Origin of the sequence: Bacillus sp. Cr_A10 (assembly GCF_029222665.1) — a bacterium.
In the GTDB taxonomy this organism is placed as follows: domain Bacteria; phylum Bacillota; class Bacilli; order Bacillales_A; family Planococcaceae; genus Psychrobacillus.
Map to the genome: position 1 here is coordinate 634388 of NZ_JARHXR010000009.1, position 57671 is coordinate 692058.

At 35.0% G+C, this 57671-nt stretch carries 63 protein-coding genes and 1 pseudogene (1 of these 64 cut by a window edge); 33 read left to right on the forward strand and 31 right to left on the reverse strand.

What is annotated here, in order from left to right; genetic code table 11:
• The 4 genes in view from P2Q73_RS10395 to P2Q73_RS10410 are tightly spaced (at most 18 nt apart) and all read left to right on the forward strand, a layout consistent with a single transcriptional unit that may run on beyond the window.
• Window positions 1–339 carry the 3' end of a cytochrome c biogenesis CcdA family protein gene (locus P2Q73_RS10395; protein WP_275786689.1) on the forward strand. Its footprint begins 372 nt before the window's first position, so the window shows 339 of its 711 coding nt (coding positions 373–711); its start codon lies beyond the left edge, outside the window; its stop codon occupies window positions 337–339.
• A gap of 18 nt (window positions 340–357) precedes the next feature.
• Window positions 358–729, forward strand: coding sequence for a response regulator (locus tag P2Q73_RS10400; RefSeq protein WP_275786691.1), 372 nt, complete (start codon window positions 358–360; stop codon window positions 727–729).
• Window positions 729–1058 carry a thioredoxin family protein gene (locus P2Q73_RS10405; protein WP_056829970.1) on the forward strand — a complete coding sequence of 110 codons (330 nt, stop codon included), beginning with the start codon at window positions 729–731 and terminating at the stop codon, window positions 1056–1058. Before P2Q73_RS10400 ends, P2Q73_RS10405 begins: the two co-directional genes overlap by 1 nt.
• The gene (locus P2Q73_RS10410) at window positions 1051–1530 is read left to right on the forward strand and encodes a CcdC family protein (RefSeq protein ID WP_056829968.1); all 480 of its coding nucleotides are present in this window, start codon (window positions 1051–1053) and stop codon (window positions 1528–1530) included. Before P2Q73_RS10405 ends, P2Q73_RS10410 begins: the two co-directional genes overlap by 8 nt.
• A gap of 55 nt (window positions 1531–1585) precedes the next feature.
• Here the strand turns inward: P2Q73_RS10410 and P2Q73_RS10415 are convergent, their stop codons facing one another.
• Complete coding sequence (locus tag P2Q73_RS10415; RefSeq protein WP_053589421.1) at window positions 1586–2041, reverse strand: DUF2621 domain-containing protein; 456 nt, start codon at window positions 2039–2041, stop codon at window positions 1586–1588.
• A 116-nt stretch (window positions 2042–2157) separates the two neighbouring features.
• Here P2Q73_RS10415 and P2Q73_RS10420 point away from each other — a divergent pair, with 116 nt between their 5' ends.
• The 4 genes from P2Q73_RS10420 (at window position 2158) to P2Q73_RS10435 (ending at window position 3852) form a co-directional block, all read left to right on the forward strand.
• The gene (locus tag P2Q73_RS10420; RefSeq protein ID WP_053589422.1) at window positions 2158–2373 is read left to right on the forward strand and encodes a DUF1659 domain-containing protein; all 216 of its coding nucleotides are present in this window, start codon (window positions 2158–2160) and stop codon (window positions 2371–2373) included.
• 21 nt (window positions 2374–2394) lie between these two features.
• Window positions 2395–2607, forward strand: coding sequence for a DUF2922 domain-containing protein (locus P2Q73_RS10425; protein WP_056829966.1), 213 nt, complete (start codon window positions 2395–2397; stop codon window positions 2605–2607).
• A 427-nt stretch (window positions 2608–3034) separates the two neighbouring features.
• The gene (locus P2Q73_RS10430; RefSeq protein WP_082355352.1) at window positions 3035–3157 is read left to right on the forward strand and encodes a YvrJ family protein; all 123 of its coding nucleotides are present in this window, start codon (window positions 3035–3037) and stop codon (window positions 3155–3157) included.
• A gap of 104 nt (window positions 3158–3261) precedes the next feature.
• Complete coding sequence (locus P2Q73_RS10435) at window positions 3262–3852, forward strand: SCO family protein (RefSeq protein WP_053589425.1); 591 nt, start codon at window positions 3262–3264, stop codon at window positions 3850–3852.
• Window positions 3853–3906: 54 nt separating this feature from the next.
• On the opposite strand, the gene mscL is transcribed toward P2Q73_RS10435, so the two are convergent.
• Window positions 3907–4284, reverse strand: coding sequence for a large conductance mechanosensitive channel protein MscL (mscL, locus tag P2Q73_RS10440; RefSeq protein WP_275786700.1), 378 nt, complete (start codon window positions 4282–4284; stop codon window positions 3907–3909).
• A gap of 135 nt (window positions 4285–4419) precedes the next feature.
• Between mscL and P2Q73_RS10445 the strand changes: the two genes are divergently transcribed.
• Both P2Q73_RS10445 and P2Q73_RS10450 read left to right on the forward strand, forming a co-directional pair.
• A complete protein-coding gene (locus P2Q73_RS10445; protein ID WP_156316766.1) occupies window positions 4420–5907 on the forward strand; it encodes a putative bifunctional diguanylate cyclase/phosphodiesterase in 1488 nt (495 codons plus the stop codon).
• A gap of 25 nt (window positions 5908–5932) precedes the next feature.
• On the forward strand, window positions 5933–6628 hold the full coding sequence (locus tag P2Q73_RS10450) for a lytic transglycosylase domain-containing protein (protein ID WP_275786705.1): 696 nt from the start codon (window positions 5933–5935) through the stop codon (window positions 6626–6628).
• Window positions 6629–6644: 16 nt separating this feature from the next.
• Here the strand turns inward: P2Q73_RS10450 and P2Q73_RS10455 are convergent, their stop codons facing one another.
• From P2Q73_RS10455 to yfkAB, 3 genes are all read right to left on the reverse strand, one after another.
• Window positions 6645–6893, reverse strand: coding sequence for a GlsB/YeaQ/YmgE family stress response membrane protein (locus P2Q73_RS10455; RefSeq protein ID WP_053589429.1), 249 nt, complete (start codon window positions 6891–6893; stop codon window positions 6645–6647).
• An 80-nt stretch (window positions 6894–6973) separates the two neighbouring features.
• Window positions 6974–7522, reverse strand: coding sequence for a cysteine hydrolase family protein (locus P2Q73_RS10460; protein WP_275787464.1), 549 nt, complete (start codon window positions 7520–7522; stop codon window positions 6974–6976).
• Window positions 7523–7869: 347 nt separating this feature from the next.
• The gene (yfkAB, locus tag P2Q73_RS10465) at window positions 7870–8979 is read right to left on the reverse strand and encodes a radical SAM/CxCxxxxC motif protein YfkAB (protein ID WP_053589430.1); all 1110 of its coding nucleotides are present in this window, start codon (window positions 8977–8979) and stop codon (window positions 7870–7872) included.
• Window positions 8980–9097: 118 nt separating this feature from the next.
• Here yfkAB and P2Q73_RS10470 point away from each other — a divergent pair, with 118 nt between their 5' ends.
• Both P2Q73_RS10470 and acnA read left to right on the forward strand, forming a co-directional pair.
• Window positions 9098–9601 carry a DinB family protein gene (locus P2Q73_RS10470; protein WP_275786709.1) on the forward strand — a complete coding sequence of 168 codons (504 nt, stop codon included), beginning with the start codon at window positions 9098–9100 and terminating at the stop codon, window positions 9599–9601.
• 115 nt (window positions 9602–9716) lie between these two features.
• On the forward strand, window positions 9717–12425 hold the full coding sequence (gene acnA / locus P2Q73_RS10475) for an aconitate hydratase AcnA (protein WP_275786711.1): 2709 nt from the start codon (window positions 9717–9719) through the stop codon (window positions 12423–12425).
• Between the two features lie 179 nt (window positions 12426–12604).
• Here acnA and P2Q73_RS10480 read toward each other — a convergent pair whose 3' ends face one another.
• Window positions 12605–13168, reverse strand: coding sequence for a GNAT family N-acetyltransferase (locus P2Q73_RS10480; RefSeq protein WP_056829953.1), 564 nt, complete (start codon window positions 13166–13168; stop codon window positions 12605–12607).
• Window positions 13169–13311: 143 nt separating this feature from the next.
• Between P2Q73_RS10480 and P2Q73_RS10485 the strand changes: the two genes are divergently transcribed.
• The 13 genes from P2Q73_RS10485 (at window position 13312) to P2Q73_RS10545 (ending at window position 27104) form a co-directional block, all read left to right on the forward strand.
• Window positions 13312–16521: an AfsR/SARP family transcriptional regulator gene (locus P2Q73_RS10485; protein ID WP_275786715.1), complete on the forward strand. Its 3210-nt coding sequence runs from the start codon at window positions 13312–13314 to the stop codon at window positions 16519–16521.
• Between the two features lie 43 nt (window positions 16522–16564).
• On the forward strand, window positions 16565–17176 hold the full coding sequence (locus P2Q73_RS10490; protein ID WP_275786718.1) for a hypothetical protein: 612 nt from the start codon (window positions 16565–16567) through the stop codon (window positions 17174–17176).
• A gap of 213 nt (window positions 17177–17389) precedes the next feature.
• Window positions 17390–18640, forward strand: a complete 1251-nt coding sequence (locus P2Q73_RS10495; protein WP_275786721.1) for a substrate-binding domain-containing protein — start codon at window positions 17390–17392, stop codon at window positions 18638–18640.
• Between the two features lie 100 nt (window positions 18641–18740).
• Window positions 18741–19508, forward strand: coding sequence for an ABC transporter ATP-binding protein (locus tag P2Q73_RS10500; RefSeq protein WP_275786724.1), 768 nt, complete (start codon window positions 18741–18743; stop codon window positions 19506–19508).
• Complete coding sequence (locus tag P2Q73_RS10505; protein WP_056829947.1) at window positions 19492–20199, forward strand: ABC transporter ATP-binding protein; 708 nt, start codon at window positions 19492–19494, stop codon at window positions 20197–20199. The genes P2Q73_RS10500 and P2Q73_RS10505 overlap by 17 nt, the downstream gene beginning before the upstream one ends.
• Window positions 20200–20211: 12 nt before the next feature.
• Window positions 20212–21072, forward strand: a complete 861-nt coding sequence (locus P2Q73_RS10510) for a branched-chain amino acid ABC transporter permease (protein ID WP_053589439.1) — start codon at window positions 20212–20214, stop codon at window positions 21070–21072.
• Between the two features lie 6 nt (window positions 21073–21078).
• Window positions 21079–22092 (forward strand): branched-chain amino acid ABC transporter permease, encoded by a 1014-nt coding sequence (locus P2Q73_RS10515; protein ID WP_053589440.1) that lies wholly within the window; start codon window positions 21079–21081, stop codon window positions 22090–22092.
• Complete coding sequence (locus P2Q73_RS10520; protein WP_275786731.1) at window positions 22089–23111, forward strand: 3-oxoacyl-ACP synthase; 1023 nt, start codon at window positions 22089–22091, stop codon at window positions 23109–23111. Before P2Q73_RS10515 ends, P2Q73_RS10520 begins: the two co-directional genes overlap by 4 nt.
• Window positions 23111–24022 (forward strand): intracellular short-chain-length polyhydroxyalkanoate depolymerase, encoded by a 912-nt coding sequence (gene phaZ / locus P2Q73_RS10525; protein WP_275786734.1) that lies wholly within the window; start codon window positions 23111–23113, stop codon window positions 24020–24022. The genes P2Q73_RS10520 and phaZ overlap by 1 nt, the downstream gene beginning before the upstream one ends.
• The gene (fabG, locus tag P2Q73_RS10530) at window positions 24006–24746 is read left to right on the forward strand and encodes a 3-oxoacyl-ACP reductase FabG (protein ID WP_056829941.1); all 741 of its coding nucleotides are present in this window, start codon (window positions 24006–24008) and stop codon (window positions 24744–24746) included. Before phaZ ends, fabG begins: the two co-directional genes overlap by 17 nt.
• 19 nt (window positions 24747–24765) lie before the next feature.
• Window positions 24766–26265, forward strand: a complete 1500-nt coding sequence (locus tag P2Q73_RS10535; RefSeq protein ID WP_275786739.1) for an AMP-binding protein — start codon at window positions 24766–24768, stop codon at window positions 26263–26265.
• 111 nt (window positions 26266–26376) lie between these two features.
• The gene (locus tag P2Q73_RS10540; RefSeq protein WP_053589445.1) at window positions 26377–26802 is read left to right on the forward strand and encodes an acyl-CoA thioesterase; all 426 of its coding nucleotides are present in this window, start codon (window positions 26377–26379) and stop codon (window positions 26800–26802) included.
• A complete protein-coding gene (locus tag P2Q73_RS10545; RefSeq protein ID WP_053589446.1) occupies window positions 26802–27104 on the forward strand; it encodes a hypothetical protein in 303 nt (100 codons plus the stop codon). The genes P2Q73_RS10540 and P2Q73_RS10545 overlap by 1 nt, the downstream gene beginning before the upstream one ends.
• Before the next feature lie 9 nt (window positions 27105–27113).
• Here P2Q73_RS10545 and P2Q73_RS10550 read toward each other — a convergent pair whose 3' ends face one another.
• Both P2Q73_RS10550 and plsY read right to left on the reverse strand, forming a co-directional pair.
• Window positions 27114–27407 carry a HesB/YadR/YfhF family protein gene (locus tag P2Q73_RS10550; RefSeq protein WP_275786743.1) on the reverse strand — a complete coding sequence of 98 codons (294 nt, stop codon included), beginning with the start codon at window positions 27405–27407 and terminating at the stop codon, window positions 27114–27116.
• Between the two features lie 69 nt (window positions 27408–27476).
• Window positions 27477–28082, reverse strand: a complete 606-nt coding sequence (gene plsY / locus P2Q73_RS10555; protein WP_053589448.1) for a glycerol-3-phosphate 1-O-acyltransferase PlsY — start codon at window positions 28080–28082, stop codon at window positions 27477–27479.
• 438 nt (window positions 28083–28520) lie between these two features.
• On the opposite strand from plsY, the gene parE reads away from it, so the two are divergent.
• Genes parE through P2Q73_RS10570 form a run of 3 tightly spaced genes read left to right on the forward strand, consistent with a single transcriptional unit; the run spans window position 28521 to window position 34114 of the window.
• The gene (parE, locus tag P2Q73_RS10560) at window positions 28521–30491 is read left to right on the forward strand and encodes a DNA topoisomerase IV subunit B (protein WP_275786748.1); all 1971 of its coding nucleotides are present in this window, start codon (window positions 28521–28523) and stop codon (window positions 30489–30491) included.
• Entirely contained in the window at window positions 30488–32920 is a 2433-nt protein-coding gene (gene parC, locus P2Q73_RS10565; RefSeq protein WP_056829931.1) for a DNA topoisomerase IV subunit A, read from the forward strand. The genes parE and parC overlap by 4 nt, the downstream gene beginning before the upstream one ends.
• A gap of 9 nt (window positions 32921–32929) precedes the next feature.
• On the forward strand, window positions 32930–34114 hold the full coding sequence (locus P2Q73_RS10570; RefSeq protein WP_275786752.1) for an MFS transporter: 1185 nt from the start codon (window positions 32930–32932) through the stop codon (window positions 34112–34114).
• On the opposite strand, the gene P2Q73_RS10575 is transcribed toward P2Q73_RS10570, so the two are convergent.
• The 4 genes from P2Q73_RS10575 to P2Q73_RS10590 form a co-directional block, all read right to left on the reverse strand.
• Window positions 34111–34320: a hypothetical protein gene (locus P2Q73_RS10575; protein ID WP_275786755.1), complete on the reverse strand. Its 210-nt coding sequence runs from the start codon at window positions 34318–34320 to the stop codon at window positions 34111–34113. The genes P2Q73_RS10570 and P2Q73_RS10575 overlap by 4 nt on opposite strands.
• A 1080-nt stretch (window positions 34321–35400) precedes the next feature.
• A complete protein-coding gene (locus tag P2Q73_RS10580; protein ID WP_275786758.1) occupies window positions 35401–35625 on the reverse strand; it encodes a hypothetical protein in 225 nt (74 codons plus the stop codon).
• Window positions 35626–35637: 12 nt separating this feature from the next.
• Window positions 35638–37017, reverse strand: a complete 1380-nt coding sequence (locus tag P2Q73_RS10585) for an NAD(P)-binding domain-containing protein (RefSeq protein WP_275786760.1) — start codon at window positions 37015–37017, stop codon at window positions 35638–35640.
• A 104-nt stretch (window positions 37018–37121) separates the two neighbouring features.
• Window positions 37122–37568, reverse strand: coding sequence for a MarR family winged helix-turn-helix transcriptional regulator (locus tag P2Q73_RS10590; protein ID WP_053589517.1), 447 nt, complete (start codon window positions 37566–37568; stop codon window positions 37122–37124).
• 105 nt (window positions 37569–37673) lie between these two features.
• Here P2Q73_RS10590 and P2Q73_RS10595 point away from each other — a divergent pair, with 105 nt between their 5' ends.
• Complete coding sequence (locus P2Q73_RS10595) at window positions 37674–38183, forward strand: GNAT family N-acetyltransferase (protein WP_275786765.1); 510 nt, start codon at window positions 37674–37676, stop codon at window positions 38181–38183.
• Between the two features lie 380 nt (window positions 38184–38563).
• Here the strand turns inward: P2Q73_RS10595 and P2Q73_RS10600 are convergent, their stop codons facing one another.
• From P2Q73_RS10600 to P2Q73_RS10625, 6 genes are all read right to left on the reverse strand, one after another.
• On the reverse strand, window positions 38564–38833 hold the full coding sequence (locus P2Q73_RS10600; RefSeq protein WP_275786767.1) for an N-acetyltransferase: 270 nt from the start codon (window positions 38831–38833) through the stop codon (window positions 38564–38566).
• Window positions 38834–38855: 22 nt separating this feature from the next.
• Window positions 38856–39893: a serine hydrolase domain-containing protein gene (locus tag P2Q73_RS10605; RefSeq protein ID WP_275786770.1), complete on the reverse strand. Its 1038-nt coding sequence runs from the start codon at window positions 39891–39893 to the stop codon at window positions 38856–38858.
• A 217-nt stretch (window positions 39894–40110) separates the two neighbouring features.
• Entirely contained in the window at window positions 40111–40791 is a 681-nt protein-coding gene (locus tag P2Q73_RS10610) for a hypothetical protein (RefSeq protein ID WP_275786773.1), read from the reverse strand.
• Between the two features lie 122 nt (window positions 40792–40913).
• Window positions 40914–41333: an arsenate reductase (thioredoxin) gene (gene arsC / locus P2Q73_RS10615; protein WP_275786777.1), complete on the reverse strand. Its 420-nt coding sequence runs from the start codon at window positions 41331–41333 to the stop codon at window positions 40914–40916.
• Window positions 41334–41421: 88 nt separating this feature from the next.
• Window positions 41422–42717, reverse strand: a complete 1296-nt coding sequence (locus P2Q73_RS10620; RefSeq protein WP_275786779.1) for an arsenic transporter — start codon at window positions 42715–42717, stop codon at window positions 41422–41424.
• Between the two features lie 14 nt (window positions 42718–42731).
• On the reverse strand, window positions 42732–43076 hold the full coding sequence (locus P2Q73_RS10625; RefSeq protein ID WP_275786782.1) for an ArsR/SmtB family transcription factor: 345 nt from the start codon (window positions 43074–43076) through the stop codon (window positions 42732–42734).
• 375 nt (window positions 43077–43451) lie between these two features.
• Here P2Q73_RS10625 and P2Q73_RS10630 point away from each other — a divergent pair, with 375 nt between their 5' ends.
• Window positions 43452–43727 (forward strand): hypothetical protein, encoded by a 276-nt coding sequence (locus tag P2Q73_RS10630; protein WP_053589526.1) that lies wholly within the window; start codon window positions 43452–43454, stop codon window positions 43725–43727.
• Between the two features lie 149 nt (window positions 43728–43876).
• Here the strand turns inward: P2Q73_RS10630 and P2Q73_RS10635 are convergent.
• Together P2Q73_RS10635 and P2Q73_RS10640 are read right to left on the reverse strand one after the other, a co-directional pair.
• Window positions 43877–44923: pseudogene (locus P2Q73_RS10635) on the reverse strand (excinuclease ABC subunit UvrA); the annotation flags it as partial.
• 265 nt (window positions 44924–45188) lie between these two features.
• Window positions 45189–45464 (reverse strand): hypothetical protein, encoded by a 276-nt coding sequence (locus P2Q73_RS10640; RefSeq protein WP_053589527.1) that lies wholly within the window; start codon window positions 45462–45464, stop codon window positions 45189–45191.
• A 510-nt stretch (window positions 45465–45974) separates the two neighbouring features.
• Between P2Q73_RS10640 and P2Q73_RS10645 the strand changes: the two genes are divergently transcribed.
• Together P2Q73_RS10645 and P2Q73_RS10650 are read left to right on the forward strand one after the other, a co-directional pair.
• On the forward strand, window positions 45975–46847 hold the full coding sequence (locus P2Q73_RS10645; protein WP_275787467.1) for an LppY/LpqO family protein: 873 nt from the start codon (window positions 45975–45977) through the stop codon (window positions 46845–46847).
• A 321-nt stretch (window positions 46848–47168) separates the two neighbouring features.
• Window positions 47169–47453, forward strand: coding sequence for a hypothetical protein (locus tag P2Q73_RS10650; protein WP_053589529.1), 285 nt, complete (start codon window positions 47169–47171; stop codon window positions 47451–47453).
• Window positions 47454–47682: 229 nt separating this feature from the next.
• On the opposite strand, the gene P2Q73_RS10655 is transcribed toward P2Q73_RS10650, so the two are convergent.
• Window positions 47683–47844: a hypothetical protein gene (locus tag P2Q73_RS10655; RefSeq protein ID WP_345798837.1), complete on the reverse strand. Its 162-nt coding sequence runs from the start codon at window positions 47842–47844 to the stop codon at window positions 47683–47685.
• 402 nt (window positions 47845–48246) lie between these two features.
• Between P2Q73_RS10655 and P2Q73_RS10660 the strand changes: the two genes are divergently transcribed.
• Window positions 48247–48585, forward strand: a complete 339-nt coding sequence (locus P2Q73_RS10660) for a hypothetical protein (RefSeq protein WP_275786788.1) — start codon at window positions 48247–48249, stop codon at window positions 48583–48585.
• Window positions 48586–48790: 205 nt separating this feature from the next.
• Here the strand turns inward: P2Q73_RS10660 and P2Q73_RS10665 are convergent, their stop codons facing one another.
• From P2Q73_RS10665 to P2Q73_RS10710, 10 genes are all read right to left on the reverse strand, one after another.
• Entirely contained in the window at window positions 48791–50002 is a 1212-nt protein-coding gene (locus P2Q73_RS10665) for a CaiB/BaiF CoA transferase family protein (protein WP_275786790.1), read from the reverse strand.
• A gap of 5 nt (window positions 50003–50007) precedes the next feature.
• Complete coding sequence (locus P2Q73_RS10670; protein WP_275786793.1) at window positions 50008–50952, reverse strand: HpcH/HpaI aldolase/citrate lyase family protein; 945 nt, start codon at window positions 50950–50952, stop codon at window positions 50008–50010.
• Between the two features lie 162 nt (window positions 50953–51114).
• Complete coding sequence (locus P2Q73_RS10675) at window positions 51115–52161, reverse strand: Ldh family oxidoreductase (RefSeq protein ID WP_275786796.1); 1047 nt, start codon at window positions 52159–52161, stop codon at window positions 51115–51117.
• Window positions 52162–52178: 17 nt separating this feature from the next.
• Window positions 52179–52865 carry an RraA family protein gene (locus P2Q73_RS10680; protein ID WP_275786798.1) on the reverse strand — a complete coding sequence of 229 codons (687 nt, stop codon included), beginning with the start codon at window positions 52863–52865 and terminating at the stop codon, window positions 52179–52181.
• A gap of 24 nt (window positions 52866–52889) precedes the next feature.
• The gene (locus P2Q73_RS10685) at window positions 52890–53564 is read right to left on the reverse strand and encodes a FadR/GntR family transcriptional regulator (RefSeq protein ID WP_275786801.1); all 675 of its coding nucleotides are present in this window, start codon (window positions 53562–53564) and stop codon (window positions 52890–52892) included.
• Between the two features lie 37 nt (window positions 53565–53601).
• On the reverse strand, window positions 53602–53859 hold the full coding sequence (locus tag P2Q73_RS10690; RefSeq protein ID WP_275786804.1) for a hypothetical protein: 258 nt from the start codon (window positions 53857–53859) through the stop codon (window positions 53602–53604).
• Window positions 53860–53882: 23 nt separating this feature from the next.
• The gene (locus P2Q73_RS10695) at window positions 53883–55235 is read right to left on the reverse strand and encodes a TRAP transporter large permease subunit (protein WP_275786807.1); all 1353 of its coding nucleotides are present in this window, start codon (window positions 55233–55235) and stop codon (window positions 53883–53885) included.
• A gap of 546 nt (window positions 55236–55781) precedes the next feature.
• Window positions 55782–56426 carry an alpha/beta fold hydrolase gene (locus P2Q73_RS10700; protein WP_275786808.1) on the reverse strand — a complete coding sequence of 215 codons (645 nt, stop codon included), beginning with the start codon at window positions 56424–56426 and terminating at the stop codon, window positions 55782–55784.
• Window positions 56427–56639: 213 nt separating this feature from the next.
• Complete coding sequence (locus P2Q73_RS10705; protein WP_056829892.1) at window positions 56640–57356, reverse strand: SDR family oxidoreductase; 717 nt, start codon at window positions 57354–57356, stop codon at window positions 56640–56642.
• 88 nt (window positions 57357–57444) lie between these two features.
• Window positions 57445–57576 (reverse strand): hypothetical protein, encoded by a 132-nt coding sequence (locus P2Q73_RS10710; protein WP_275786813.1) that lies wholly within the window; start codon window positions 57574–57576, stop codon window positions 57445–57447.
• Between the last annotated feature and the right edge of the window lie 95 nt (window positions 57577–57671).

A 57671-nucleotide genomic window follows, 5' to 3' on the forward strand; every position in this document is an offset into this window, starting at 1 on the left:
CCCTCCGGGTATTTTGGAACTACATTGATTGGTATGGCTTTTGCTGCAGGGTGGCAACCTTGTACCGGTCCAATATTAGCTGCGGTTCTCTTAATGGCGGGATCAAATCCTGACGCAGGAGTTTGGTATATGTTAGCCTACGTCCTAGGATTCGCTATTCCATTTTTCGTGTTATCTTTCTTTATTACACGACTTAATTGGATTCGTAAGAATAGTAATTTAATCGTGAAAATTGGCGGATATTTCATGATTGCTCTAGGAATATTATTATTTTTTGATGGATTAACTTATATTATTCGACTTTTAAGTCCGTTTTTTGGTGACTTTACTGGATTTTAAAGTGAGGGAGGCCTGACGATGCCAACAGTATTAGTAGTCGACGATGCCGTTTTCATGCGTGCAACTATCAAGAGAATGCTAGAAAATCAACATTTTGAAGTAATTGGAGAAGCATCTAATGGAAATGAAGCAGTAGAATTGTATCGACAATTATTGCCTGATGTAGTGACAATGGATATTACAATGCCAGGAATGACTGGAATTGAGGCAGTTAAAGCTATTGTAACAGAGTATCCAGATGCAAAAATTGTCATGGTCACTGCACTAGGTCAACAAAAACTAATTGTGGAAGCAATTGAAAATGGGGCAAAGGATTTCATTACAAAACCATTTAATCCCGATCAAATCGTTCAAGTATTGCAGAATGTAACTAGCTGGAATGAAAATTGATGAAACTTATTAATAGCTACCATCATTGGTTGGAAGTTGTTGAGAAGGAATCTGCACTGTTACTGTTTGTGAAAACAACTAATTGTTCTGTTTGTGAAGGATTATATCCCCAAATAGAAAATTTGCAAAAAGAAGTGGAAATCCCTTTTTATGTAGTTAATGCAGCAGAAGTACCAGAAATGGCAGGACAGTTATCTTTGTATACTGCTCCTGTCGTATTATTTTATAAGAACAAAAAGGAATATCAACGATATGCAAGGTTTGTAAAAACAGATGATGTTCGTAGAATATTAAAAGAACTAAATGATATGGAGAATTATCATGATTGAAAAAATTTCACCAAATATAATGATTATTGTTTCTACCGTGATAGCTCTAGGAATGGGAATATTGGTAACAACAATACGTGCAAAGGCAGCAAAAAAGCCCGCAAGTGTTAAAAAAATATTGCTACCACCATTGTTTATGTCCACTGGTGCTCTGATGTTTGTTTTTCCATTCTTTCGAGTATCAGGGATGGAAATAATCGAAGCACTCGCAGTAGGAATCGTGTTTTCTTCTGTTTTAATTTGGACTTCTAAGTTTGAAAAAAGAGATGGTGAAATCTACTTAAAGCAATCTAAAGCATTTATATTCATTTTGATTGGTTTACTAATAGTCCGTTTGGTTGGTAAGCTAATTTTAAGTTCTTCGATTGATGTGGGGGAACTTAGCGGTATGTTTTGGATTTTAGCCTTTGGTATGATTGTTCCTTGGAGAATTGCTATGTATTTACAATTTCGAAAACTACAAAAAGCATAATCTTTTGTATAAAAGTTAAAAAGCGAGGGGCTCTCATAAAGGGCCGCTCGCTTTTTTATCGTTTCTTTGGACTTACTTCAGATAGCTCAAAAAATTTAGTATACGGAGTAACGTCAATATTTAATTCCGCTAATTTTTTTCTTAGAAATTTATGATCCCTTTTAGGTGTTGCTATAATGTAGCCCCTGATTAGTAATTCACGCGAAATGGAAGTAGCTTTTTCTTCAAGGGCCAGCTGACCAATTTTACCAGCAATTTTCTGTTTAGCAACGGGTCTAAAGAGATCTGGGACTGGACTAACTAATTCATTTAAGAGTTCCTTTTGATCTTCATTCCATAGATGAATGGTTTTATCAACATAATATTCTTCCCAGTCTAAGTCAGATTTACCGTCGTCTTTAGGTAAAGCCTTTAAGAATTTACGAAACATAAAGAATCCACCAATTGCCATTAAAGTAACTAAAACTACTACCCAAAATAATATAAACCACAAAAACCAACCCTGTAACAAATCTATTCACCTCGTTTTTCTATATTAAGTATAAGATGTTCCCCAAAAAATTTCACTCTCTATGTATCCTTTCTTTTAAAAAGACTCTATCTACTTGTTGAAAGGAGGTGATACACATGGCGAATCTTGAATACAAACAAGCAGTACTGAAGTTAACATTTGAAGGAGGGTTAACAGGTGACGGGAAGATGAAGACAAAGTCTAAATCCTATCGAAATATACTAGCAGCAGCTACAGCGAATGGATTAGACACTGTTGCTATCACACTAGCAAGCTTTTCGAACAGCCCCTATATTGGAGCTGAAAAAGTAGAAACATCCAATATAATCTAACATTAATAAGGAGGAAATGGAATGGCAAAAACATTACAACTTCAATTTGAAACAGAAAACGGAAAATTGTTAATGGTTACAGTAGATAATCCAAAGGACACATTAACGGAAGCAGAAATTGAGGCAGGTATGGCAGCTATCATAGCGAGCAATGTGTTTCATGTTGCAGGAAGACCAGTTTCTGCTGTGAAAAGCGCAAAAGTAGTTGAGCGAAACGTCACACAAATTATCTAAGATTCCGAGACTCTCCTTCTTGGAGAGTCTCAGATTGACGACAATGAATAAAAAAATCTATCAAAACAGGTTGCTTAATCCAATTAAAATAAAGATAGTAGATATCTATTAGGAATTGTTTATAAGGCAAGGACCAGCACGAAGACCCCTGTGGGAACAGTTTAAGCTGAAGACCCCACAGTTGAGGGGAAGGCAATCTAAGCTCGCCGCATCCTGCTCCTGCGCAAAGCTCGTCGCAAAAGAACTTTTGCGGCAACAATTGCATGACCAACATCGTGTTGGCCAAGGAGGATGAAGCCAAGCCCACGGAAAGCGAGATGGGGGTCCTTGCCGAATTTAATATACAACTCTATGAACTCAAAATTGAGTTGTCTACAGACTGAGACTCTCCTTCAAGGAGAGTCTTTTTAAAAAAGGAAGTGATACTATGGAACAGTGGTTTTCATTGATTCAAGATGTAGGCTTTCCAATTTTCGTGTCATTTTATTTAATGCACCGAGTAGAAGGGAAACTAGAAGAAATCAAAATTGTACTGTTATCATTAAAATGAGTAGTCTAGTCACAAAACTGTTGAAATACACGAGACATAGTAGTTGAATGAACATATTTGTTTCGTTAAGATAAGGCTATGAATAGAAAAGAGAGGTCTCATAAATGAAGAAATTTATAGCTGTTATTATCATTTCTGTAGTGGTACTCGTAGGATGTGGTAGTAGTGGAAACTTTGAAGCCCAAACAAATTGGGAAGTGCAAGATTTCAATTATACGAACCAACACAATGAAAATGTTTCTTTGAATGATTTAAAAGGCAAAGTATGGTTGGCAACATTTATCTTTACGAATTGTGAAACAGTGTGTCCTCCTATGACATTTAATATGAGTGATATTCAGCAGATGTTAGTTGACAAAGGAATAGAAGATTATAACATAGTAGCTTTTAGTGTAGATCCGGAAGTCGATACACCAGAAAAACTTCAGGAGTATTTAGGGAACTATGATGTAGCAGACGACAGTAAATGGCAACTTTTAACGGGCTATAAACAAGAGGATATCTCCAAATTTGCAGCTGATAATTTTAAAACATTAGTAAAAGACGATCCCAATACAGATCAAGTAATTCATGGAGTATCATTTTATTTAGTGGATCAAAACGGTGTAGTTGTAAAAAACTATAATGGGTCAACTGATGTACCAAAAGAAGAAATTGTTATTGATGTTGAAACGCTTATTGAAGATGGAAAATAATATACAATGCCTAACCACGAAATAATTTCATGGTTAGGCATTTTTGTTACTTCTTTAAACATTGTTTTGCTTTTTCAATAAATCTCTAATTTCTTCAAGCAATACTTCTTTTGCATCAACTGGTGGAGCTTCTTCCACAGCTTCTGCTACGTCTTCTTTACGCTTAAATTTTGACAATAATCGAACAAACAAGAAAATAGAAAATGCAATCACAAAGAAATCAAATACCGACTTGATAAATTCTCCAAATAAAATTTCTTTGTACTTTAACGTTGAAAAATCTGCATTAAATAAAAGTAAGCCAATTATTGGCGTAATGATATTTTCAACTAATGAAGAAACAATTTTACCAAACGCTCCTCCTATTACCACCGCAATAGCTAAATCTAACACGTTCCCTTTAAATGCAAACTTCTTAAAGTCTTGCCACATAGTAAACACCTCCATTTATCAGACTACAAAAAAACAATTCTCTTGTATAGCTACTTTTTAAATTTATAGACTATTGTTTATAGTCAATTTATGCTATTGTTTTTCTAGGAAGTTAGATGGGTGGTGTTCCACAGATTGTATAAAAAGACATATCGAAAAATATCTTTTCAAATAGTTATTATTTATACCATTACTAGTGTTCTTTGGATTTTGTTTTCAGATTCGTTATTATTTAAATACTTTCCTAATGGGAAAACAATTTCTATCATTAAATCATTTATTTACATAGGTATAAGCGCTCTTTTACTTTTATATTTGATGAAGCAATCGTGGAAGATTCAGCAGGATCTTTTATTGAAAGAATTTGTAGACGATTTGACAGGTCTACAAAATAGAGGATCGTTACAAGCTACTTTACATAATTTAATATCGAAAAAAGAAACATTTCATCTGTTATTCGTTGATTTTGATCGGTTCAAAATGATAAATGATTTACATGGTTATGATAGTGGGGATTTAGTCCTGATGGATATATCAAACCGTTTAAGGAATAATAAATATGTTGTTTCTTCAGGTATGGTAGCAAGATGGGGAGCAGACGAATTTGTTATCATATTAAGAAATCGTTCCTATGATGAAGTTGTAAAATTTGTCGAAACTCTTTTAATAGATTCCACAAATCCACTATTTATATATGGGAAAGAGATCGTAAGTTCGATAAGTGTTGGATCTGTTCATTGTCCAATTGACTCAAGAAATGCTTCTGAATTATTACGGTTTGCAGAGCTCGCAGCTGACGAAGCTAAAAAAAATGGTGGGCTTAAACACGTACCTTACCGGAAAGAAATGTCCGACTTAGCAAACAAAGAATTATACCTAGAAGAGGGCTTACATAACGCATTAGATAAAGGGGAACTGTACTTAAACTTTCAGCCACAAATTGCTTCTAAAACAAATGAAATAATTGGAGTTGAAGCACTTGTCCGTTGGAAGCACGAAGATAAAATAATCTCTCCCGGAGAATTCATACCAGTTGCAGAAAAGAGTGGACATATTATTAAAATTGGTGACTTTGTTTTACGAGAAACATGTAGAAGCATCCCTATCATAGAAAAGGAGATAGGGAAGGAAATGTTGTTTAGCATTAATGTATCTGCCCGTCAATTCTATCAAAAAGATTATATTAAGCGAACGAAGAAAATACTAGAAGAAACCAATATACATCCGAATAAAATAGTATTAGAAATAACCGAATCAATTATCATGGAGTATACTGATTTTGTGTTAAAATCATTACAAGAGTTAAAAAGAATTGGATTTCAAATAGCAATAGATGATTTTGGGACAGGCTATTCTTCCTTCAAATACTTGGAACTATTGCCGGTAGATATTATTAAAATTGATCAGAGCTTTACTCAAGCAATTCATAAACCAAAGACTAAAGCAATCGTACAATCCATTATCTCGTTAGCACATAATTTAAACTTAAAAATTTTGGCAGAGGGTGTCGAGGATCTGTTCCAGGTTACTAACTTGAATGATTTGAAGTGTCACTATCTTCAAGGATATTATTTTAATAAACCACTTTCACTAAAACATCTGCTAGCAGAATATAAAAAGTAATTCATGGGATAGGTGAAAAAGAGCAATGAAACAAAAAAAGAATATATCCTATAAGGCTAAAATATGGATGATAATATTACTTCTACCTTGCACAATTACTATTTATATTTTAGCAATCATCGGTTGGCAAGAACTTCAAAGAATCCCTGCTATACAGGAATGGGCACAATCCGTTCAATCTGTTTCCACAGGTAAGAATAAACTAGATGTTCCCAAAGAATATATATCCATCTATAAAAAAGCTGAAGAGCAGTATGGTGTACCCTGGACACTTTTAGCTGCTCATCATCGTATTGAAACGAAATTCTCCACAATGGATCCATTGCTTTCTCCTGTTGGAGCAGAAGGACATTTACAATTTATGCCTTGTACCTTTGTCGGTTGGTCTCATCCTAGTTGTGAAGGCTTAGGGAAAGGGGATATACCAGACAAGGATAAAGTGAACCCAGATATAATCGCTAAGTATGGTGGCTACGGAGTAGATGCAAATGGGGATGGTAAGGCAGATCCATATGATATGGAAGATGCAATTTTTAGTGCTGCAAATTATTTAGCAGCTAGTGGGGCTGCAGATGGGGAAATTGAAAAAGCGATTTTCAATTATAACAGAAGTGATAAATATGTTGAGGATGTTCTACATTTTTATAATTTATACGAAAGTCAGTTAGACGAAATTCAAGCTGCTTCTATAAAAAAAGAAAATAAAAAGGATGGGTTATAACAACCCATCCTTTTTATTATTTTCGCATAGCTTTTAAAATAAGACTAAGTATTGCAACTAAAATGATAGCTCCGATTAAAGCTGGAATGATTGCCATATCCCATATAACTGGACCCATGTCTGGGAATATTAGCCCACCAATCCAAGCTCCGATAATACCCGCAATAATATTACCGATAATACCACCTGGAATATCTTTACCTAAAATTAATCCTGCTAGCCATCCGATGATACCACCAATAATTAGATATAATATAAATCCCATTTATTTCATCTCCTTTAAGAATGTTGATATGGTAACACTCTTTATATATCCATAAATGAGAAGACCTAAACATCAAGCGATTATTTTTTTAATACTAATGCACCAAGAGAGTTTGCAAAATGACCTAGAGCCCAGTCATGTCCCTGTTCATTGAAGCTTGCTACAGCATTTTCGTGAATGACAATTCTAAAGCCTAAATTGTAAGCGTCAACTGCCGTGTGAAGAACACAAATATCTGTACAAACTCCTACTATGTGGATCTCTTCTATATTACGTTCTGTTAAAATCTGATGTAAATTAGTACCTGCAAATGAGCTGTAACGTGTTTTATCCAACCAAATTATTTTCTCTTTGTTATCTTCATATACTAAATTTAACTTTCCGTATAATTCACGACCTGGGGAATTACGAATATTATGGGCTGGAAAAAGTTTTGACTCAGGATGATAAGGATCATTTTCTTCATGCAGATCAACAGGAAAAACAACTAACTCATTATTTACTATAAACTCTTTCGTTAACTGTACAATTGAATCCTCTATTAATTGTCCAGGTTTTCCACATGTTAATGCTCCGTTATCTGCCACGAAATCAACTGTATAATCCACAACAATTAAAGCTTTTTTCAACATTAAACAACTCCCTTCCATTTCTTCTTATTATGAATAATATAAAATAATAAAGCTATGAAAAAATTAAAATGGAAAGTTCTAAATATTTTGCTTTTTTGAATGATGCATATTATAATTGCAAAAAGGGGAGTGGAAAATATGGATAGACAAATGACAAAAAAGTTGAATAAACAAGCAATATGGTTTGTGATTCTTCACACTATATTTTTATTAGACCTTGCTGTCGAATTTTTTTCCATTCATTAAAACTAAGTCAACAGTTTAGAGTGAAAAATAATTTTATTATGTAAACTAATTGTATTGAAAGAAACCGAACGCTAACTTAACGTTCGGTTTCTCTATGTTTATTTTACTGACCCACTTACAAATGTATCTTCTTTATAATACATATTTTTTACTAGTATATTAGGGCCCAAACATTTTACTGCAGGACAATGACAATTAAGAGTTTTGGAAAGTGGGGAAGCCATCCATTTTTCAAATATAGACGGAAGGGTGTCCGTTAGGATGTTACCAAGCTGCGGTGCATCACCAAAGTCCGTCACAATAACCTCACCAGAGAAGATATTAACATTTAATCTTGATCTACCATCCGGATCATTTCGTACGGATACATTTTTACTATTATTTAAACGATTAAGCAAGTGAAGGCTTCTTTCCGTTTTACTACATGGATAAAATGGTAATGTTCCAAACAGCATCCAAACGTTCTCATCTCGGAAGCCTAAAATTTTCTCTATAGCCTCGTGTGTTTCTTCCAATGTAAGTGAAGTTAAGGAACTAGCAAAATCGGAAGGATACATAGGATGTATTTCATGACGAGCACATTTCATCTCATCTACGATTTGTCGATGAATATGTTCTAAATATGGAAGAGTTTTTTTGTTCAGCATTGTTTCGGCAGAAACCATAACCCCAGCTTCAGAAAGCATTCTACTATTATCAATCATTCGTTGAAAAAGTCGTGCACGTTGCTCATATGTAGGCTTTTTCTCCATCATTGCAAAGCCGGTTTCGACAAATTCATCTATGGTTCCCCAGTTATGAGAGATATGTAGTACATCTAAATAAGGAGCGATTAACAAGTATCTTTCAGGTTCAAGTGTTAGATTGGAGTTAATCTGTGTACGAACGCCACGATTATGTGCATACTTTAGTAGTGGCAAAACATATTGAGTCACAGACTTCTTAGATAGCATCGGTTCTCCACCAGTAATACTAATCGTTTTCAAGTGTGGAATTTCTTCTAGTCGTTGTAAAATCAAATCAATCGGAAGAGCAAGAGGGTCCTTTGTTTGTAAAGTGTACCCAACTGCACAATGTGCACAACGCATGTTACACAGGTGTGTAGTAGTAAACTCTATATTGGATAATGTAAGATTTCCGTGTTCTTCGATGTCTCGATAAGCTTCCCACGGATCGTTAATTGGTGTCATTTCTTTTAAAGCAATCATAAAAAACTTCCTTTCTAATGGATTATTCTCTCATATTTTTGTTCAAAAGAAAATGTTGGATTGTTTGTTAATCAGGAAGGGTATATAAAAAATGAATAAATAAGTTTGGAGGAATCGAATGTTTATAGAAAAGAATAATAAAATTAGAGCGGCTTTATTCAAACAGTTAGAACTTTTAAATGATGAACAATTCAATCAAAAGCCCGAACCAGATGCATGGTCACCTAAAGAAATCATCGAACACTTAATAAAGCTTGAGAATGTTATTAAGGATGGTATTACGTATCAATTAGCTAATCCCAAAAGCCCGAAGGCAAGAAGAAAGCCAATACAACTTTCAACATTACGTATTATCAAAGCTAAAGCACCGACCTATATTGTGCCGTCTACTGAATTCCAAACTATTGAAGAGATGAAAACCACTCTTCATACCGCTCGGATGGAACTTCTCTCTGTATATGAATCTTCCGATAAGGAAACACTTAATAAAAAATCATTAAAACATCCTATATTTGGACAATTACCGTTAGTTCAATGGTTTTCCTTTGTAGGATATCATGAAAAAAGACATTTAAGACAATTAGAAAAAACGATTGAAAAAATAAAAGGTCATAAGGAATAATTATCACTTATAATAATTTTAATGTAATTTACTTATAGACTTTATTCGAGTATGATAGGGAGTGGAGAAAAGTCACTAGATAGAGTCTTCTCAATAGACATTAGGAGGAATAATAATGGCAAATAGTAACCTACACAACAGCCGCGCTTCTTTTTCGCTAAATGGTAAAGAGTATAACTACTACCGTCTAGCTGCAATCGAAGAAGCTGGTATCGCAAAAGTATCACGCCTTCCTTATTCAATTAAAGTATTATTAGAATCAGTTTTGCGACAATATGATGGATATGTTATTAAAGAAGATCATGTAAACCAATTAGCAAAATGGGGTAAAGATGCAGACACAGAGGCAGAAGTTCCTTTTAAACCTTCCCGTGTTGTACTACAAGACTTTACTGGCGTACCAGTAGTAGTAGATTTAGCTTCATTACGTTCAGCTATGAATGAAATGGGTGGAAATCCAGATAAAATTAACCCTGCTATTCCGGTCGACCTTGTAATTGACCATTCTGTACAAGTAGACAAATATGGTACATCAACTGCATTAAAAGCAAATATGGATCTTGAGTTCGAACGTAACGCTGAGCGTTATAACTTCTTAAAATGGGCTCAAACATCATACGATAATTTCCGCGCTGTTCCACCAGCTACTGGTATCGTTCACCAAGTAAATTTAGAGTATTTAGCTCCAATCGTACACGTGAATGAAAATACAGATGGCACTTTAGAAACATTCCCAGATTCAGTAGTTGGTACTGACTCACATACAACAATGATTAATGGTCTTGGTGTATTAGGATGGGGTGTTGGTGGTATTGAAGCAGAAGCAGGTATGCTTGGTCAACCATCATACTTCCCAATTCCAGAGGTTATCGGTGTTAAATTAACCGGCGATCTTCCAAACGGAACAACTGCTACTGACTTAGCACTTAAAGTAACACAAGTATTGCGTCAACGTGGCGTAGTAGGTAAATTTGTAGAATTCTTCGGACCAGGGGTATCTAAATTACCACTTGCTGACCGTGCTACAATTGCAAACATGGCTCCAGAATATGGTGCAACATGTGGTTACTTCGCAATTGATGAAGAATCACTTAACTATTTACGTTTAACTGGTCGTGAAGAAGAGCATATTGCTGTAGTAGAAGCTTACTTAAAAGCAAATGACATGTTCTTTGACCCGACTTTAGAACCTGTATATACAGATGTTATAGAAATTAATTTGGCAGATATTGAAGCAAACCTTTCAGGACCAAAACGTCCACAAGATTTGATTCCTCTATCAGATATGAAGGCTCGTTACCGTGAAGCACTAGTTGCTCCTCAAGGTACTCAAGGTTTCGGTTTGAATGAAAAAGAATTCGACAAAACTGCAACTGCAAAATTTGCGGATGGAGATGTAGCAATCCCAACTGGTGCTGTAGCAATCGCTGCAATCACTTCTTGTACAAATACATCAAACCCTTACGTAATGTTAGCTGCTGGATTAGTTGCTAAAAAAGCGGTAGAAAAAGGCTTAACTGTTCCTGCTTATGTAAAAACATCATTAGCTCCTGGTTCAAAAGTTGTTACTGGTTATTTACAAGATTCAGGATTAGACAAGTTCTTAGATGAAATTGGATTTAATACAGTTGGTTACGGATGTACAACTTGTATCGGTAACTCTGGACCATTACTACCTGAAATAGAAAAAGCAATCGTTGACGAAGATTTGTTTGTAACATCTGTTCTTTCTGGTAACCGTAACTTCGAAGGACGTGTTCACCCACTTGTAAAAGCGAACTACTTAGCTTCACCACCACTAGTAGTTGCATATGCACTTGCTGGAACAGTAGATATCGATCTACAAAAAGATTCTTTCGGTAAAGACAAAGATGGCAACGATGTATTCTTTGCTGACATTTGGCCTTCTACGGAAGAAGTAAATGACGTTCTTTCTAAAGTAGTTACTCGTGAACTATTCCAAAAAGAATATGCACGCGTATTTGATGAAAATGAAGCTTGGAATGCAATTGAAACTTCAACTGAGTCTCTATATTCATTTGATGATAAATCAACTTACATTCAAAACCCACCATTCTTCCAAGGCTTATCGAAAGAACCAGGTGATATTCAAACTCTTGCTGGACTTCGTATTGTTGCGAAATTTGGTGATTCTATCACTACAGACCATATTTCACCAGCTGGTGCGATTGGTAAAGATACTCCAGCAGGTAAATACTTGCGTGAAAATGGCGTAGAAGTACGTGATTTCAACTCTTATGGATCTCGTCGTGGTAACCATGAAGTAATGATGCGTGGAACATTTGCGAACATCCGTATTCGTAACCAAGTTGCTCCAGGTACAGAAGGTGGATATACTACGTACTGGCCAACAGGAGAAATCATGTCTATCTATGATGCAGCAATGAAGTATCAAGAATCGAATACTGGTTTAGTAGTACTTGGTGGAAAAGATTATGGAATGGGATCTTCCCGTGACTGGGCAGCTAAAGGAACAAACCTATTAGGTATCAAGGCTGTCATTACTGAAAGCTTTGAACGTATACATCGTTCAAATCTAGTTATGATGGGTGTATTACCACTTAACTTCTTACCAGGTGAAAATGCTGAAAGTCTTGGCTTAACTGGCAAAGAAGAAATTAGTATTAATGTTGCAGAAGGTGTAAAACCTCGCGATATTCTACAAGTAACAGCAAAAGCAGAAGATGGTTCTGAAAAACAATTCAATGTTCTTGCTCGTTTCGATTCAGAAGTAGAAGTAGACTACTACCGTCACGGTGGTATCCTTCAAATGGTACTACGTAACAAAATGTTAGAAGCGTAAGATAATATGTAAAGGACCTGATTCTTAATGAATTAGGTCCTTTTTTGTATGAAGAATTCAAGTACAAAATAAAGAAGAGGGACGTGATGTTCATCACAACCCTCTTCTTTAAAATTACTCGATACTGTTGTAGCAAACATACAGTCCTTTATACGCCGAAAACGACGGAAAATGCGAAATTAGAAGATTTCTTTTATTTCTCTCTTATCCCAATCAGGTCTTATTAAAGAGAAAACTAGTGCATCACTCGATTGATCATTTTGATATAAATAGCCTCTTAATAATCCTTCTTTTTGAAAACCTAATTTTAATAACAATTTGAAGGAAGCTTCATTTTCAGGAAATGTCACTGCACCGATACGAAATAGCTCTAATTCTTGAAAGCAATATTGAATTACAGCCTGAACTGCTTCCGAAACAATTCCTTTCTTCCAATGGGTAGGGAGTAAATCGTAACCAATTTCTGTACGTTTGCTTGAAATTAGTAAATTGTTTAATCCAACTGTGCCAACTAAATTACCACTTTCTTTTAATATAATTCCCCAACGCAGTGAACGCTTATTGTTAAAATTACTTGCAAATGAATCTATCAGTTTCTTTGCCTGATCCTTATTTGTAAAAGGAGTCATTCCATAATATTTCATTGCTTCTCGATCAGAAAAAATTGCAAAAATATCATCTAAATTTTCATCTGTTATTTCTAAAAGCTTCAATCTTTTTGTTTCTAAAATTGGAAAATCCATTGATTCTCTTCCTCTCCTTAAACCTCTATTATATTTTATCATAGTTCCGTATTTTCTAAGACATCTGAATTATCATTCAATTAGAACGAAAAATATGGTAGTATTAGTAATAAATAACGTGCTTCGAAAATGGAGGTTTAGCGATGGAACAAACTACAATAATTATGTCAAAATTAACCCCTCCTATGACCTCATCCTTTTACATGAGAAGATCATCCCTTATAAAAAAATTAAAATCAAATTCTCATAAGAAATTATCTCTTTTACATAGTGGAGCTGGATTTGGTAAAAGTTCAGCTTTAGCACAATATTATGCTGATTCAAAGGAATTATACTCCTGGTACACCATTACCGAAGAAGACGATGATATTCTTCCTTTTCTAAGACATTTATTACTTAGCATTCGGAAAGTAATCCCTACATTTGGTGTAAGTCTAATAGAAAAAGAAGTAATATCCATGTATCCAAAAGAAGCAGAATTAACTCGTTGGTACTCACTATTTAGCAATGAATTGGTTTCAATCGATAAGCCATTTACTATTATATTAGACGATTTTCATCTGATTGATCATGTTTTTCAAATAAATTATATAGTAGAAAAAATAATAGAATTCCTTCCTCCAAATATACATCTTGTTGTCGCATCCAGAAGTCGACCTAAATGGACTATATTATTAAAGCTAAAATTAAAAGGACAGCTAGTTGAAATTAGCGAAAAAGACTTTATGTTTAGTGAAGAAGAAATTCAAGTATTTTTTGAGGATTATTTTGATAAAACGATTTCATTGAACGAAGCGGAAGAAATTATGAAACTAACAGAGGGTTGGGCAATCGCTATTCACTTGATTGCAATGCAAGTTGCAGAGACGAGTAAACAAATAGCAGAACTTTTTGATCCAGCTTTAAAAGATCTATTTTCCTATTTATCCGAAGAAGTATTTTTACGGATGAACGAAGAAGATAAGCAATCGTTATTAAATTTTAGTATCTTCCCAACCTTTACTCTAGAAGATATTCATGCTTTTTTCGGAGAGATTGAAGCAAGAAATCTCGTTAGATTAGCGAGTAGCCATGCTTTCATCCAAGCATTAAGCGATACCGGCGCCTATCGATACCATTCTTTGTTCCAACAATATTTAGAAACAAAGTGGTTACAAAAAGATCAAGCTCTTTACGTGGAAACACACAAAAGAGCCGCCGCATATTACAGTAAAAAAAATAATTTAGTCCAATCTATTCATCATGCGGTAAAAGCAAAAGATGATTTTTTTCTAGGTCAGACGATTGTTCAGTTTGCGGAAATGATGATCAAATCTGGACAATTCGATTGGTTGTTAGATTTGTTAAAAGAACATCTTTCTGAGGAAAGAAAAGAAGAGTTCTATGAGCTTTATTATTACGAAGGTGAATGTCATCGATATAGAGCTTTTTATGAAAAAGCTAAAAAAGCATATGAAAAATGTATCAACTTTGCCAAGGAACATAATAACCATTTGTATCATAGTCGAGGCAATGCTGGAATTGCGCATATCTATTTAGATACTATTCAACCGGCATTTGCAAAACCTTTTTTAGAAGAAGCTGTTAAATGGTCTGAGATGAGTACGGATATGACAAGGCATGAAATGTTGTTATTAAAGAGATTATTAGCGGAAAATCTAGTAAACTTGGGAAAAGCAAAAGAGGCAAATAAATTTGTTCAACAAGAAAAGTTAGAGGCAGCTATTTTAAGAGAAGGAAATTTGGATGCTAGAATTCTGCTCCGGACAGGTATGCTAAATGAAGCACTGAAAATATTAAAAAATAGGATAAGCGATGAAAATAGTTTACCTGATTCTCATCGAGAGACAGAGGTTTTACTTTCCTTTATATATTCTTTAATGGGACAAGTAGAGCATGCAAAACAAGCGGCTATAAAAGGCATTGAAACTGGAAATCGTGAAAAGTCAGGTTTTGTTGAGGCGGTAGGATGGATTCGTAGAGGGCATGCAGAAATATTAGATAATCCATTTGATACGGAAACGCCTGAAACTTATTACTTGAAAGCTGTGAATCGAATGGAAGAGTTGAATGTTTCTAGGGGTAAAGCCGAACCTTATATGGGACTATCCATTTTAAAGTCTAGACAAGGATACTTTCAAGAGGCGATCTCATACGGTGAAAAAGGTCTCCGAGAAACGGACAAGGGGAATGATTATTGGTTATCTGCATATATTTTGATATGTTTAACAATAGTTTATTTTGAAAATGATGAACACCATCAAGCATTACAAACAGTTCATGAGGCTAATCGACTGTTTGTAATTAGTGGGGATGTTTATGGTGAAATGGTATCGAACTATTGGCTAATGATTATTCATCACCATTTAGAAAATCAAGACGTGTTCATTCATTACGCTGAAAGATTTGCAACTTTATGTGTTCGTTTTGATTTCGTATTTTTTTTACAGAGAAAAACGGTTTTTGGACCATATGATTTGCAAATGCATTATCCTATCCTCCAAAAAGCGCTTATCGCAAAACCGGACTCAATTGATGTAAATACTGTATCTAATCTATTGAAGATAAATACAGTGAGTAATTACCCAGGATATCAACTTACAATACACCTGCTTGGACCCTTTACTCTTTATATGAGCAATAAAGAGGTAAGCGAACGAAACTGGCAAAGAGATAAGGCAAAAGAATTATTAGCTTATTTATTTATGAATAAAAACCGCTTTGTCCCAAAGGAAGAAATTATCCATGCATTATGGGGAGAAAGCAATGAAAAAAACATGGACCGTGATTTTAAAGTAACCTTGAATTCTCTATTAAAAGTAATTGAACCAAATCGGTTAGCAAGAGAGGAATCCTTTTTCATTGTCCGCAAGCAGTCGATGTATCGATTGAACCCTAATGTATCGATTGCTAGCGATATCGATAATTTTCATCATTATGTTGATAAAGGATTAAATGAACATAACCCAGTGATATCTAAAGAGTCACTATTAAAAGCAGAAAAATTGTACAAAGGCCAATTGTATGAAGAAAAGACAACAATAGAATGGATTTCGCATGATCGGGAAAATGCACAACAACTCTACATTACAGTGTTAGAACGACTAGCACAAACAAGTACCAGGTTAAAGGAGTTCGAAAAAACAATTTATTGGGCTGAGAAGCTCCTACGAATAGATCGAACTTGGGAGGAAGCATATCGGCTGTTGATGTACGCTTACTATCAATTACAAAACCGCTCCCAATCTGTAAAATGGTATGACCGTTGTGTTACTACACTTGAACAGGAACTTGGCATTGAGCCCATGGAAACTACCATACAAATGTATGAAATGATAACAAATTATGAATAGAAATTAGAAAAAGAAATATCTTTCATATAAAAGGAGTGTTAATTTGATCCGGAATATATTTAAAAGAAAAGATCCTATTGAAGCATTTTGGGAATGGTTTGTGGAACATGAAGAAGAATTATATTTGATACGGGACGAGCATTCTGTGAAATTGTTAAAAGAATTAGATGCGGTGACGAGTAAGGTAAACCGCCAATTATCATTTTCGATTGAATTAGAAGATAACAGAGACAAAAAACGCGAGCTGACAATTAGCGCATATGGCAATCCTAACAATTTCCCAGACGTGATACGGTTAGTGGAAGCTGCACCACAGTTGGAAAGATTCACTATTATAGCATTTAACCAGCGAAATGACGATGATATAGCAATTTCATCTAATGGGTTTGAAGTTAGTCGTGAAGATGTCTTTTTCACGTATGAGGTAGATCAAGAGAATGAAGAATTCTACCTTATTTTGTATATTAAAGAGTTCCGAGAAGACGTGGAACATAGTAACGCAGTATTGGAGTTTCTTGAAATCGTTATAGGAGAGTATGTTCTTGGTACGGAGATTACAGAAATAGAATTTAAAAAGTTTAATTCAGAAGAAGGTTTGTTGCCAATAAATGAATTACCTAATGTATTAGATCAAGTGAAAGAAAACAAAATATAAGATTTTGATAGATCTTGCATACGTTCTATTTAATGTTACAAGAACTTGGGTAATTACCCAAGTTCTTTTTTATGAAATCCTATTTATCTTGAAAATTTCTTATTTGCATGAAACTTTTGATTTGCTTTTTTTGTAACTGATTTGTAACTACATTTTTGTACTCTATAACAGAAGCATGATAACGCTTACAAAAAGCTTTGAAGGGGGATTTACATGACAAAAAAATGGGGATTATTGTTAACGCTATTATTCGTTCTAATTGTCAGTGCTGCATGTAGCGAAAAAGCTACTACAACAACAGAAAAAGAAAAGGACGAGACAACTCCAGTTACAAGTGAAGTGACTGAAGAAGGCGGTACTATCAAAGTTGGGGTACTTGCTTCTTTAACTGGGGCTCTTGAGTCTTATGGTAAACAAACGAAAAATGGATTTGAGTTAGGTCTTGAATATGCTACCGATGGAACAATGGAAGTAGCAGGCAAAAAAATCGAAGTTGTTTTTGAAGACACAGAAACAAAACCTGAAGTAGCAGTTCAAAAAGCAACAAAGCTTTTGGAAGAAGATGAAGTAGATTTCTTAGTAGGATCCTCTAGCTCAGGTGATACATTAGCTGTCCTTCCTCTAGCAGAAGAATATGAAAAAATTATGATCGTTGAGCCAGCTGTTGCTGACAGTATTACAGGTTCAGAGTTCAATCCATACATTTTTAGAACTGGTCGTAACTCCTCACAAGATGCTGTAGCAGGTGCTGCTGCAATCGCTAAACCAGGAGTAAAAATTGCTACGTTTGCACCAGATTATTCATTTGGATGGGATGGAATAGCTGCATTTAAAGCGGCTGCAGAAAAATTAGGAGCTGAGGTAGTGTTGGAAGAGTACGCTGATCCAGCTGCTACTGACTTTACTTCTAACTTACAAAAGATTATCCAAGAAAAGCCTGACTACTTATTTGTTGTGTGGGCAGGTGCAAACTCTCCTTGGAATCAAATTGCTGACTTAAAACTACAAGAAAAAGGTATTAAAATTTCAACAGGAGCTCCTGATATTCCTGCATTATCCGTAATGGAACCATTAGTTGGTATGGAAGGCTTCTCTGTTTACTATCATACACTTCCTGATAATGAAATTAATACTTGGTTAGTAGATGAACACAAAAAACGTTTTAACGGTGAAGTTCCTGACTTATTTACTCCAGGAGGAATGTCTGCTGCAATCGCAATTGTAGAGGCTTTGAAAAAATCTGAAGGAAATGCAGATGGTAATGAGCTGATCAAGGTAATGGAAGGTATGTCATTTGAGACGCCAAAAGGAACAATGACCTTCAGACCAGAAGATCATCAAGCATTACAATCTCTTTACTCTATTAAACTAGAAAAACAAGATGGTGTTGACTATCCTGTTCCAGTTTTAATAAGAGAGCTATCTCCAGAAGAAACAGAACCACCGATTTTGAATAATAAATAAAAAAAATTGAGTGACGGCCTAATAATATTAGGTCTGTCACTCTCCATATTATAGATTTCTCTATGATATGGAGAGTGACAGTTGAAAGGAGTTAAGTGGAATGGAACCTATACTGAGAACTGAAAATCTAACCATTAAGTTTGGTGGTCAAACTGCTGTTGACCATGTTAATTTTTCTATGCCTGCAAAACATTTCAAGTCTATTATTGGACCAAATGGTGCAGGAAAAACAACCTTTTTTAATTTATTGAGTGGTGAGTTAAACCCTACAGAGGGCGATGTGTTTTTTAGAGGTGAATCAATGTCTATATATTCCTCCGTTCAACGTACAAGAAAAGGTCTTGGGCGTTCTTTTCAAATTACAAATGTATTTCCTAATTTAACGGTAATAGAAAATGTTCGTTTAGCTGTTCAATCCAAAGAAAATATTCGTTATCAAATTCTTCGGCATTTTACATCATATAAAGACTTGCATATACAGGCTGAAAAGCTTTTAGAAATAGTTTTGCTTTCTAGTAAAGCAAATGCTTTTGCAAATCAACTATCACATGGAGAAAAACGAAAACTAGAAATTGCGATGTTACTTGCTTTAGATACAGAAGTATTACTGTTGGATGAACCAACTGCTGGAATGTCCTTAGAAGAAGTCCCTGCCATTTTAGATGTCATCAAACAGATTAAACAAACAGGTGAAAAGACGATTTTATTGATTGAACATAAAATGGATATGATTATGGATTTATCTGATTCTATTATGGTTTTATTTAACGGTAGATTACTAGCGGATGGTACACCTACAGAAATTATGAATAATGAAACCGTTCAGCATGCATATTTAGGAGGGTTGTACGATGAGCATCTTGCTTAAAGTAGAAAATGTTCACACGTATATAGGGCAATATCACATTTTACAAGGTGTTTCATTTGTAGCGAAAGAAGGAGAAGTAAGTGTTTTACTAGGTAGAAATGGAGCCGGAAAAACAACTACTTTAAAAACAATCATGGGATTGACTCCTGCTAATTCAGGTTCCATTGTTTTTCAAGATAAAGATATAACTAAAAATGCGACACATCATATTGCTTCAAATGGCATTGGATATGTTCCGGAGGATCAAGGAATATTTGGTGCACTTACGGTTGAAGAAAATATCAAAGTTGCTATGCGAAAAGAAGATGATAGTGCACTTGCAAGACAGGATTACGTACTGGAGTTATTCCCAGATCTTAAGAAGTATTGGAAAAAGGAAGGCGGACATCTATCTGGTGGTCAAAAGCAAATGCTATCAATGGCTAGAGCTTTTGTTAACGAGAGTAAACTACTGTTAATAGATGAGCCATCTAAAGGCCTTGCACCAGTTGTCATCGAAAAAGTGATGGAAGCTATAATTGAAATGAAAAAACAAACTACAATTATATTAGTAGAACAAAATTTTATTATGGCTAGTAGAATTGGCGATACATACACACTAATAGATGATGGCGAGACCGTACAATCTGGTCAAATGAGTGAGTTAATACAGAATGAAGAGCTAAAACGTAAGTATTTAGGAATTGGGTGAGGGGGTAATAAAATGGAACTAATCATCAATTTATTAATAAATGGCTTAGCTACAGGAATGCTAATATTTCTATTGGCTGCAGGGTTAACGTTAATCTTTGGCTTAATGGATGTTTTAAACTTTGCTCATGGTGGGTTATTTGCATGGGGAGCGTTCTCTGGAGTATGGTTTTATGGATTAACAGACAGTTTTACTATTGCCATCCTAGGAGCTATTTTAACGGGTATAGTGCTTGGATTTATAACGGAGAAACTCATTATTACTCCCGTTTACGGTAATCACATTCAACAAATTTTGATCACCTTAGGTTTTATGATCGTTTTATCAGAAATGTTGAAGGTCGTTTTCGGACCAAATCAAATTGCGGCAAAAACACCTCCTTTATTATCAGGGAGCTGGGAAGTTGGCGATGTCATCATTATCAAATATCGCTTATTTATCATATTGATAGGCTTTCTAGTATTTGGCGTTTTCCAGTTTATACTGAAGCGTACTAAAATTGGTTTGATCGTACGTGCAGGAGTTATGAACAAAGAAATGGTTCAAGCTCTTGGTATAAATATCAAACAAGTTTTCTTATACGTGTTTATGGTAGGAGCTGGTCTTGCAGCATTGGGCGGCGTACTTATGGCTCCTTATTCTGGGGTAATTTATGCAGAAATGGGTATGGAATTTGCGATTTTAGCATTTATAGTAGTAGTCATTGGTGGTATGGGAAGTTTTCCTGGATCTCTTCTTGCCGCAATACTTGTTGGTCTTGCAGGCAGCTTCATGGCGTACTATGTTCCAGCTTTATCACTTGCGGTCAATATGATGCTAATGGCAATCGTATTAATTTTCCGTCCACAAGGTTTGTTTACTGCGAAAGGATGATGCGAAATGAAGTCAAAATTCCAATTAACTAATGCTGTATTAATAATAATGGTAGCTGCTCTGACAGTTTTCCCGTTTGTTTCAGACTCTAGAACTTGGACAATATTGCTTACACAAATATTTATTTTTTCTATCTTAGCTATGAGCTATGACATTTTGCTTGGATATACTGGGATCGTCTCATTCGGTCATGCAATGTTTTTTGGGATGGGTGCATATGCTACCGCTATTATGCTCAATCACTTTGAGGCAACGTTGGGTATATTTTTCCTATCTATCCTAGTAGGTATGGTCTTAGCAGCCGTAATCAGTTTTTTGGTTGGCTTACTCACTTTAAGATTAAAAAGCCATTTCTTTGCAATGCTTACAATGGCTGTGTCAGGTTTATTTTTAGTACTTGCAGAAAAATGGAGAACACTTACGTATGGTAATGATGGATTTACATTTCGTGCACCAGAGTTCTTTAAAGATCGTATGATGTTTTATCTTCTTGTTCTTGCTTGTTTAGTACTTGTTTTCTTTTTCTTAAGAAGATTTGTTGAATCTCCTTTAGGAAGAGTCTTAATAGCTGTACGTGAAAACGAACAGAGAACAAAATCATTAGGATTTCAAACATTGCATTATAAAGTAATCGCTTCCGTCGTAGCTGGGGTTGTCGCAAGCTTGGCTGGTTCCCTGTACGCTATTTCTCTACGGTTTGTGAATACGAGTGTACTTACAATGGATATAACACTTGATGCTCTCCTGATGACTATAATTGGAGGCGTAGGAACATTAATAGGTCCAATTATTGGTGCAGGAGTGATTGAACTAGCTCAGCATTACTTGTCTGGCCTTGCTAAAGAGCATCCTATTTTCGAAAGATGGATTATTTTCTTTGGAATCATCTATATATTAGCAGTAATATTTTTCCCAAGAGGAATTGTTGGTACAATACGACATGCATTTTGGAAAAGAAAAAACAAAGGCGGCGTATCAGTAGCGATCAATCCAACTAAGAGAAAGGCGGAAGCAAAATGACTGTAGGAATTGTCAGTACTGGTGTGTATATTCCAGATAACGTCATGACAGCCGAGGAAATTGCTGCTCTTTCTAATTTACCAATTGACGTCGTAAAAAATAAAATGGGGATTACACAAAAACCAATTCCCGGTCCTGAAGATCACACAGTAGCAATGGGGATCAAAGCAGCAGAAATAGCATTACAAAAAGGGGCTGTAGATCCAAAAACAATTGATTTAGTTATTTATATTGGGGAGGAACATAAGGAATATCCATTATGGACTGCAGCTATTAAACTACAAGAAGAGATAGGTGCTTATCACGCTTGGGGATTTGACGTGGCTCTTCGTTGTGGGACGACAATTATGGCCATCAAAATAGCAAAAAATATTATGGAATCTGATTCGTCCGTTAATACTGTTCTACTTGCTGGTGGTTACAGAAACAATGACTTTATAGATTATACAAATGAAAGAACTCGCTTTATGTTCAATCTCGGAGCGGGTGGAGCAGCAATTATATTAAAAAAAGATCATCATGAAAATATTATTCTAGAGTCAGAGATTATAACAGATGGGTCTTTTTCTGAAGATGTAGTAGTACCAGTCGGCGGAACGAAAGAACCACTTACAGTTGACCATTTACAAAAGGGATTATATAGATTAGACGTGTTAGATCCTGAAGGCATGAAGGCAAGACTTGAACAAAAGTCGATGCAAAATTTTATAAAAGTCATTCGTAATGCAATATTTAAAAGTGGTTATTCAGATAATGATATTGACTATTTAGCTATTCTCCATATGAAAAAATCAGCTCATGATTTTATCTTAAATGAACTAGGATTATCCAGTGAACAATCGATCTATTTGAGCGATTATGGACATATTGGTCAAATGGATCAGATTATTTCGTTAGAGCTTGCACAAGAAGCTGGAAAGCTAAAAGATGGTGATCTTGCTGTTCTTGTAAGCGCCGGCATTGGTTATGCATGGGGGGCTGTAGCAGTAAGATGGGGTCAGCAAGGGGGAGAAAAGTGATGAGTTTACCAAAATTATCTTTAGCAAATGGAGAAACAATTGCGTATCGTTTACGTCCAGGTGGCGAAGAAGTGATTGTATTAGTACACGGCAATATGACCTCTTCAAAACATTGGGATGTGTTAATCGAAACATTAGATCAAAAGTATACGTTATATGCAATTGATTTAAGAGGATTTGGAGAGTCTACGTACCAAACGAGAGTTCAAAGTATAAAGAATTTCTCAGATGACTTGAAGGAAGTTGTCGACCTTTTATCATTAGAAAAGTTCTTCTTAATAGGTTGGTCTACAGGCGGAGCAATTTGTATGCAGTTTGTTGCAGACTATCCAGACTACTGTGAGAAGTTAGTTTTGTTAGCATCTGCCTCAACGAGAGGGTATCCTTTCTATGGAACAAATGAGGATGGAACACCAAACATGAACGATAGATTTCAAACGATTGAAGAAGTAGAAAATGATCCATCTAAAACAAGAGCGATGCAAGGATTATATGACACTAATAATAAAGAAGGATTGAAGGCAGTATGGAATGCTGCTATATATTCTCACAAGCAACCGGAGAAAGAACGTTATGAAGCTTATTTGGATGATATGTTGACACAACGAAATTTGGCGGATGTCTATCATTCATTAAACACATTTAATATTAGCTCTTACCATAACGGAGTAACGGAAGGAACAAATCAAGCAAAAGATATTACCATTCCCGTACTTATTTTAAGAGGAGATCGGGATTATGTCGTGAACGAGGAAATGACACAAGAAATTGTGAAGGACTTAGGAGACAATGCCACTTATATACCATTAGTAAATTGCGGTCATTCTCCATTAATCGATGATTTGGAGCAGTTAACAAATCGTATCGAAACATTTTTAACGGAGGAGAAAGCATATGAGGTTAAAAGATAAAGTCGCTATAATTACAGGAGCAGCCAATGGAATAGGTTTAGCTGCAGTTCTTCGATTTGCAGAAGAAGGAGCTAAGGTAGTGATAGCTGATTTTGATGCAAACACAGGTACAAACCAAGAAAAAGAATTAATAGAAAAAGGATATGAAGTTAAATTTGTTCAAGTGGACGTTGCAAACCGCGAAAGTGTAGAAGCACTTGTACAACAGACGGTTGATCATTTTGGAACAATCGATATCTTAATAAATAATGCTGGTATTACAAGAGACGCAATGCTGTCTAAAATGACAGTGGAAGACTTCTCACGTGTTCTAGATGTAAATTTAACCGGCGTTTTTAATTGTACACAGGCAGTTCTTCCACATTTAGTGGAAAAAGGATACGGAAAAATAATAAATACTTCCTCAGTTAGTGGGGTTTATGGAAATGTCGGTCAAACTAATTATGCTGCTTCAAAAGCTGCGGTTGTTGGCATGACCAAAACTTGGGCAAAAGAATTAGGACGTAAAGGCATTAATGTTAATGCAGTAGCACCAGGTTTTACAAGCACGTCTATGGTAGCTAAAATGCCAGAAAAGATTATAGACCAAATGAAATCAGTTGTTGCCTTACAGCGACTTGGCATTCCTACAGAAATAGCGAATGCATATTTGTTTTTAGCATCAGACGAATCAAGTTATGTACATGGTCACGTCTTACACGTCGATGGCGGTATTATGATGTAATGAAAGGAGCGGTTGCAAAGTGTTTACAGAACAAGCTTGGATATATAAACGTGCAGCACTGTCTCCGACAAAAACCGCTTTGATCGACAGTAATTCTGGCGAGCAATGGAATTATAAAACGTTAACAGATCATATATCTAAATGGGTTCACTATTTTCAAGAAAAGCAGTATGTAAAAGGCGATCGAATAGTAATCCTTTCTCAAAATCGAATTGAGTTATTCGCGATCCTGTTTGCTTGTGGATTAAAAGGGATTTTATATGTTCCTCTTAACTTTCGATTGAGTGTTTCAGAGCTGAATTATATATTAAATGACTGTGAACCTGTATTGGTCATCCACGATGAAGAGCATCAAGGAATATGTTCCAAATTTGAAAAAGTAGATTGTCTGCTACTTACAAAGGTATTAGACGAGAGAATTGAATTTTATCCTTCTAAATCAGTATGGAGTTCAACGGATCCATGGTTAATCATATATACTGGTGGAACTACCGGAAAGCCAAAAGGGGTTGTCCTTTCATTTGATGCAGTGAATTGGAACGCTATTAATACAATTGTTAGTTGGGGACTAAGCGACGTGGATTGTACATTAAACTATATGCCAATGTTTCACACCGGAGGTCTAAATGCACTTTGTATTCCAATTTTAATGGCAGGGGGCACAGTCGTCACTGGTAGTCGTTTTAATGCTGAAGAAGCACTTATGGCTTTAAATATTTACAAGACGACGATGTCTCTATTTGTTCCTACTATGTATCAAGCGATGTTAGAGACTGATTATATTAAAAGAGCAACATTTCCAACTGTAAAAGCTTTTTTATCAGGTGGAGCTCCATGTCCAAAGACTATTTACAACCAATTTGAAGAGAAGGGAATTCTTTTTAAAGAAGGTTACGGTCTTACTGAAGCTGGACCTAATAACTTTTTTATTTGTCCTCAAAGAGCGAGTAATAAAAAAGGATCCGTTGGTAAATGCATGCAATTTAATGAAGTAAAAATAATGAATGAGTTTGGCGAATTATGTAATGAGAATGAAATAGGAGAATTATATATCTCAGGTAAGCATGTATTCACAAAGTATTGGAACAACGAAGAAGAAACCAATATAGCAAAAGTAGATGGCTGGTTAAAAACAGGTGACTTGGCTATGTTTGATGATGAAGGTGATTATTATATCGTAGGAAGAAAAAAAGAGATGATTATTTCAGGAGGAGAAAATGTATATCCCCAGGAAGTAGAGCAGTGTCTCGTTTTACATCCAAACATACGAGAAGCAGCAGTAATCGGTATAGAAGATGATAAATGGGGAGAGTGTGTGACTGCTTTCGTCACCTGTAAAGAATCGATCGTATCTTTTGAGGCTGAAATAATTACCTATTGTAAAAGATCACTCGGAAGCTATAAAGTACCGAAAAAAATATTTATCTTAAATGAACTTCCTCGAACCGATGTTGGCAAAATAGACAAAAAGAAATTACAACAATTAGCTAGTAACGAAAAAAAAAGTGAAATCTGTTAACACGGAGTCAGTTATTCCGATAACTGACTCCTTCCTATGCTCATTCATAGGTTTACTTTTCAGCTTTTTATGTTACTTTTCTGTATAATATATATAGAGGTGACATGAAAGATGTATATAAGTGAAAAAGAAATAGAAGTGCGCTATGCAGAAACAGATCAAATGGGCGTTGTCTATCATGCAAATTATGTTATTTGGTTAGAAATTGGACGAACTCAATTGATACAAGACTTGGGATTCACGTATGCAGGCCTTGAAGCAGATGGATATATCTCCCCTGTAACGAATGTCAATATTAACTATATGTCTTCTGTAAAATACGGAGAGACAGTAACAGTTAGAACCTGGATTGAGAGCCATGGAAAACTTCGTACTACTTATGGATACGAGATTTTACATAAAGATGGAACGATTGCATCAAAAGCTACATCCGAGCATGTTATCGTCAAAAAAGATAATTTCCGACCGGTTTCACTAAAAAAAATCAATCCGCAATGGGATTCGAAATATACTGAAATTGCAAAGGAACTTGTTTAATGGCTTTTGGAATTACACGTGATGAATTAAATGAATGGAAACGAAATGTACATAATGAGCAAATTGCATTTTTAACGCATTATTGGGTCGACAAACGTTTTCCAGGTTGTAATACGGTTACAAAAGTAGGCTGTAGTAATCTTTCCATTTTAATTGAGTGGGGTAAGCAGTACGGTTTAAAAGAAGAATGGATTGATTTCAAAGAAGGATATCCTCATTTTGACTTATTCGGTAAACACGAATATGACATTATGAAAAAAGAAGGTCAACTTGAACAGCTTAAGAGGTTTAAAAAAGCGTGACAATAAATGTCACGCTTTTTTATAGGAGTAGGCTAATTCCTCCGTCTGGGTGTCTACATCTACATAAAGATCATGACCATTGAAAAACCATTCATCTTTCTCCTCGATAAAAAACAAGATATTTTCTATCGTTACAGTTACTGATGGAATTACGGGAGTATCAATTGTCATTCCTAAGGAGAACCCTTCGTTTATTGGACTAGTTCCGCCATAACGAGCATAGAAACGAATTGTGTCGCCATTCTGTACTTCCATTTCGTCATGGAACCATTTTAGTGCATCAGTGGAGATGAATATTTTCATGTGTAATCACCAAGCTTTCTTTAAAATCATTCGAGCATATTACATCTCATGGTAATAAGTGCGTAGTTGCTAAATCCATTTGACTTTCGGTTCTGTTCCTTCTTTGATTCGTTTTATATTCGTACGATGTCTATAAAAGATGAAAATTGCAAGAAGTAGTACTATACCAATCAATGGTAAATCGTGGTCTACAGTATAGTGATAAATAATAGCATATAAAACCGCAATGATAGAAAGAATCATTGACGTTAGAGAAACCATTTTAGTTAATTTTAGGATAATGAAAAATCCAACAACTAATAGCACAAATATAGGCCAGTTATATCCCAATAATATTCCACCTGAAGTGGCAACTGCTTTTCCACCTTTAAACTTCGCAAAAATAGGGAACATATGTCCTACAACAGCAATGATACCTAAAATTAAAGGATGTACATTAGCAGATTCAAAAAATGGTAACGCACCTAAAAGGGTTGCAGCTGTTCCTTTTAATATGTCCATGATTGTAACTACTAAACCGGCTTTTTTTCCAAGTGTGCGGAAAGTATTTGTACCACCTAGATTACCGCTTCCGTGCTCTCTTATATCTGTATTATAAAATAACTTTCCAACCCAAAGTCCAGAAGGGATGGAACCAATTAGATAAGCGAGTAAAAGTAAAATGAATGTAGTCATAGCATACTCCTTTTATTATGAAACTAATAATATAATGAACTTTTCTTAGTTTACCATGTACACAAAGCTCTCTTCAATGTTTAGTAAGTAAATATCTATTTAATAATACTAACCAAAAAATACTTTATAACGGTATAATTAATTATATATAATGAGCTAACATTAGAGTTAGGTAATATATAGTCAATTGATGCAGAAAAAATGACTAAATTATTATGCTATTATGAACTTTGTTTATAAAGTTATTGTATTACTATGAAGGAATAACGAGCTTTAATAGAGAAAGCTATGGTATGGCAGATTGCATTACACTAGAAATTTATTTACAATTAAATTCTGTCCTATGTACTGTAAGTATTGACACATCGACAATCTGTTTGTAGGCTTAAATAGAAGTTAAGAACGGATGTTTTGTTTTTTTTTGGAGGGGAACATATTTTGCGTAAAGATGAACTATTAACAAGTTATAGTGATGATGATATTCAGGTATTAGAAGGGTTAGAAGCCGTTCGGAAAAGACCTGGTATGTATATCGGATCAACAGATACTAGAGGATTGCATCATTTAGTATACGAAATAGTAGATAATGCAGTAGATGAAAGTCTTGCTGGTTTTGGGGACCATATAATTGTAACTATACATGAAGACCAAAGCATTACTGTTCGTGATTTTGGGCGTGGAATGCCAACAGGTACACATAGAACTGGAATACCTACTGCAGAAGTAATTTTTACAGTGTTACATGCGGGTGGTAAGTTTGGACAAGGTGGATATAAAACGAGTGGAGGACTCCACGGAGTAGGTGCATCCGTCGTGAATGCACTATCTTCATATGTTGAGGTAATTATCCATCGTGACGGCAAAAAGTTCATGCAACGCTTTGAAAATGGTGGTAAAGTCGTACAATCATTGACTCAAATAGGGTCTACTAAAGAAACAGGAACTTCTGTTCATTTCTTGCCGGATCCTAACATATTTTCAGTCATTAAATACAATTACGAGACGTTAAGCGAAAGATTAAGAGAATCTGCTTTTCTTTTAAAAGGATTAAAAATAGAACTACTCGATGAGCGAACAGGTGCTCATGATATTTTTTACTTTGAAACAGGAATAGAAGCATTCGTAGCATATCTAAATGAAGAAAAAGATGTATTACATCCGGTTTTCTATATGGAAGGCTCTCATGATGAAATAGAAGTTGAATTTGCTTTTCAATTTAATGATGGTTATTCAGAAACCATTCTGTCTTTTGTTAACAATGTCCGTACTCGAGATGGCGGAACGCATGAAACAGGTGCAAAAGCTGCTTTAACAAGAGTATTTAATGATTATGCTCGTAAAACGAATTTGTTAAAAGAGAAAGCTAAAAACTTGGAAGGTTCTGATATACGAGAAGGAGTTTCTGCGGTAATATCTGTTCGTATCCCAGAGAATATATTACAATTCGAAGGCCAAACAAAAGGCAAACTAGGTACAAGTGAAGCAAGAAGCGCTGTAGATGCTGTCATTTCTGAAAAACTACAGTATATATTAGAAGAAAACTCAGAGTTAGCTTCTTCTCTAATTCGAAAAGCTATTCGTGCACAACAAGCTCGTGAAGCAGCGAGAAAGGCACGTGAAGATGCTCGTAACGGAAAGAAACGAAAACCTTCAGAAATGTTATCTGGTAAGTTAACACCAGCACAATCGAGAAATGCTGCCAAAAATGAACTATATTTAGTCGAAGGAGATTCAGCAGGAGGATCCGCTAAACAAGGTCGAGATCGAACATTCCAAGCAATCCTTCCTTTACGAGGTAAAGTTATTAATACAGAAAAAGCAAACCTAGCAGATATTATGAAAAATGTAGAAATTGCAACAATCATTCATGCTATTGGAGGCGGGGTTGGAGCAGAGTTCCAAATCGATGATATTGCTTATGATAAAGTCGTGATTATGACCGATGCTGATACGGATGGCGCACATATCCAAGTATTGTTATTAACCTTTTTCTACCGCTATATGAAACCATTGATTGAAAATGGAAAGATATATATTGCTTTACCACCACTTTATAAAGTATTTAAAGGAATAGGAAAAAAAGAAGTTTTTGAATATGCATGGACTGAAAAAGAGTTAGAAGCTGCAGCCAATAAAATTGGAAAAGGATACATGCTCCAACGTTATAAGGGACTTGGGGAGATGAATGCCGACCAATTATGGGATACTACCATGAATCCAGAAACTAGAACTCTTGTTCGAGTGACGATTGAAGATGGCGCAAGAGCAGAAAGGCATGTTACAACACTTATGGGAGATAAGGTAGAACCACGCCGTAAATGGATCGAAGCAAACGTAAACTTTAGCTTAGAAGATGATTCAAATATTTTAGAAAATGATAGATTACACACGGAGGATGAATTAGTATGACACAAACCGAACGTTATCAAAATTTACCACTAGAAGAAGTAATCGGTGATCGGTTTGGACGTTATAGTAAATACATCATTCAAGACCGTGCACTACCAGATGCGAGAGATGGGTTAAAGCCTGTTCAACGTCGTATATTATTTGCAATGTTTCAAGAGGGAAATACAAATGATAAACCATTCCGTAAATCTGCTAAAACAGTTGGTAATGTAATCGGGAACTATCATCCACATGGTGATAGTTCCGTTTATGAAGCAATGGTACGTATGAGTCAGGACTGGAAACTGAGACATATGTTAGTAGAAATGCATGGAAATAATGGTTCTGTTGATGGTGATCCTCCTGCAGCAATGCGTTATACAGAAGCAAGACTTTCTGCCATTTCTCATGAGCTACTAAGAGATATAAACAAAAATACCGTGGATTATATTGCAAATTTCGACGATTCTGATACAGAACCAGTCGTATTACCTGCACGTTTCCCAAATCTATTAGTGAACGGCTCAACAGGAATATCAGCCGGTTATGCAACGGATATACCACCACATGCACTTCACGAAGCATTAGATGCTGTATTAATGCGTATAGAAAACCCTGCTGCAACAGTGGATGAGTTAATGACTGTTTTAAAAGGTCCTGACTTCCCGACAGGAGGGATTATTCAAGGTGTAGATGGGATTAAAAAAGCTTATGAAACAGGAAAAGGTAAGATTGTCGTTCGATCTAAAACAGAGATTGAATCTATTAAGGGTGGCAAAGAACAAATTGTCATTACGGAAATTCCTTATGAAGTGAATAAAGCCAATTTAGTTAAAAAAATCGATGAACAACGTCACGATAAGCGTTTGGAAGGCATTGCCGATGTGCGAGACGAATCAGATCGTACAGGATTGCGTATTGTTATTGAAATGAAGAAAGATATAGATGCCCACGGTATACTACAATATTTATTTAAAAATACGGATTTACAGGTTACCTACAATTTCAATATGATTGCTATTCATAATCGTAGACCAACGATGATGACATTACCTCTCTTATTAGACTCTTATATTGGTCATCAAAAAGAGGTAGTAACCCGTCGTACTGCATTTGACTTAAAAAAAGCAAAAGAACGTCTGCATATTGTTGCAGGTTTAATGAAAGCTTTATCTATTTTAGATGAAGTTATTAAAACGATCCGTGCATCAAAAGATAAACGTGATGCGAAAAACAATTTAATCGCTAGCTTTGAATTTTCTGAAGCGCAAGCAGAGGCAATCGTTTCCTTACAGCTTTATCGTCTAACAAATACGGATATTACGGAGCTTCAAAAAGAAGAGGAGTCATTGAATGCATTAGTTAAAAAGTTAGAGAGTATTTTAGCTAGTGAGACCGTTCTTTTAAAAGTCATCAAAAAAGAACTACAAGAGGTAAGAAAACAATTTGCAGAACCACGTAAATCAATAATTGAAGATGAAATTGAAGAGATAAAAGTTACACTTGATGTCTTAATTCCAAGTGAAGAAGTAATTGTAACAGTCACGAAAGATGGCTATATTAAACGCACGAGTATGCGTTCGTTTACTGCATCCAACGGACAAGATTTTGCTATCAAGGAGTCTGATTACTTATTATACCAGGAGCCTATCAACACGCAGCATCATCTACTTCTTTTCACTTCTAAAGGTAACTATATCTATCAGCCTGTACATGAGCTTCCGGATATCCGTTGGAAAGATCTTGGCCAACATATCTCAAGCATAATACCATTAGATACAAATGAATCACTTATTAATGTAATAGGAATTGAGACGTTTGACCTTGATCTATGTGTCCTTACAGCAACCAAGGAAGGACAGATTAAACGATCATTACTTTCTGATTATGTTGTTCAACGTTATGCACGTCCAATAAAAACAATGAATTTGAAAAAAGAAGATGAATTAATCCTTGCACAACTTGTTTCTCCGTCAGATGATGTATTGTTGACGACATATCACAGTTATTCTGTCCGGTTCTCACTTGATGAAGTACCAATTACAGGGGTAAAAACTGGTGGTGTGAAGGCTATAAACTTAAAAGATGATGATCTTGTCGTAAGTGTAAATGTTATTTCTCAAGATAGTCAGGAAGATATTACATTAATAACACAGCGTGGGTCAGTGAAAAAAATGGGGCTTAAAGAAATAGAATCTGGCGGACGCGCAAAGCGAGGAATCGTGACTCTACGTGAACTAAAGTCAAACCCTCACAGAGTTTTCGCTGTTATATTGACGAATAAAGCAGATGAAATTGTTTTAGAAACAGAAAAAGGTGTTCAAGAAGTTGTTCAAACGAATTCACTTCGTCCAACTGATCGCTATTCAAATGGATCCTTTATCGTAGATACAGAAAAAGACGGTCAACTTGTTCGAGTTTGGAAACAACCAATTGAACAGAAAGAGTAAGGGAATAATATGTGGAGAAATGCAAATGTTTGGATTGTGTTAATAGGGGAAATGATTGCGGGACTTGGTCTCTGGAGTGGAGTCATTGGCAATCTAGAATTTATGCAAGAGAAAGTACCATCCGATTTTCATAAATCGTTAATCCTCGCAGGCGGTCTATTAGCCGGTGTACTAATGGGCCCACTAGCAGGGAGGATAATTGATCAATCTAAGAAAAAAACAGTGTTAGTAGTATCTAGTGTAGGTAGGATATTAAGTGTTCTATTTATGTTCGTAGCAATTGCAACAGGATCTATTTGGTGGATGGTTTTATTCTTAATTAGTTTACAAATATCCGCTGCGTTTTATTTTCCTGCATTGCAAGCTACATTACCAATGATAGTGAATGAGAAAGACTTGTTACAATTAAACAGTTGGCATATGAACATTGCTACAATTGCACGTGTAGCTGGTACAGCTATTGCTGGCCTTGTTTTAGTCTATTGGTCGATCCAATATCTATATATTTTTTCCATGGTTGCATATGCTGGATTACTGGTATTTACGTGTATGCTCAAATTGGAGGAGAAAGAAGCTGTCACTGTAAATGGGGAGAAAGTAAAAAGCGGATTTAAGGAAATTTTTCCAATGTTAAAGGATAATACTGCAGTTCTCATGACAGTTATCTTAACTTTAATTCCATTATTGTTTTTGGGATCGTTTAATTTAATTGTCATTAATATTAGTGAAATTCAAGATTCCTCTTCCATCAAAGGTGCCATATATGCAGTAGAAGGTTTTGCCTTCATGCTAGGTACGTTAGTCATTAAATATATTGGATCTAAGTGGAAAGTAAGTAATATTCTATTCAGCTTTGTAATAATAATTGGACTTTCTGAGATATTACTATACTTTGCTGAAAGTCCTGCATTGACTCTAACGACTTTTGCTCTTTTTGGTTTTTCCATTGGATGTTTCTTTCCCACTGCAATGACGATCTTTCAAAAACAAGTACCCAAAGAGTTTCACGGAAGATTCTTTTCATTTCGAAATATGTTAGACCGTGTAGCATTTCAATTAGTATTATTGTCAACTGGTGCACTTTTAGATATCATCGGATTGCAATATATGGTAGTTGTTTTTGGTCTAATTAGTGTTTCATTAACATGTATTTTTATGCTACAAATGAAAAAAAGTAAATTAGCATTCAATTAAGCAATATAAAAAGCATCTCCATGGGGTAATATACCTTGTTGGAAATGCTTTTTATGTTTGTTTTGATACTGTTGTAATTTTTCCTTCTTTGTTTTCGTTTTTCGCACGTGCATACTAAATTCAACATCATTTCGGAAAGTTGTAACATCTTTACCAGTATTACGTAGTTGGTGAGAACGTTTTTTATGTGCTGCAGACTTAGCCATGTAACCACTCCTTAAAAATTTATATCTTACAAGAAACAGAGTATATTATTTTATACAAAAACACAAGAGAATGAATGTAAGAATGATATCTATTAGTATGTATGGAGCAAATGGGGAAGTGGTAGCAATGAATCCCGAGTTGTTGTAGAAAATAGTGTTTAAATAATCATGCATAAGTAGTTAGCTATTGGAAAAAATACTGACTAAAGCTAAAAACAACAAAATGAAATCTAAATGAACTTAATTTATTTTTAAAAATAAACAAAACTGACCAGTTATAATAATTAAGATGAAAAGCTATAAAAATCTTTTAGTGTTTAATTAGTGAGTGAGATCAATTGGATGCAATGAAAATAAATATAAACAAAAAAATTGATTGTAGTATTAAGTAATAAAATTGATATTTGATACAAAATTCTTTCTGATATCTCACTGTTTCAAGTATACTTCTTCAATGAAATACAACTTCGTATAATTTATATTATGTAAACTAAAATTTATTTTAACATTCGAACGTTCATATACTACCCCTTTGATGTCGAAACATTTTAGACAAGAATATCTAGGCTTTTAATTAGATTATCTATCATAAAGAGAAAATTAAAACTAGAATGCCATGACATTCATGTCCTTCATGTCCAGGTTCAGGTTCAGGTTCAGGTTCAGGTTCAGGTTCAGGTCAAAAATGATACTGAAAATAAAAAAACAATAAATTATTGTAAATTAAATATAGATAGTTATCTCCTTTTAGTGGAATTTGAACTTTAATTTGTTCATCTATATAATTCAAATGTTCCGATAGCATTACAAATACCCGACTTCGCTTAGTATAGATCTTTAATTGGTAATCACTAATTTTATCAAATAGTCCTTCTCGTATAAAAAGCATTTCAAATTGAATATATTTTTCACATATACTTGTTCCCTCTTTCCTTTTCATTACACGAACGTTCGTTTGTGTAATGAAAGAATATATAAACATTTTGACTGTATATTTTCCCCATTGTTAAATGTAAACAACACCCCCATCTAAAATATGAAAGGTGTTGTTTCTCTTCTAATAATCTAAGAACTTTCTTTTTAACTTTGAATTGACTGTAAAACTCTTCCTTCCTTTAATTTTTCAATAGCTAATAAAAAATTACAGTAACTTTCTTTTCCGTACACTTCTTTACTATTTTTAAAAAAGTTGTTGAACATATAGGTTTTTGCTTGTTCTAAAGAATAAGATCTAGCTTCCATAACCAGTTTTAGATAGGAAATAAAATATTCTTTAGACAAATTAGACCCATTATTTACAGTCAAATACCTCCACCCCTAACATTTAGACGCTTCCATTCCGCAACATGATTGAGTAGAATTTTGTGATGTTAAATTAATACTACATACACCAGTTTCCGGTAGATCAAGTTCAACCTTCTTAGCTGATTCAAAGTCACCCGAAAGATGAGCCACAATAGATCTCACTTGCTCATAACCGGTAGCCATTAAGAATGTTGGAGCTCGACCATAACTTTTCATTCCAACTATATAGAAGTCTTTTTCTGGCTGTCTTAATACCTCTTCACCATGAGGTCGTACTGTTCCGCAACTGTGAAGGTTAGGATCAATTAAAGGAGCAAGTTCTTCCACGCTCTCTGTAGCAGTATCTATACTAAGTCTGATTTCTCTTATAAATGAAAAGTCTGGACGGCTGCCTGTGTTTGCAATGATTTCATCAACCGGAGAAATTGTTACTTCACTACCTTCTGATTCCCCAGTAATTCCGATTCCATCATTTGTCTTAGTTAATTGGTGAATAAGGAAAGGAGTATAGACTTTTACATGACTAGCATCAACTAATTGATGTATACGGCTACCTAATTCACCTCTTGCTTCCAGAGCGTCTTTATCTTCTCCACCGTACGCATCTTCTACGTTTTTCTTTCTCATGATCCAAGTAATTTCTACTTCATCATTTAACTGTGATAGTTCTAAAATTGTGTTAATGGCTGAATGACCGCCACCTACAACAGCAACTCGTTTGTTTTTGTATCTTTCTTTATGCTTTCCCTTAATATCAGGAATTCCATAATAAATGTGTTGGTTTAATTCTCTTTCTTCTTTTGTCCAAATACTATCTGCATTTATTGGATTTGGTTGTGACCAAGTTCCAGTAGCATCTATTATGGCCCTTGCTTCTATTCTTTTTGACATCCCATTCTGTTCAATGTATATAACAAAGGACGAATTTTCACGATTAGCAGTCTTCATTTTATCTAACCCTTTTTTACTAATCGAAACAACTCTTGTATTCAGTGATAAAAAAGGGTGTATTTCAGGTAAATTCGCTAATGGCTTCAAATACTCGTTAACTAATTCACTTCCAAATGGAAGTTGATTTAAATCAGGTGCATTCCAATCGTGTTTTTCTAGAGTTTTTTTAGCTATCTTATCGATGTTGTATTGCCATGGTGAAAATAACCTTACATGTCCCCAGTTTAGAATATTACTACCAACACTATCACCTGACTCCAGTAGAATAAACCGTTCTCCTTTATTAGCTAGATGGGCAGCAGCAGCTAAACCTACAGGACCGGCACCTATAATAGCTATTGGTAATTCCTTGTTTGAAGATGTTGTTACATCTACATTTGTTTTTGCAGCGGGTGCGCAGCATCCCCCAGTGTTTACTTGTTTCAGTTCAATGTTATTCATTCTCTTACCTCCATAAATTTTTAGTTGTATTACCAAATATTAAATTACTTATTAATTGCACTTTGCAAGTAATGTGTATTTTTTTAAGCAAGATTTACTCTTGCTTAAAGTAGAGGTGTACAGCAAACGCTTGATTTGGACATAGCTTGATTTAGTAATTTAATAGAACGAATTACTGTTTCTCTTTCAAATTCATTCATATGGGAGAATACTTCCTCTAAATAAGCATTCATCGATTCGTCAATGGTTGTAGCTACAAATTTCCCTTGTACTGTAAGAGATAAAATATATACTCTTTTGTCAGTTGAGGAAGGAGTTTTCTTTACTAATTCCATTTTTATAAGTGTCTGGATTTGTCGACTAAAAGTCGTTATATCCATTGCTATCGTTTCTGCAATTTGTTGCATGGATGGTGATGTTTGTTTATCTATTTCATAAAGAATGTGACTTTGAACGGATGATATTTCAACGGCTCCGATTGAACAACAATTTTTATTAAGAAGTCCAAACCTACGAGTAAGCAATTGAAATAGTTCACGTTTGTTTTCCATGTTTTCACCTCTTATATTATATATACAACATTTACTTGCAATGTGCAACAAATAACTTTAAAATTTCATTAAATACTTTTTATTTTTATATTGGGGGAATCTGACATGACTATTTTGGTTAGAAATGCTAAAAAGGATGATTGGGATGAAATTAAATATATTTATGAAGCTGGGATTTCCACAGGTTTAGCTACATTTGAAACCATAGCACCCTCCACTTTTGAACAATGGGTTTTAAAAGCTCATCCTGAATGTATTCTAATTGCACATGACGAAAAAAAATTATTAGGTTGGTGCAAAATTACACCGATTTCAGATCGTTTGGCTTATGTAGGAGTAGGCGAAGTTAGTGTCTATGTTCATCCTAATGCGCAAGGCAAAGGTGTTGGTAATATCCTCTTGAAAAAATTGATTACTATATCTGAAGAGCAAGGTTACTGGACTTTACAGGCTTCGATTTTTAGGGAAAATAATAGCAGCGTTTATTTACATAAGAAAAATGGTTTTAGAGAAGTAGGAATACGAGAAAAAATAGGGAAATTAAATGGTAAATGGAGAGATAATATATTATTAGAGAGAAGAAGCAATTTAGTCGGATTAGAAGAAGATTACTAAGTTATTATCACACACCAATAAAGTTTAAGAATTACTACTGAATAAAAAGAAAAGAATCCATTATGGAGTTACTTAAATGGATTCTTTTTATAATTTAATAACTTCCTAATAGAACACTTAGCAATTTAAATTAAATGATCAAGATAATGTAATAACTTTCCCTGTCCGTTACTTTAAAGCATTCGTAAGTTGAAGATGATAATGACTAAACAACCTATTAGATAAAGAAAAACCGTATTCATTCATTAAAAATCCACATATTAAATTCCTCATTTTGTTCTTGTAAATACCATCCTGATTTAAAATAATAATCATTTAAATAGGCATCAGTCGGACATAGTGAAATGATAGGTACATCATTTATCGTTTTAACATCTTTTTTAATAACCCTTGACCGCGATAAATTTCACTAATCGCAAATTGGTATAAAGATATTTTTTTTGTGTTTTTTTTCGGTAAAACCGAAATGCCCCTACTACTTGACCTTCTACTATTGCCACTATCATTTGCTTTCTTCTTATGGCTGCTATAACTCCAAGAGGACATAAAAACTCTTCAGAATAAACCGCGCTGTTATTTCGGTCTAAATTTTCGTTAAAGAACGACACAACTTCAGATATATGAGTTGGATTCGCTAAGGCTATCTGCATATTTCTCCACCATTACCGCTTTTTAAGACAAAAGAGATTTATATATTTCTCCTATAATACCTTCCAATTGATGAACACCCAATTCTGCATTCGTCATTATGACCGCACCTTTCCCTAAATACGGAAACGCCACCATCATACATTGAAATCCCACACCCCAACCGAGAGAGGTAATTTCTAATTCTTTTTCAGAGCCCTCAAGAAACACTCCTAATCCAGTCCAACTTTTACCTCTTTGTGGGGTTATCATCCCCTTTGCTAAACTTTTCGAAATGCCTACCTTGCTTTCACCTTTTACAGCATTCATTAGCTCTAGAACTAATGCAGCTAAATCCAAAGAAGTTGTCCATAGACCAGATGCTGCAGGATAAGGATATATAGGATATTTCCCCTCTACTAATTCACCGTTTTTGTTATGACCACAAGAAAAATTTTGTCTATCCACTTCTAACATTGTTGTATGGAATTGGCTATTTGCCATTCCTAATGGTTCAAATATTTGCTCATTTATAACTTGATGAAACGGTTTTTCCGTAACATCTTCTATCAGTTGCTGAATGATACAAAAACCTGCATCTGAGTAGTGGAATTCACTCTCTGGTTCGCACTTCACGTCAATAGGAACTTTACAATAAGGAGTTTCCCCCTCAAATATTTCAACCATCGAAGGGATCCCTATATTGGAATTCAGTTCAAAAAAACTACCTTCAGGGTCTTTAATTCCAGATTGATGACTTAGTAAGTTTCTCAATGTAACTTTTTTATTTTTAGTAAAATCATTTACTGGCACTTTCCACGATACTAGACTTTCATTTACATCGACATCTAAATTAAAAAGTCCTTTCTCTACTAACTTCATAGCAAGCATCCCTGTTAAGAACTTACTAATCGAACACGCACTAAAACTAGATTCTTCATTTACTTGTCTATTGTTTTCCACTTCTAATAAGCCATAATTTTCTGTTCCACTAATTTTACAGCCCTCAAGCAATGTAATACTTAATCCTGGGACATTATAATGTTTCATTCGTTCTTCAATGTTAATGTTCTTTATTTTCACAATTATCCCCCTTGTTAGTATTATGAAATAAATTATAACACGAATATATGTTCTATTATAACTATTTGTAAAATAAATTTTTCTTCAACTATACTACTGCGTTAGGTGAAGTGTAACATTTCATATTGGATTGCAATCTACTTAATATTTTCCACATAAAAATAGACCATCGAAAATGATGGTCTTGTTTTACAAAAGAATTCGTTAGTTGAATAACTTATAAATCGGGTGAAGGTTGAAATTCAATTGATTTTGCTTGATACATTTTGTCACGATATTCATACACAATTACAAGTTGACCAACAAAGCCAACTGGAGAAATTTGTGCTGAGATTGTAGCAGTAAGGAGTTGGTCTATTACTTCATACTCAATAGAACTTCCAAAAGAAATGTCTTGAAATAAGTTGGTAGGTTTTACTTCTAAAGGTCTTATATTAACCTTATATACTTTGTCACCTACTTTTATTTCAGCTATTTCAGTAGTTAACTTTGTTTTTACATTTTTATTGATAATTGTGATTGGGTTATCAACAAGTATGTCAATCAATCCGTTCGTATATCCATAAACATATATTTCTTGCTGCAATACACCAGTACCATATCCTTGGTTCAGAATGACTATTAACTCTTTCTTTTGATCTCTGTTAATGTCTTCGTAAAATATTTGTGGGGCATAAGTAAAATTATTAGCTACGTTTATCCAAAAAGGTCTAGAGTAAACCTCCCCCTTGAAATCTAATTTGAAATCATAATATAAATCATTCATTTTTTTAGCATATAAGGTTATATTCTCTTTATTTGATTTTGCAACAATATCATATCCTTCAATTTCTGCCTTTGCGTTATTAGGTACAACAACAAGAAGAAATGCCATTATAAAAATGATGTATCTTTTCATTAGTTCAACACTTCATTTTAGTGTTCCCTAAGTTGGTTCAACTAACCTGCCTCTTTAGTTTAAGTAGATATTGGATTCTAGTGAAAAGAGAACCAAGAGAATTTTCTCTTGGTAATGTTAAATTATTTGCCGGTTTCAGAAAAATGCTTGATTCTTTCTCCAATTTCATCACGAACTCGTTGGAAGGTAGCCCATTTTTCTTCATCAGTTCCTTGAGCTTTAGCTGGGTCGTCAAAGCCCCAATGATCCCTTTTCACATGAGGTGGTGTCATTGGACATTTATCAGCAGCATCCCCGCAAAGAGTAACTACAAACTCCGCATTATTTAATGTTTCCATATCAATGATATCTGAAGTTTGATCAGAAATATCAATTCCAATCTCATTCATCGCTTTAACAGCATTCGGATTTAAGCCATGTGCTTCAATACCCGCACTTAGAACTTCCCACTCATCACCTAAATATTTTTTCCCCCAACCTTCTGCCATTTGGCTTCTGCATGAATTTCCTGTACATAAAAAGTAAAGTGTTTTTTTAGTCATTTCTAAGTAGTCTCCTTTGTACTATTCTTTAAATTAAATTACTGTTTTGCTATTATCGGTATAAAGATAGTTAATCAATTCCTCTCCATTAGAAAAATAATAATGAAATATATAAACCTAGAAGTGTAAGGAATAGGATTGGAATTGTTAGGATAATTCCAGTTTTAAAATAAGTGCCCCACGAGATTTTTACGCCTTTTTGAGATAAAACATGAAGCCAAACTAATGTTGCAAGTGAACCAATCGGTGTAATTTTTGGACCTAAATCAGATCCAATGATATTGGCATAAATTAGTGCTTCACGAATAGTTCCGGAAGTATTTGTTTCTGCAATTGCTAAAGCATCTATCATAACGGTTGGCATGTTATTCATAAGGGAGGATAGGAAGGCAGCAATGAATCCCATTGACATCGTAGCCACGAATAACCCTTGTTCTGCAGCCACTTCAATTACTCCAGCTAATGCATTCGTTAGTCCTGCATTTCCTAATCCGTATACGACAACATACATACCTATGGAAAAAAACACAATATTCCATGGAGCTCCTTTTATAACAGTTTTTGTGTCAACAGCGTTACTTCTTCTTGCCATTATAATAAAGAAAATCGCAATAATTCCAGCTACAATGGAAACAGGAATGTTGATGAATTCACTACTGAAGTAACCAACAACCAATATGGCAAGAACAAACCATGAAAGGTGGAACATTTTTATATCTTTAATTGCTTCTTTTGGTTCTCGTAGTTTAGATAAATCATATGTCCTTGGAATGCTTTTTCTAAAATAAAATAGTAAAACACTAATAGTTGCTATCAGTGAAAATATGTTAGGAATAATCATTCTCGAAGCATATTCCACGAAGCCAATATCAAAGAAATCCGCTGATACAATGTTAACTAGGTTACTAACCACGAATGGTAGCGATGTTGTATCCGCTATAAACCCACTCGCCATGATGAATGGAAAAATTATTTTTTCTTTGAAATTCAAATTACGAACCATTGCTAGTACAATTGGTGTTAATATTAATGCTGCCCCATCATTGGCGAAAAAGGCAGCAACAATTGCTCCTAAAATACTTATATAAATGAACATTTTAATACCATTACTTTTTGCAGCCCTTGCCATATGTAAGGCTGCCCATTCAAATAATCCAATCTCGTCTAAAATTAGTGATATGAGGATTATTGCAATAAAGGATAATGTTGCATTCCAAGTGATGTCTACTACTTCCATTACATCATTAAAATCTACAATACCTACTAATAAGGCAATAACTGCTCCTCCACAGGCAGACCAACCTATGTTCAAACCTTTTGGCTGCCAAATAACGAAAACAAGCGTTACTATGAAAATAATTGAAGCTAAAATAATTGGCGACAAAGTGCTAACCTCCATTAATTACACGAGATACGTAATCCCTGTGCTTCTAATTCTTTTAGTTTAAAATCTTGGTTTGGAAGATGATGAATTAAGCTTAGAACCAACGGAAAAACTTCACTTTCTTTGTTCAATGAATACATAATCCATTGACCCCTTCTAGTTTCCCGTACCAATCCAGCATCTTTTAACTTCCGTACGTGCTGACTAATGGCAGGCTGACTAACCTTAAATATTTCAACAAATTCACATACACAATAATCATGAGTATCAAGCATTTTAAGCATTGTAAGTCTTGTTTTATCACCTAACAGTTTTAATATTGTTGCTGCCTTTTCTATTTCAACTGTTGATGTTTCCATAAAAGTACCTCCTTTTCATGTAATTATTAGTATATAACGATTTACTTATATAATAATATGCTTATATTATATTTACAACTATACTTCGAACAGAACTTGGACCATTATCAATTAGATTGACTGTCGCGCCCTGTATGGGTAGCACTTATGGGAGATTAATCCTTAAAGATTGATTTCCCCAGCCTTACCTTTATTTTAGAAAAAATGGGCATGTTTCTTGATTCACCTATTAACTCTATATAATCATTCTGAAGGCTCTTCCTTATAAAAAATCTTATTCTAAGTCTCTTTTGTTATTCACATGTCCAGTTAAATATCCTTTTACTTCTTTTCAACATATAATGTTGAGAATCAAAATTAAAGGAGTGAAACACAATGGGATTTTTCCAGCCCGAGGGAACAATGGCACCACAATCCCCTCCACCACCTTTCATACCACCAAAACCTTCAGTATCCTATATAATTGACTGTTTATATCAAAACACGTATGTATGGCTTTTAAATGGGGACCAATACTGGTTCTACCCAACTCGTGTGGAATATGGTGAAGTATCTGGATATAGATGGAACGGTACCTTCTGGCAATTCTACGGAATTGACCCAAGATTTATAGATGCTGTTGCCTGTTATCCTACTCCTACCCTTTACTAAAATACAAAAAGCCTTTGGTAATTAAAAACCTCAAGGCTTTTTCTTATGTAATAGTCTTAAATTGAATACAATTAACACTTTTTAGCATAAAAACTCATTTGCAAATTTTTTTTTGCAAATGAGTTTTTAATTATTCGCTGACATCTAGTTTAATTATTTTGCTCTAAGAACTGGTAAATCGCCATCATTTCTTGTTTATTTAACTCACGAATACGCTTGAAAATAAGTAGATCTGCAACAGGCTCAAGATTTAAGCTTTGTGAAACAATATCACTTACTTTACCATTTAGCCATGTGTGCACGTCTATGCCCTCGACGATTTCTTTACGCCCTTCATCATTGATGCCACTTGCATAACAACTAACACACGGAATTGTTAATTTAAAGACGCCATCAGCAGATTATCTTCTGAAATAACTTTCTTTCCTTGGCAGAATGGACATGGATGGCTTTTTTTAATTTTATTTATTTGGGTAACTAATTTTTTGTAACCAAATGCTTCATAAACATATGTTAGTTTTTTGTATTTTCCATTAGTGAAATACTTATCAATGATGGTTTCTCTCGTTTCTGTGATATTGACAAAATCACAGATGGTAATCCGATTATTAATGCTGATTGCTTCGATATTGCCGCTATTAATGTCCCAGAATGGCAGGGCATTTTGTAAAACGATTTCATAGTGAGCAAAGCATGCAAGCTCTAGTTCAAGCATTTTCAGAGCGACTTGAGTTTCTCTCGGTAATAAGGACACATCTTCGCTTAAAATCATATCACCGCCGACAATGTCTTTTAATTTTTCTAGTTGCTGCTTCCCGACTGTTTTCATTGCTTGATCAAGTGGCTGGTTAATAATCTCACGTATATCCGAGTCGTCAAATTTCAGCTTTTTATGGTGGTTTAATACGGTTCCTTCGCAAACGGGACATATAATCATCTCTTTGGATTCTTTTATATGCTCTTTAATAATCGATTTCGATACAAATATATAACGCCCAATGATTAAATTAGCCTTCCCAAGTCCTTCTTGTCTTGCCTTCTTTATCATAAAATGACTTTTCCCAATACCCGTATAAAAAAGTATGCCTTTCTGCTTCAGACATGTCATTATAACTTTTACTTATATCCTGACCGAGTTCATTTTTAATCTCATTAAAGAGGAATTCTAATTTTGAAAACTGATAAAATTTTAAAACATTTCAATGAAATCCATAGACTTATTAATGTACTTTCTCCTCTTTTTTTACGATTGAGCAGGGGCTTTTTAAATGTTTTTATTTTTTTCAAGAAGAAATTTATTTTTATAGTAGTCAAAAAAAAGAGCTGCCTATGCACCTCGATGTTCTTTTGCAAAAGCCATCGTGAGGTAAGTATAGTTAGCAGCTGATACTATATTAACTAGAACTAAATAACTCTGGAAAGTCTGTTGCTGATTCTAGTCTTTATCTCTTCTAGACTTATCTACGTCGTTAACTTAGTTTCATTTTCAGGGTTTGTTTTAGAAAATAAATATCCTGAGCTCGAAACCGAAGCTACTAGTATAGATAAAAACATAAGAAGAAGTATTTCTTCTATTTGCATAAAAGGACTTATTACAAGAATAGTTAAGAATGAAAAAATCATTACTACTAGGAAAAATAGATTGTATCTCTTTTGTTTTTCTGTTGGTACAAAATAAAATATAGGTCCAAAGATAATAGAACTAATGCAAAAGAATACAAAGAATAAAAAAAACATAATTTCCTCCTATAGATTCTATATTTAATCTTTCTTAATTAATATATTATATTAAATAACTTTTCATTCATAAGTTCTCTCCTTGAACTTTAGTACTCTGGCAAGAATAATATACTTATGGTTGTACTGCTCCAAAATTAAGTCTACTTGGAGTTAACTAACCCATCCGGTCTTACATAGATAAGCAGATTTAAATATTATTAGATAACAAGGCGCTACTAATTCCTCTGCAATTTTTGTGAGAATCATTGTGAATCTCGTGACAAAACTATTATTGGGTAGAAAACTAAAAAAAAGAATCCCCAGCGATAAGGATTCGTATTTTCCTAAACATTAGATCCCACCTACTTCCATTTGCCAATTAAAGTATATGGTAAAATTCCAACCATCTGCATTTATAATTGGAACATTTTAAACTTCTTTTAGGGCATATACCCAGTCCCTTTATTTGACTTCTAGAATACAATAACTAGAAAATTGTATTTGGGAGATGGTTTGCAATTGGATAACATGAACAATATTCGTCCAGACGACCTTTGTGAGAAATTTGCGGAAATTTTGGGGGCAGCTCCCTCTATCGTTAATGGGGTTTGTACTGCAACAAGATCCCGGACAAATATTCATCCGGTTGTACTAGGCCGGAGAGCTGATTCCTTTATGTTTGTGCCTCAGGCATTTTCTTTTGAAAACCTTGATGAAAACGGAAAGGCATTGTGTCTTGGTGAAACTGTCCTCCTCCAGGAAGAAGCGAATCCATTTATGGCGAGGTTGCGTGAAGAAGGAATCATTGTAACCGCCCTTCATAATCACTGGTTGTTTGAAAATCCGCGATTGATGTATATGCATTTTGAATCCCTTGATGAACCTATAGCTTTTGCTAGAAAAGTAAGAAGTGCCTTAAAAGTCTTAACTACTCGCAATATTGGAGGTTCCCGAAGAAATCAAAGAACATCGGATAGACGGGGAGAAGAGCTTTGTGAGGAGTTCAATCGAATTTTAGATGGCAGCATGCATACATTTGAAGGTGGGGCTTGTATTGTGATGAAATCTCGTACAAATATTATGCCTCGAGTTCTAGGAAGGCGAGGAACGTCATTTTTATTGATTCCACAAATGTTTGCCTTTGAATCGTTATCTTCAGATGGCAGAGCTCTTTGCAGTGGGGAAACGGTGATCCTGCAAGAGGAAATCAACCCATTCATCGATGAGCTTCTGAAACATGATATTATTGTTACCGGCTTTCATAATCATTGGTTGTTTGAGGATCCAAGGCTGATGTATATCCATTTTGTAAAAATTGAAAAACCAATTCGATTTGCGAAAGAGGTAAAAGATGCTTTAGAAGTGTTGACTACAAAGAAGGTATCCTTCGATACTAAATAATGAGGACATTAGGATTTTCCAGTGGGAGATCCTTTTTTATTGCCTCATCACAGCTTGATGTAAAAGATGATTGGCTCCGAAGTGGTTTGTTTTATTATTCAGTAAATTAAACCATGAAAAAGTACCTGTAACTAAGCGCCATTAGATAAAGAAGCATCCTACTTTGCTAATTTTTTTGATGCGAAAATGTTTTACGAGTATGAACTTTGCTACCTCTATCGGTTTACTCATACAAATAATTTTTCTTTTATAAAAAAATTTAACAATATGAATTGAAGACAAATATAATATAGTAAATGTAAAGGAATGGAGTTAGAAGGTATGGGGCTATACATTTATCAAGTAAAAAAAATTCTACAAGAGGTAGAGTTTGATTTAGTTTTTAAAAATGTTGCGGACATAGCTGGCGTTGTATGGGAAATATACTCGATTGTTGACCCTAAGCAAGAAAATTTAGTAGTTGCCATCCTTAAACATACGGAGGGACAAAATTTGGGTACCCAAAACTTTATTCATCCCAATGCCGAAGGTTTAGAAGAGGTTGTGGAATTCAGCAAGGCCCAATTAAGTGCTTTTACTAAGATTGTCGCTGCCAATAATTTATAAAAATCACACCAAACCATCGGTATGATTTTTATTAGGATTACTGTATTAGGAGACCAACACAATTTTAAAAATAAATCACGTTGCTGTTTCAATATTTTCTCTGAAGTTATTCGAACAAGAAAACCAAAATCCTCTATTTGAACTTTGTTTTTCTTTTACGAACCTCCCGTTAGGAATAACAACTATATAAAATTTACAGAACCCCTTTTGAGTTCTTTTGCTCGATTAGTTATAAACCTCGACATATATTTCTCCAAAAAAATTTATCAGCAAATACGCCAATTGTACGAAGAGGTGACTTATACTCAAATGAATCAATCATTATGGTTCCGCCTTTTTCCTCTATAAATTGATGTGTATGATTAAAAGTCTCGACTTTGATAACCCTCATATTATTTACGTTTACCTCCTAGTTTATATATAAACTACTTTACGGTTTGATAAAATAATTGCGATTTTTCTTGTACTGCAACTTCTATCACTTCACGAAGGTTAAGTTCATTTGTAACAGCACACTTTAAGAGTCTTTCATAAGTATCCATAGTAAAAACCATCTTTGTAATCAATATTTCCTGTATCTAAATGATAATTTAAGTATAACTCACCTGGAACATATGGAATTTTCATTAACAGACCGCTCTTTAATAACAGATATAGCTTATCTTCTCTTTAATTGATAGTACAATTCTCAATGCACCAAGTTTGATAAATTACATCTATGCATTCATATAAATTTACATAGTTTATTTGGGAATATGAAATATGCTTTTCCAATATTCCTCTCTGTCTTTTGGTGAATCGAGTACAATTTTTTTATCTTAAAGTGCTGGAAGCAGGTATAGTCAAAGCTATATTTGCAACTGGATTAATATTAGAAGGGTCTCTTATTGGTATCATGGGGGTTCGTTTTGATAAGGTGAAAACGATGGATATCTCCATCATCATAATGGTGCTTACGTTAATAATCTTTGGCTACTCCATCTGGCTTTTATGTATTTATTGTGATGAGTTTGCTTATCGGCTTCTCCGGACCATTGGTTTTCAGCAACTTTTTATGCACTTATCCAGACAGAAATTGAACCCCATTTACTTGGAAGAGTGTTTAGCTTTATCGGCAGTGTTTCGTAACTAACCGCTCTAATCGGACTGGAGATTGCAGGTGTTTTTACCGAATTGACGAGTATTGCTACTTTCTTTGCAGCTACCGGAATATTAGTTTTAGTGAGTGTATTAGCAGCATATAAATTAAAATAACGGCAAATAACCCCCGATTAGTTTTGATACTGGTCGGGGGTTCACCTTTTTATAGAATGAAATCATCTTCACTTCGCTTTTTGTTAAATAATATTCAACTTTTTTAACTCTTCTAATCTTTCATCCGAAAGACCAAGCATTTCTTTATAAATCTCTTCATTATACTTTCCTTTTGTTGCACCAGAAGATCTTACTTTACCTGGGGTTCTAGAGAATTTCGCCACTACGTTTGGAACTTCTATTTCTCCTAATTCTTCATCTTCTAGCTTGATGAACGTCTCTCGATGTTGATAGTGAGGATCTTCAAATAACTGTGACACATCATACATTGGCCCGACTACTGCACCGGACTCGCTCAGTATATCAACAACTTCATCCAAATCACGTTCTTTTATCCAGTTACCTAATATTTCATCTATTTCATTTACGTGTTTTAATCGATTTACATTAGTAGAGAACTTATCATCTTCGATTAGCTCTGCTCTTCCAATTGCCTTAAAGACATTGGTGGTAATTGTTTGGGTGGATGCAGATAATGCAACCCAACTTCCATCTTTTGTTTGGTAAGCATTTCTAGGTGCTGTTGTATTGCTTCCATTCCCTAATCGTTCCGCAACTTTCCCTAGTTGATTGTAAGCCATTAAATGCGGTTCTAAAAACCTCATCAATGGTTCATAAAGAGAAATATCAATTACTTGACCCTTATGTTCAGGATTAATCATACGTTCATGAAGAGCAATCATGATAGATAATGCCCCAAAAACACCACTTACGCCATCAGCCAATGCAATTCCCGGCAATATAGGCGGACCATCTGCTGCACCATTTAGGGAGGTAAACCCACTCATCGCCTCTGCAACGGTTCCAAATCCTCCACGAGTAGAATAAGGTCCTGTCTGACCGTATCCAGTGGTTCTTAACATAATGAGCGAAGGATTTACTTCAGATAAAACATCCCAGCCTAAATTCCACTTTTCAAAAGTCCCCGGTTTAAAGTTTTCTACCACAACATCGACTTGTGCTGCCAATTCTTTAAACAATCGCTGACCTTCTTCTTCTTTTAAGTTAAGGGTGATTGTTTTCTTATTACGATTCAGTGTTTTCCATAGAAGTGGAATACCATCTTTTTTAGAACCATAATTTCGTGCGTGATCTCCGAAATCTGGATGTTCCACTTTAATCACTTCTGCACCATAATCCGCAAGAAAAGTACATGACCATGGTGCCGCCAACATGGTTGATGCATCTAGTATTTTAATTCCTTCTAAAGGTAGTCTTCCTTCATTGGATGTCATGACATCTATCCCCCATTTATAACCATTTCTCTTGCCTGTTTTTTCTTAAGCTCAAATTTCTCTATTGCTACACTTCTCTTCAGTAAGCGTTTTGCTATTTCATAATGAGGTGTATCAATCATTTGTCCATCTAATTTTGTCGCTGCCTTACCTTCTGAAGCAGCAAATTCGAAGACATCTATCACTCTTTTTGCATGGTCCACATCTTCGACTGACGGCGAAAATCCTTTGTTCAATACTTCTACATTTTGAGGGTGTATGCAACTTGCTCCAAGGAACCCATGCTTATAAGCTAATTGGGCACTTTCCAAAAAGCCATTCAAATCATTGTAGGTTGTTAAACTACCCATTAAACCTAGTGGCAAAATACCATTCTCCCGAGCGGCAAACAAAATTTGCATTCTCGGGATTAGCAGTGCTTCAAAGGTATCAGGTGATACTTCCATACCTGTATCCAAAGCAAAGTCCTCCGCTCCTAACGTTAAAGAATCAATACGCTCACTTGCCTTTGCAATTTCGTGGACATTCATATACCCTTTAATACTTTCAATCAATATCCCAATCGTTATTGTTCCTACAGGTATTCCCCGTTTTTCCTCTAATTTAGTAATTAGCTGATCCATTTCTATTACTTGATGCTTGCTTTCTACTTTAGGAAAATAAATACCGCTTAGCCCAGGCCAAACAGCTGCTTCTACGTCACCATTCAATAGCTCATTTGTATGGTTGACTCTTACAAGAACATCACTGCCACCCTTACCCGCTATGGAAATCGATTCTTTTATAAGCTCTCGTGTTGCAACTTTCTCGGAGTCAGCCACACTGTCTTCTAAATCTAGAACGATGGCATCAGCATTTCTTGCATATGCTTTATCTATAAATTTTTTATTATTCGCAGGCATGATCAGTCTGGAACGTCTAATTAAATTATCTAAATATTTGTTTTCCATTTTTACACCCCTGTTCTATGTATAAAATTTACTTACTAAAAAACTCATTCTTTTAAAGTATCAATTATTTATGTATGTTGGGGAGGCAATCAGCACAAGCACTTAACCCTATCTTTCTGCTTCTTGACTCCTCAAACTCTGCAGCTTACCAATGTATCTATCTTATAGTCTACTGACCCCGTATCGCTCGCCAACCATGCGCAATTCCATCAAAACTTCTGAAGTTAAAGGAATTCCATTTTGCTCATTTTCCCTAGCCTTAATATCTTCGAGTTCACCTGGCAGAAAAATTTTCTCAAATCCCTTAGCAAGTGGTACTTGCTTAATTTCTTCTGCCATTAACTCCATGCGTTGTTTAAAAGTATCCAATTCTTCAAACAGATCGGCACGCATAACAAAGAAAAATTGTCCTACATTTTGAGGAGTAGTTAAATCCTCTGGGCGTCCAAGATTAGCAGCAAATCCTGCTCCTGTAAACAGGCCAGATAAAACTTCAGCAAAAAATGCAAGGCCATAACCTTTTGGTCCCCCTACCGGAAGAACAATACCATCCATTGCCGCATTAGCATCCGTTGTTGATTCCCCCTCTTTTGTAAGTGCCCATCCAAGAGGAATGTCTTGATTATTTTTTACAGCAAGTTTTATTTTACCTCTAGCGACGACACTCGTTGCCATGTCAAATATGATATTTCCCGCTGATCCACCTGGAACGCCGTATGAAATAGGATTTGTTCCGAAATAACGGTCCTTTCCCCCCCATGGAGCCATATTAGAAGGAGCATTGGTTGTGGCAAATGCAATACAGTCATTTTCGACTGCATAGTTAGTATAATCAGCTAGCATTCCACAGTGATTAGAATTTTTGATTCCCACTACACTTATCCCGACTTCTTTTGCCTTTTCTACTGCAATACGTATCCCTTCTGTTGCTACTATGATACCTAACTCATTTGCCCCATCAATTAGAGCACTGGATGCTGTCTCTTTTATGATTGTCATTTCATGATTTTTGTTAACAACTCCACTTTCCAATCGTTGTATATAGTTATTTACTCGAGTAACACCATGAGAGTCTACACCTCTTAAATTTGCTAGAACAAGATGCTTTGCAACAATCTCACTGTGCTTTTGCTCGATACCCGCAGCTTGAAATACGTTAGCAACAAAATTCTCTAAATCTATTTTACTTACATGAGAAACCATTTTCATTGCCTTATTACCTCCTTTTAATAGCCAAACTTCTTAAGTTTCTCATCGAGCCAGTCTGGTGCCAACGAATTTGGAATCTCTCCACGCTTTCTTTTTTCTTCAAAATCGTTAATTGCCTCGATCCGTTTTTTCTCGTATTCAAATTTCTTTTCAGCCTTGATAAAAACCTCTTCGATTTGATCTCTTGGAACAACCGTTACTCCATCTGCATCCCCTACGATTAGATCCCCCGGATTTACGATTATCCCTCCACAAGTCACAGATGTGTTCATAGTGCCTGGACCATCTTTTAATGGGCCATTAGGGACAAATCCTTTTGAGAATATAGGTAAACCTAAATTTTCAAGTTCTTCCCGGTCTCTTATAGCTCCATCAATTACGATACCTTCTAGTCCTACTGCTTTGGCAGCTCTAGCCATTAATTCGCCCATGTATGCGTGGGTTGTATCACCCTTCCCATCAGCTACAAGAACATAGCCTTCGCTACCATCGTAAATTGCTTTATGCAAAAAAAGATTATCGGTTGGTCTCATTGTTAATGTAACTGCAGTACCCACGACCTTCATTTTTGAAGTAACAGGTTTGATTTGATAATCCATTCCGCCAGTACATCCCATTGCATCACTTAGAAGTGTGGAGTTGAGTTTTGATGCTCTTTCGATAATATAGTCAGGTAATAAAGTCGGTTTATTTGTTTCTATCATAAAAATAACCCCACGCTTTCTATTTTACTTATTAGAACGTTTCTTAATTTGATGTAAATGTTCGATTACTCTTTCCTTAGCCAAAGCAACATCTCTAGCTTTGATTGCTTCCAAAATTTCTAAATGCTCACGCTGTGCATTTTTAAAGTTTTCAGTTTCCCGAAAACTTAATTCTATCGTTTGATTCAAGATTTCAATGTGTAATTTCATAAAGTTAATAATCGCTATGTTTTTGCTGCATTCTGCTAGTGCAATATTAAATGGAATATATTTATCTGTATTAGTACTATCTTCTTTAGACATCATTGCGATTTCTTCTAGTCTTTTTAAGTCTTCATCTGTTGCTCTTTCACATACCAGTTCTATCATTCCAAGTTCAAAAATTTCACGTGCTTCTACTAAGTCGATACGAGCAGCTTTTCTTAGTTCATCAATGATTGATTTATCCGCACTAGGATTAGATAAGAAATTATTTCGAAAATATCTCCCTCCACCAGGACGAGTTTCAATAACACCTTGGGACTCTAAAATGCGAAATGCATCTCTTAAAGTCCCTCGGCTTACCCCAAGTTCTTTCGAAAGCTCTCTTTCTGAAGGAAGCATATCTCCTAATTTCAAATTCCCTAATTTATATTGTTTTTCAATTTGCTCAATGACTTGCTCGTATAATCTTTTTGGTTTTATTTTTTGATGTTCCATTCGGTTCACTCCACCTTGTAAACTCCCGACTTTTCTGTCAAGAAGTTTCGTTTAGCGGTTCTGTTTCCTCATTGTTTTTTGGTTTTTTGTTGTATACCATGTTCCAGATATACGCAATCACACTTGTAATGGCACTTAATATAAAGGCAACGTCTGCAAGTGTATTGTGACTAAATAGAATAGTTTTACCACTTTGTGTGATTAAACCAAACAGTTGGCCAATTACCAATAAGGCTCCGCTTAATATAAATAATACTAAAAAAACAATAAAAAGCGACTCTAATATCTTTTTCATTTTCACAACCTACTTTCTAGTTTTTATACCGGGATTGGTAATACTCCCATTGCCATCAAATATCCAAGGATAAATATTGGAATAACATAATATACAATTAGTGGAACAAAAGTCTTCTGTGGCTCCGCTCCCGCTATACCCGATGCTATGAATATAGGTGCAGAAGAAGGTGGTGATGCCCCTTCAGTTGATGAGAACATTAATAGCGCTATTACTGCTATAACTGGATTAACTCCAGCTGATACAAGAGCAGAAAACGAAACTAATCCTACAGCTGTAAGAGTTGCTGTCGATGATAAAGGACCAGCCACTAGTACTACTAAAATACCTACCAATAAAACGATTAACCATGGAGCAAGATTTAAAGTTTCCATGATTGCAGTTAAATCTTCAGCTAGACCTAATTGATTTAATACTTCACTTGCAGCAAATGCAAATAATAAAAGAACTCCGGTAACAGAGAAACCAGGTATAGAATTCTTCAAGAAATTTGACCAATCTGAACCGCTTTTTGGCAACTTTGCAAACCCTACTAATAGACTGATAAATATAATAAGAATTGGAACCCACACAATTAGTGATATTTCATCCATTGCATCAGCACCAATGTTAGGATTCGCTATAAACGACTCCGCAAGCGGTCCAATGGTAATAAGAACCGGAATAATAATCCCTAAGAAAATAAAAAGGGATGTCCACCCAACACGGAAGGATTGTTTAAGCGGTTGAATAAAGTCCATTGGAAGCGCTTTAATTTTGTTTCGATAAACAAACCATGAGATTAATAGTATTCGATAAACAACTTGATAAGTTCCTGCGACAAGCATCGCTATGTATAACTGCCCTTCTGATACCACTGCAGCTATCGGAGCAAATCCTAGTAAGATAAACATCGAACCACTCGGAGGAAAAATAGTTCCTAAACCAGCATTACCTGCAGCTATTGTTGCAGCCTGTTCTTTTTTCCAGTTAGAACGTATCATCCATGGAATAGTAATTGAACCCACACTAGCGGTATTACCAGATCCAGAACCTGAAATCATACCCATCAAAGCAGATCCGAAAGTGGAAACGTGTGCAGCTCCTCCTGGTATACGACCCAATAAAGAATTTAAAATCTCAACTAACTTGTTAATGATTAGTGTTTTATCAATAACGTAAGCCATAAATACAAATGCCATGGCAGCAAATAGAACTTCGTTTGTGGCCCCAAATATTACCCCTTCCCAAATCAATCTTGGAGCATCTGCCCCACCAAATAAAGCGGTTACAATAAAGCCGACAATCATTGCCTCTCCAATATTTCTTTTTAAAACAGCAGACCAAAAAATAATTAGTGCAATAAAAACAATTAACGCAATAAACCCAATACCCATACATACACCCCATTTATAATTTTTTACATCTCGATATGAATTACATTAGCTCTAACTTAAGTAATCCTACAGATCACAGAAATCCTATCCCCAAAATTGGATAACTGGATCTACCAATAGGTTAAAATAACAAATAAAGTTTGTCAATCTATTTTTTATATTCGGAATATTTTGTACAGTTATAATTAGTCATCTATTTATAAAAAGCCCGCATTAAAAATGCAGACTCAGTTTGTAGATATAAGTATTTCCTAAATATCGGTGTATGGTTTTACAATCAGCTTTTATTTTATTTCAATCAATAATAAACATTTATTTCGGTTTACATTCAAAACTATAGTAACCCGTCAGGTAATTATAGATGATTAGTCGAATTTCTCCTCCAATTTTATTTACGTTTTCTTTATTCACAATATATTCACCTCCACTTTATTGTTTGTAGTAATTAATTGGTTTGCACAATCTTTTATAGTATTTATAACGACTCTTGGCTCAGATAATTGTGGAAAATGACCGCTATTAACAGCAACTATATGTTTGCTATTTTTAGATAGTGAAAGATATTCCAATTGATGTTCTACTATTTTTTCTTTGAACTTCCTTTGGTATCATTCGGTTTTCCTTACCAACTGTAATAACATATACAGGTATTTCAGGAAAAGTATCATTTTGTTGTATTTGAATTACAGTATCTTTTACAAAATTAACTTCATTGTATTGTTTATAAGAGGACAAGGAATCAAACATTGAAAGCAATTTGTTTATTGTTTTAATTGCCTTACCCTGAAATTCATTTAAACTTAGATCCTTCGGATGACTTGATTCTATAAAGACTATTCCAGCTACATCGTTCGGATAAAGTCGCGCATATAAATTTGCATATAATCCACCTAATGAATGTCCAACTAATAAGAGTGGTGGATCAAATCCTACTAATTTAAGTGCTTCATGGAGAGTTTTTACAATCGCCAGTCCATCTTGAGGTTCTTTCGGTTTATCACTTCCACCAATACCAAAACGATTATAAGAAAATACAGCGGATGTTTTCGAAATTTCTGGTAGTATTTTCATCCAAGCTTCTATTGGTCCAGAGCCACCATTAATCAGTACAATATTTGGTTTACCGTTTCCGCTAATACTATATTGTAACTTTCCTTTTAATGTCTCTATTTTATATTTCTCTATTTTCAAATTACACCTCACTCAGTTTGTCTTATTTAACAATGGGTTTAGTAATATATTCTCGTTGAATTTTGTTATTTCCTTCTTAACTAATACTACAGAGGTTTAAAATTTAGAGTAGCCTCTAGCAAAAATTTTTCTTCATGCCAAGTATGGAAAGCATCAATAGGTCCTAACAAAATAAAAAAGACATTCCTTAAAAGAAATGTCTTCTCAATTTTTTTATACTAAACGTGCCCCACCATCAATTGCGACCACAGATCCAGTTGTAAATCCGTTTTTTGCCAAATAAACGTAAGACTGAGCAATATCTTCTGGTTGAGCGATTCGTTTTACAGGGAGCTGCTCAGCGATCCTATTAAACATCCCTTCACGTTGGTCATCTGGCATACCGGCGTAAATTGGAGTATTTACAGTTCCAGGAGCTACAACATTTACTCGCATTGGCGACAGTTCAATAGCAAGCCCGCGAACTAATCCTTCAACTGCTGAGTTTATTGCAGCAAACGTCGATGCACCTTGTGGTGGACGTTGACCATATACACCTGATGTAAACGTAATAGTACTCGCTTCATTTAAGTAAGGCAGTGCTGCATGGGCTGTAGCATATTGACCCCAGAACTTACTGTTAAAAGCTTCTTTCGCGGTTTCCACTGGCAGCTCTTTAAATAGACCCATAGTTCCCTCACCTGCAGTGATTACTAAATGATCAAAATTTCCTACCTTCTTAAAGAAAGCGGCAATACTTTCATTACTACGAAAATCTAATTCATACCCCTCCACACCTTTACCCAAGTTGTTTTTTGCTTCGGCTAATTTAGAAGTAGAACGACCCGCAACTACTACTTGAGCAGATTGATCGAGAAACGCTTTGGCAGTCGCCAATCCAATACCAGAAGTACCACCAACAACTACTACACGTTTTCCTTGAAATGACATAGAAAAGACCTCCCCATTCATCCATATTATTAATTACTTCTATACGTTATGCTTTTAATGCTTGTTGTACCAGTTATTTTAATGGCGTTTATTGAACAATAATATTTGTTAAATCATAAGAAATTTTTTCTGTTTCCCCTTCGGCTACTGCTTGGTAAATCCCTGCAATAATTTCAGCGACTGGAGCAGGTAGTCCAACACTGCTAAGATAATCCTTCATATCATTAAATGAACCTTTTCTATGTGCAACTCGTTTACTTGAGATCTCAGATATTAGTTCAGTAAGCTCATCAAAAGTCCAAGGCTTTGGTTTTA

Excerpts from the sequence above, each read along its gene's own strand:
- P2Q73_RS10680 (WP_275786798.1), bottom strand. The coding sequence starts at position 52,865 with ATGATAGAAACAAATAAACCGACTTTATTACCTGACTATATTATCGAA.
- P2Q73_RS10480 (WP_056829953.1), bottom strand. The coding sequence starts at position 13,168 with ATGGATTTTCCAATTTTAGAAACAAAAAGATTGAAGCTTTTAGAAATA.
- P2Q73_RS10420 (WP_053589422.1), top strand. The coding sequence starts at position 2,158 with ATGGCGAATCTTGAATACAAACAAGCAGTACTGAAGTTAACATTTGAA.
- P2Q73_RS10670 (WP_275786793.1), bottom strand. The coding sequence starts at position 50,952 with ATGGAAAACAAATATTTAGATAATTTAATTAGACGTTCCAGACTGATC.
- P2Q73_RS10650 (WP_053589529.1), top strand. The coding sequence starts at position 47,169 with ATGGGGCTATACATTTATCAAGTAAAAAAAATTCTACAAGAGGTAGAG.
- plsY (WP_053589448.1), bottom strand. The coding sequence starts at position 28,082 with ATGACTACATTCATTTTACTTTTACTCGCTTATCTAATTGGTTCCATC.
- P2Q73_RS10470 (WP_275786709.1), top strand. The coding sequence starts at position 9,098 with ATGTTTATAGAAAAGAATAATAAAATTAGAGCGGCTTTATTCAAACAG.
- P2Q73_RS10405 (WP_056829970.1), top strand. The coding sequence starts at position 729 with ATGAAACTTATTAATAGCTACCATCATTGGTTGGAAGTTGTTGAGAAG.
- P2Q73_RS10690 (WP_275786804.1), bottom strand. The coding sequence starts at position 53,859 with ATGAAAAAGATATTAGAGTCGCTTTTTATTGTTTTTTTAGTATTATTT.
- P2Q73_RS10500 (WP_275786724.1), top strand. The coding sequence starts at position 18,741 with ATGGAACCTATACTGAGAACTGAAAATCTAACCATTAAGTTTGGTGGT.
- P2Q73_RS10705 (WP_056829892.1), bottom strand. The coding sequence starts at position 57,356 with ATGTCATTTCAAGGAAAACGTGTAGTAGTTGTTGGTGGTACTTCTGGT.
- P2Q73_RS10645 (WP_275787467.1), top strand. The coding sequence starts at position 45,975 with ATGAACAATATTCGTCCAGACGACCTTTGTGAGAAATTTGCGGAAATT.
- P2Q73_RS10425 (WP_056829966.1), top strand. The coding sequence starts at position 2,395 with ATGGCAAAAACATTACAACTTCAATTTGAAACAGAAAACGGAAAATTG.
- parC (WP_056829931.1), top strand. The coding sequence starts at position 30,488 with ATGACACAAACCGAACGTTATCAAAATTTACCACTAGAAGAAGTAATC.
- P2Q73_RS10520 (WP_275786731.1), top strand. The coding sequence starts at position 22,089 with ATGACTGTAGGAATTGTCAGTACTGGTGTGTATATTCCAGATAACGTC.
- P2Q73_RS10630 (WP_053589526.1), top strand. The coding sequence starts at position 43,452 with ATGGGATTTTTCCAGCCCGAGGGAACAATGGCACCACAATCCCCTCCA.
- P2Q73_RS10430 (WP_082355352.1), top strand. The coding sequence starts at position 3,035 with ATGGAACAGTGGTTTTCATTGATTCAAGATGTAGGCTTTCCAATTTTC.
- P2Q73_RS10640 (WP_053589527.1), bottom strand. The coding sequence starts at position 45,464 with ATGTTTTTTTTATTCTTTGTATTCTTTTGCATTAGTTCTATTATCTTT.
- P2Q73_RS10675 (WP_275786796.1), bottom strand. The coding sequence starts at position 52,161 with ATGAAAATGGTTTCTCATGTAAGTAAAATAGATTTAGAGAATTTTGTT.
- mscL (WP_275786700.1), bottom strand. The coding sequence starts at position 4,284 with ATGTGGCAAGACTTTAAGAAGTTTGCATTTAAAGGGAACGTGTTAGAT.
- P2Q73_RS10610 (WP_275786773.1), bottom strand. The coding sequence starts at position 40,791 with ATGAAAAGATACATCATTTTTATAATGGCATTTCTTCTTGTTGTTGTA.
- P2Q73_RS10455 (WP_053589429.1), bottom strand. The coding sequence starts at position 6,893 with ATGGGATTTATATTATATCTAATTATTGGTGGTATCATCGGATGGCTA.
- P2Q73_RS10495 (WP_275786721.1), top strand. The coding sequence starts at position 17,390 with ATGACAAAAAAATGGGGATTATTGTTAACGCTATTATTCGTTCTAATT.
- P2Q73_RS10570 (WP_275786752.1), top strand. The coding sequence starts at position 32,930 with ATGTGGAGAAATGCAAATGTTTGGATTGTGTTAATAGGGGAAATGATT.
- P2Q73_RS10550 (WP_275786743.1), bottom strand. The coding sequence starts at position 27,407 with ATGAAAATATTCATCTCCACTGATGCACTAAAATGGTTCCATGACGAA.
- P2Q73_RS10515 (WP_053589440.1), top strand. The coding sequence starts at position 21,079 with ATGAAGTCAAAATTCCAATTAACTAATGCTGTATTAATAATAATGGTA.
- P2Q73_RS10665 (WP_275786790.1), bottom strand. The coding sequence starts at position 50,002 with ATGACATCCAATGAAGGAAGACTACCTTTAGAAGGAATTAAAATACTA.
- P2Q73_RS10575 (WP_275786755.1), bottom strand. The coding sequence starts at position 34,320 with ATGGCTAAGTCTGCAGCACATAAAAAACGTTCTCACCAACTACGTAAT.
- P2Q73_RS10695 (WP_275786807.1), bottom strand. The coding sequence starts at position 55,235 with ATGGGTATTGGGTTTATTGCGTTAATTGTTTTTATTGCACTAATTATT.
- phaZ (WP_275786734.1), top strand. The coding sequence starts at position 23,111 with ATGAGTTTACCAAAATTATCTTTAGCAAATGGAGAAACAATTGCGTAT.
- P2Q73_RS10510 (WP_053589439.1), top strand. The coding sequence starts at position 20,212 with ATGGAACTAATCATCAATTTATTAATAAATGGCTTAGCTACAGGAATG.
- acnA (WP_275786711.1), top strand. The coding sequence starts at position 9,717 with ATGGCAAATAGTAACCTACACAACAGCCGCGCTTCTTTTTCGCTAAAT.
- P2Q73_RS10410 (WP_056829968.1), top strand. The coding sequence starts at position 1,051 with ATGATTGAAAAAATTTCACCAAATATAATGATTATTGTTTCTACCGTG.
- P2Q73_RS10685 (WP_275786801.1), bottom strand. The coding sequence starts at position 53,564 with ATGGAACATCAAAAAATAAAACCAAAAAGATTATACGAGCAAGTCATT.
- P2Q73_RS10540 (WP_053589445.1), top strand. The coding sequence starts at position 26,377 with ATGTATATAAGTGAAAAAGAAATAGAAGTGCGCTATGCAGAAACAGAT.
- P2Q73_RS10710 (WP_275786813.1), bottom strand. The coding sequence starts at position 57,576 with ATGAAGGATTATCTTAGCAGTGTTGGACTACCTGCTCCAGTCGCTGAA.
- P2Q73_RS10595 (WP_275786765.1), top strand. The coding sequence starts at position 37,674 with ATGACTATTTTGGTTAGAAATGCTAAAAAGGATGATTGGGATGAAATT.
- P2Q73_RS10655 (WP_345798837.1), bottom strand. The coding sequence starts at position 47,844 with ATGAGGGTTATCAAAGTCGAGACTTTTAATCATACACATCAATTTATA.
- P2Q73_RS10625 (WP_275786782.1), bottom strand. The coding sequence starts at position 43,076 with ATGGAAACATCAACAGTTGAAATAGAAAAGGCAGCAACAATATTAAAA.
- P2Q73_RS10450 (WP_275786705.1), top strand. The coding sequence starts at position 5,933 with ATGAAACAAAAAAAGAATATATCCTATAAGGCTAAAATATGGATGATA.
- P2Q73_RS10585 (WP_275786760.1), bottom strand. The coding sequence starts at position 37,017 with ATGAATAACATTGAACTGAAACAAGTAAACACTGGGGGATGCTGCGCA.
- P2Q73_RS10485 (WP_275786715.1), top strand. The coding sequence starts at position 13,312 with ATGGAACAAACTACAATAATTATGTCAAAATTAACCCCTCCTATGACC.
- P2Q73_RS10590 (WP_053589517.1), bottom strand. The coding sequence starts at position 37,568 with ATGGAAAACAAACGTGAACTATTTCAATTGCTTACTCGTAGGTTTGGA.
- P2Q73_RS10505 (WP_056829947.1), top strand. The coding sequence starts at position 19,492 with ATGAGCATCTTGCTTAAAGTAGAAAATGTTCACACGTATATAGGGCAA.
- arsC (WP_275786777.1), bottom strand. The coding sequence starts at position 41,333 with ATGACTAAAAAAACACTTTACTTTTTATGTACAGGAAATTCATGCAGA.
- fabG (WP_056829941.1), top strand. The coding sequence starts at position 24,006 with ATGAGGTTAAAAGATAAAGTCGCTATAATTACAGGAGCAGCCAATGGA.
- P2Q73_RS10400 (WP_275786691.1), top strand. The coding sequence starts at position 358 with ATGCCAACAGTATTAGTAGTCGACGATGCCGTTTTCATGCGTGCAACT.
- P2Q73_RS10545 (WP_053589446.1), top strand. The coding sequence starts at position 26,802 with ATGGCTTTTGGAATTACACGTGATGAATTAAATGAATGGAAACGAAAT.
- P2Q73_RS10600 (WP_275786767.1), bottom strand. The coding sequence starts at position 38,833 with ATGCAGATAGCCTTAGCGAATCCAACTCATATATCTGAAGTTGTGTCG.
- yfkAB (WP_053589430.1), bottom strand. The coding sequence starts at position 8,979 with ATGATTGCTTTAAAAGAAATGACACCAATTAACGATCCGTGGGAAGCT.
- P2Q73_RS10435 (WP_053589425.1), top strand. The coding sequence starts at position 3,262 with ATGAAGAAATTTATAGCTGTTATTATCATTTCTGTAGTGGTACTCGTA.